General features: G+C 72.0%; 38 protein-coding genes and 5 pseudogenes. 16 read left to right on the top strand and 27 right to left on the bottom strand.

Features of this window, described 5'->3' with window-relative positions:
- The coding region (locus tag GT042_RS19210) for a CbiX/SirB N-terminal domain-containing protein (protein ID WP_272925733.1) at positions 1-236 on the top strand (236 nt) is incomplete at its 5' end.
- A 35-nt stretch (positions 237-271) separates the two neighbouring features.
- On the opposite strand, the pseudogene GT042_RS19205 reads toward GT042_RS19210, so the two are convergent.
- The 4 genes and pseudogenes from GT042_RS19205 to GT042_RS19190 form a co-directional block, all read right to left on the bottom strand.
- Positions 272-517: pseudogene (locus tag GT042_RS19205) on the bottom strand (disulfide bond formation protein DsbA); the annotation flags it as partial.
- A 91-nt stretch (positions 518-608) separates the two neighbouring features.
- Complete coding sequence (locus tag GT042_RS19200; protein WP_161309952.1) at positions 609-1,625, bottom strand: ketopantoate reductase family protein; 1,017 nt, start codon at positions 1,623-1,625, stop codon at positions 609-611.
- Positions 1,626-1,755: 130 nt separating this feature from the next.
- Positions 1,756-2,154 carry a nuclear transport factor 2 family protein gene (locus tag GT042_RS19195; protein WP_161309951.1) on the bottom strand — a complete coding sequence of 133 codons (399 nt, stop codon included), beginning with the start codon at positions 2,152-2,154 and terminating at the stop codon, positions 1,756-1,758.
- The gene (locus GT042_RS19190) at positions 2,147-2,695 is read right to left on the bottom strand and encodes a DUF1697 domain-containing protein (protein WP_161309950.1); all 549 of its coding nucleotides are present in this window, start codon (positions 2,693-2,695) and stop codon (positions 2,147-2,149) included. Before GT042_RS19190 ends, GT042_RS19195 begins: the two co-directional genes overlap by 8 nt.
- 262 nt (positions 2,696-2,957) lie before the next feature.
- Here GT042_RS19190 and GT042_RS19185 point away from each other — a divergent pair, with 262 nt between their 5' ends.
- Positions 2,958-5,270 (top strand): MMPL family transporter, encoded by a 2,313-nt coding sequence (locus GT042_RS19185; RefSeq protein ID WP_161309949.1) that lies wholly within the window; start codon positions 2,958-2,960, stop codon positions 5,268-5,270.
- A 66-nt stretch (positions 5,271-5,336) separates the two neighbouring features.
- On the opposite strand, the gene mgt is transcribed toward GT042_RS19185, so the two are convergent.
- The 4 genes from mgt to GT042_RS19165 are packed head-to-tail and all read right to left on the bottom strand — an operon-like array spanning position 5,337 to position 9,722.
- Positions 5,337-6,584, bottom strand: coding sequence for a macrolide-inactivating glycosyltransferase (gene mgt / locus GT042_RS19180; protein ID WP_161309948.1), 1,248 nt, complete (start codon positions 6,582-6,584; stop codon positions 5,337-5,339).
- A gap of 56 nt (positions 6,585-6,640) precedes the next feature.
- Positions 6,641-7,936, bottom strand: a complete 1,296-nt coding sequence (locus GT042_RS19175; RefSeq protein ID WP_161309947.1) for an extracellular solute-binding protein — start codon at positions 7,934-7,936, stop codon at positions 6,641-6,643.
- Positions 7,936-8,775 carry a carbohydrate ABC transporter permease gene (locus GT042_RS19170; RefSeq protein ID WP_161309946.1) on the bottom strand — a complete coding sequence of 280 codons (840 nt, stop codon included), beginning with the start codon at positions 8,773-8,775 and terminating at the stop codon, positions 7,936-7,938. Before GT042_RS19170 ends, GT042_RS19175 begins: the two co-directional genes overlap by 1 nt.
- Positions 8,772-9,722 (bottom strand): sugar ABC transporter permease, encoded by a 951-nt coding sequence (locus tag GT042_RS19165; RefSeq protein WP_161309945.1) that lies wholly within the window; start codon positions 9,720-9,722, stop codon positions 8,772-8,774. The genes GT042_RS19170 and GT042_RS19165 overlap by 4 nt, the downstream gene beginning before the upstream one ends.
- A 165-nt stretch (positions 9,723-9,887) precedes the next feature.
- On the opposite strand from GT042_RS19165, the gene GT042_RS19160 reads away from it, so the two are divergent.
- Positions 9,888-10,751, top strand: a complete 864-nt coding sequence (locus GT042_RS19160) for an aminoglycoside phosphotransferase family protein (RefSeq protein WP_161309944.1) — start codon at positions 9,888-9,890, stop codon at positions 10,749-10,751.
- A gap of 14 nt (positions 10,752-10,765) precedes the next feature.
- On the opposite strand, the gene GT042_RS19155 is transcribed toward GT042_RS19160, so the two are convergent.
- The gene (locus tag GT042_RS19155; protein WP_161309943.1) at positions 10,766-11,488 is read right to left on the bottom strand and encodes a 3'-5' exonuclease; all 723 of its coding nucleotides are present in this window, start codon (positions 11,486-11,488) and stop codon (positions 10,766-10,768) included.
- A gap of 128 nt (positions 11,489-11,616) precedes the next feature.
- Positions 11,617-12,849 carry an SAV2148 family HEPN domain-containing protein gene (locus GT042_RS19150; protein WP_161309942.1) on the bottom strand — a complete coding sequence of 411 codons (1,233 nt, stop codon included), beginning with the start codon at positions 12,847-12,849 and terminating at the stop codon, positions 11,617-11,619.
- A 364-nt stretch (positions 12,850-13,213) separates the two neighbouring features.
- Here GT042_RS19150 and glgX point away from each other — a divergent pair, with 364 nt between their 5' ends.
- From glgX to treY, 3 genes are all read left to right on the top strand, one after another.
- A complete protein-coding gene (gene glgX / locus GT042_RS19145) occupies positions 13,214-15,334 on the top strand; it encodes a glycogen debranching protein GlgX (RefSeq protein ID WP_161309941.1) in 2,121 nt (706 codons plus the stop codon).
- Between the two features lie 77 nt (positions 15,335-15,411).
- Complete coding sequence (locus GT042_RS19140; protein WP_161309940.1) at positions 15,412-16,188, top strand: GNAT family N-acetyltransferase; 777 nt, start codon at positions 15,412-15,414, stop codon at positions 16,186-16,188.
- A gap of 114 nt (positions 16,189-16,302) precedes the next feature.
- Positions 16,303-18,750: a malto-oligosyltrehalose synthase gene (gene treY / locus GT042_RS19135; RefSeq protein ID WP_161309939.1), complete on the top strand. Its 2,448-nt coding sequence runs from the start codon at positions 16,303-16,305 to the stop codon at positions 18,748-18,750.
- A 73-nt stretch (positions 18,751-18,823) separates the two neighbouring features.
- On the opposite strand, the gene GT042_RS39215 is transcribed toward treY, so the two are convergent.
- The 4 genes and pseudogenes from GT042_RS39215 to GT042_RS19120 form a co-directional block, all read right to left on the bottom strand.
- Positions 18,824-19,213 (bottom strand): SsgA family sporulation/cell division regulator, encoded by a 390-nt coding sequence (locus tag GT042_RS39215; protein WP_237530946.1) that lies wholly within the window; start codon positions 19,211-19,213, stop codon positions 18,824-18,826.
- 558 nt (positions 19,214-19,771) lie between these two features.
- Positions 19,772-20,221, bottom strand: a pseudogene (locus GT042_RS39210) (radical SAM protein); the annotation flags it as partial.
- 310 nt (positions 20,222-20,531) lie between these two features.
- On the bottom strand, positions 20,532-21,593 hold the full coding sequence (locus tag GT042_RS19125; protein WP_345943834.1) for a CHAT domain-containing protein: 1,062 nt from the start codon (positions 21,591-21,593) through the stop codon (positions 20,532-20,534).
- Positions 21,594-21,612: 19 nt separating this feature from the next.
- Positions 21,613-22,512 (bottom strand): cytochrome P450, encoded by a 900-nt coding sequence (locus GT042_RS19120; protein WP_345943833.1) that lies wholly within the window; start codon positions 22,510-22,512, stop codon positions 21,613-21,615.
- A 619-nt stretch (positions 22,513-23,131) separates the two neighbouring features.
- Here GT042_RS19120 and GT042_RS19115 point away from each other — a divergent pair.
- Positions 23,132-23,710, top strand: a complete 579-nt coding sequence (locus GT042_RS19115) for a hypothetical protein (protein ID WP_202533159.1) — start codon at positions 23,132-23,134, stop codon at positions 23,708-23,710.
- Complete coding sequence (locus tag GT042_RS19110; RefSeq protein WP_161309935.1) at positions 23,710-26,634, top strand: M48 family metalloprotease; 2,925 nt, start codon at positions 23,710-23,712, stop codon at positions 26,632-26,634. Before GT042_RS19115 ends, GT042_RS19110 begins: the two co-directional genes overlap by 1 nt.
- 124 nt (positions 26,635-26,758) lie before the next feature.
- Here GT042_RS19110 and GT042_RS19105 read toward each other — a convergent pair whose 3' ends face one another.
- Positions 26,759-27,322, bottom strand: a complete 564-nt coding sequence (locus tag GT042_RS19105; protein ID WP_161309934.1) for an FHA domain-containing protein — start codon at positions 27,320-27,322, stop codon at positions 26,759-26,761.
- Between the two features lie 217 nt (positions 27,323-27,539).
- Here GT042_RS19105 and treZ point away from each other — a divergent pair, with 217 nt between their 5' ends.
- Both treZ and GT042_RS19095 read left to right on the top strand, forming a co-directional pair.
- Positions 27,540-29,291, top strand: coding sequence for a malto-oligosyltrehalose trehalohydrolase (gene treZ, locus GT042_RS19100; RefSeq protein ID WP_161309933.1), 1,752 nt, complete (start codon positions 27,540-27,542; stop codon positions 29,289-29,291).
- Between the two features lie 82 nt (positions 29,292-29,373).
- Positions 29,374-29,586: a DUF397 domain-containing protein gene (locus GT042_RS19095; RefSeq protein WP_345943832.1), complete on the top strand. Its 213-nt coding sequence runs from the start codon at positions 29,374-29,376 to the stop codon at positions 29,584-29,586.
- A gap of 62 nt (positions 29,587-29,648) precedes the next feature.
- Here the strand turns inward: GT042_RS19095 and GT042_RS19090 are convergent, their stop codons facing one another.
- The 4 genes and pseudogenes from GT042_RS19090 to GT042_RS19080 form a co-directional block, all read right to left on the bottom strand.
- Positions 29,649-30,788 (bottom strand): aminopeptidase P family protein, encoded by a 1,140-nt coding sequence (locus GT042_RS19090; RefSeq protein WP_161309932.1) that lies wholly within the window; start codon positions 30,786-30,788, stop codon positions 29,649-29,651.
- Positions 30,789-31,443: 655 nt separating this feature from the next.
- Positions 31,444-31,830: pseudogene (locus GT042_RS39205) on the bottom strand (lectin); the annotation flags it as partial.
- Positions 31,831-31,887: 57 nt separating this feature from the next.
- Positions 31,888-32,346: pseudogene (locus tag GT042_RS39880) on the bottom strand (septal ring lytic transglycosylase RlpA family protein); the annotation flags it as partial.
- Between the two features lie 182 nt (positions 32,347-32,528).
- Positions 32,529-33,398 (bottom strand): helix-turn-helix transcriptional regulator, encoded by an 870-nt coding sequence (locus tag GT042_RS19080; protein ID WP_161309930.1) that lies wholly within the window; start codon positions 33,396-33,398, stop codon positions 32,529-32,531.
- Positions 33,399-33,545: 147 nt separating this feature from the next.
- Here GT042_RS19080 and GT042_RS19075 point away from each other — a divergent pair, with 147 nt between their 5' ends.
- Complete coding sequence (locus GT042_RS19075; protein ID WP_161309929.1) at positions 33,546-34,388, top strand: SDR family oxidoreductase; 843 nt, start codon at positions 33,546-33,548, stop codon at positions 34,386-34,388.
- 99 nt (positions 34,389-34,487) lie between these two features.
- Here GT042_RS19075 and GT042_RS19070 read toward each other — a convergent pair whose 3' ends face one another.
- Entirely contained in the window at positions 34,488-35,444 is a 957-nt protein-coding gene (locus tag GT042_RS19070) for a hypothetical protein (RefSeq protein ID WP_161309928.1), read from the bottom strand.
- A gap of 160 nt (positions 35,445-35,604) precedes the next feature.
- Positions 35,605-36,228, bottom strand: a complete 624-nt coding sequence (locus GT042_RS19065; protein ID WP_161309927.1) for a nucleoside/nucleotide kinase family protein — start codon at positions 36,226-36,228, stop codon at positions 35,605-35,607.
- Between the two features lie 55 nt (positions 36,229-36,283).
- On the opposite strand from GT042_RS19065, the gene GT042_RS19060 reads away from it, so the two are divergent.
- On the top strand, positions 36,284-36,676 hold the full coding sequence (locus tag GT042_RS19060; RefSeq protein ID WP_161309926.1) for a VOC family protein: 393 nt from the start codon (positions 36,284-36,286) through the stop codon (positions 36,674-36,676).
- Positions 36,677-37,024: 348 nt separating this feature from the next.
- The gene (locus tag GT042_RS19055) at positions 37,025-39,556 is read left to right on the top strand and encodes a GTPase-associated protein 1-related protein (RefSeq protein ID WP_161309925.1); all 2,532 of its coding nucleotides are present in this window, start codon (positions 37,025-37,027) and stop codon (positions 39,554-39,556) included.
- A gap of 100 nt (positions 39,557-39,656) precedes the next feature.
- On the opposite strand, the gene msrB is transcribed toward GT042_RS19055, so the two are convergent.
- The 4 genes from msrB to GT042_RS19035 all read right to left on the bottom strand — a co-directional run bounded on the left by msrB (position 39,657) and on the right by GT042_RS19035 (position 43,114).
- Positions 39,657-40,064 carry a peptide-methionine (R)-S-oxide reductase MsrB gene (gene msrB, locus GT042_RS19050; protein WP_161309924.1) on the bottom strand — a complete coding sequence of 136 codons (408 nt, stop codon included), beginning with the start codon at positions 40,062-40,064 and terminating at the stop codon, positions 39,657-39,659.
- 72 nt (positions 40,065-40,136) lie between these two features.
- Positions 40,137-41,540 (bottom strand): UDP-N-acetylmuramate--L-alanine ligase, encoded by a 1,404-nt coding sequence (gene murC / locus GT042_RS19045; RefSeq protein ID WP_161309923.1) that lies wholly within the window; start codon positions 41,538-41,540, stop codon positions 40,137-40,139.
- 106 nt (positions 41,541-41,646) lie between these two features.
- Entirely contained in the window at positions 41,647-42,117 is a 471-nt protein-coding gene (locus GT042_RS19040) for an indole-3-glycerol phosphate synthase (RefSeq protein WP_161309922.1), read from the bottom strand.
- A 181-nt stretch (positions 42,118-42,298) separates the two neighbouring features.
- Positions 42,299-43,114: a pyrimidine reductase family protein gene (locus GT042_RS19035; RefSeq protein WP_161309921.1), complete on the bottom strand. Its 816-nt coding sequence runs from the start codon at positions 43,112-43,114 to the stop codon at positions 42,299-42,301.
- A gap of 272 nt (positions 43,115-43,386) precedes the next feature.
- On the opposite strand from GT042_RS19035, the gene GT042_RS19030 reads away from it, so the two are divergent.
- Complete coding sequence (locus GT042_RS19030; protein ID WP_161309920.1) at positions 43,387-43,926, top strand: hypothetical protein; 540 nt, start codon at positions 43,387-43,389, stop codon at positions 43,924-43,926.
- Between the two features lie 78 nt (positions 43,927-44,004).
- On the opposite strand, the gene GT042_RS19025 is transcribed toward GT042_RS19030, so the two are convergent.
- Positions 44,005-44,859, bottom strand: a complete 855-nt coding sequence (locus tag GT042_RS19025) for a helix-turn-helix transcriptional regulator (protein ID WP_161309919.1) — start codon at positions 44,857-44,859, stop codon at positions 44,005-44,007.
- Positions 44,860-44,963: 104 nt separating this feature from the next.
- Here GT042_RS19025 and GT042_RS19020 point away from each other — a divergent pair, with 104 nt between their 5' ends.
- Complete coding sequence (locus GT042_RS19020; protein WP_237530938.1) at positions 44,964-45,839, top strand: alpha/beta hydrolase; 876 nt, start codon at positions 44,964-44,966, stop codon at positions 45,837-45,839.
- 46 nt (positions 45,840-45,885) lie between these two features.
- Here the strand turns inward: GT042_RS19020 and GT042_RS19015 are convergent, their stop codons facing one another.
- Positions 45,886-46,068 (bottom strand): hypothetical protein, encoded by a 183-nt coding sequence (locus tag GT042_RS19015; RefSeq protein WP_161309918.1) that lies wholly within the window; start codon positions 46,066-46,068, stop codon positions 45,886-45,888.
- A gap of 70 nt (positions 46,069-46,138) precedes the next feature.
- On the opposite strand from GT042_RS19015, the pseudogene GT042_RS19010 reads away from it, so the two are divergent.
- Positions 46,139-46,392 (top strand): annotated as a pseudogene (locus GT042_RS19010) (cell division protein ZapE); the annotation flags it as partial.

The following is a 46,392-nucleotide window of genomic DNA, read 5'->3' as shown; positions in this document are numbered from 1 at the left end:
ACGCGGTACGCGCGCTCCGCGCGGAGGGTGTCCGGCGCGTCGCCGTCGCCCCGTACGTGATCGCCCCGGGCCGCCTGCCGGACCGCATCGCGGCGGGCGCGGCGGAGGGAGGAGCCGACGTCCTGGCGGAGGTACTGGGCCCGGCGCCGGAACTGGCGAAGCTGCTGCTGGCGCGCTACGACGAGGAGGGCGCGATACCGTCACCCGCACTGGCCCTGCACGGCCGCGCGAGCTGACATCGGGGAACAGGGGACACAGCGGACACCGGGGACTATGTCGTGAGACTGCCCGTACGAGTCCGCTTGAGCTCGAAGAAGTCCGGATACCCGGCCAACACCCGCACACTGTCGAAGAGCTGCCCGGCGGCCTCCCCGCGCGGCGCCGAGTTCTGCGACGGCCCGAACCACGCCGCCCCGTCGACGTGCGTCGTCGGCGTCCCCACGTACGCGTCGGCGGCGGGATCCTTCCCCCGCTCGTGACTGCGGCGCACGGCCTCGTCGTACGACGGATCGTGCGCGCACCGAATGGCCCCGCCTCACGGGCCATTTCTCCCCGCTTCCACCGGGCCGCTTCGCCGCTTCGCCGCTGCTCCGCAACCGCGCCGACGCCTACTCCGCAGCCGCGCCCGATGCCGCTTCGATGAGCGCGGCCAGTTCGGCGACGGACATCGAGCCCGGTCGCCGGTGTTCGCGGGCGAAGGTGTTGGCCACGCGTGCCAGCGTCTCGTTGACCGGGGTGGGGACGGCGTGCAGTCGCCCCAACAGGACGATCTCCCCGTTGAGATGGTCCGTCTCGATCGAGCCGGTGCCCCGGCTGAGGCTCTGCCAGGACGAACTCCCGTCGCGCCCTGAAGCCAGGTGGGGATCGAGGCCGAGGTGGTCGCCCCGTACCTCTGCCGCCTTCTCCGGGCTCACCGAGTCGATCCCGGCGGCCGACAGAACGGCCCGCCCCTCGTCGTACGCGCGCCGCTGGATCAGCCGCGCCTCATCCGTGTCCAGCGGCCCGGTCAGGGCCCCGAGGGAGTTGGAGAGATTGGCGAGGAGCTTGGTGTACTTCCAGCGCATCACGTCCGGGACGAGCGGCGCGAGGAGCGTGCCCTTCTCCAGACTCGCCGAGATCCGGCGGGCGGTGGCATCGATTCCCGAGGGGTACCGGCCGAGGTGCAGCATGCCGGTGTACGGCGCGCACGGGGCCACGACCTCGCCGGGATCGACGTGCGACGAGGGCAGCCAGACGCACATCCCGTAGACGTGGCGGAAGCGCCGCAGGGCGAGCCGTTCGTTCTCCACGCCGTTCTGCGCGCAGACCAGGGGCAGCAGTTCGCCCGCCGTACCGCCGCCCTCGACCGGCCGGCCGGACCAGGTGTCCAGGGCCGCCGCGCTGTCCTGGGTCTTCACGGACAGCAGCAGCACGTCGTCGGGGCGCAGGACGAGCGTCTCCGGGCCCTCCACGACCGGCAGCCGGTGGACGCGCGTGCCGTCGGGGGTGGTGAGCCGCAGGCCGTGGGTGCGCAGCGCCTCGTAGTGGGCGCCCCGGGCGACGAGGACCACGTCCTGCCCGGTCTCGGCGAGCCGTCCGGCGATGCTGCCACCGACCGCTCCCGCTCCGATGACGATGTGGCGCATCCTGACTCCGTTCGGTGGTGCTGCGGGTCGGAACCGTACTGACCTGAGAGGTCCCCCGCGCGTCGAGCATAGGCGAGGCCCCCGTCACCGTATGCGCGTGCTCGCCCTCACCGTATGCGCGTGCTCGCCCTCACCGTGGGGGCGTGCCCCAGGGGACGTCGTCCGCCGTCTCGTCGCCGAAGACCGTGCCCTGGTGGAAGTAGAGCCTCCAGGTGTCGTCGGTCAGCCGCCACAGGGAGCTGCGGTGGGCGCGCCGGCCGTTGGAGTCGGTGTCGAAGGTGAGGTGGACGACGTCGGGGGCGAGTTGGGCGCCGCGCATCGCGGAGGCGGTGACCGGGCGGACCGGGCTGCGGGTGCGCAGGACGTCGATGAACGAGTCCCGGTCCCAGATCCGCCCCGAGGAGCCGAACGCCCTGAAGTCGGGATGGAGCAGTTCCGCGAGCAGTTCGGGGGACGAGTTCACCGCCGGGTCGAGGAAGCGCAGTTCGGCCTCGACGGCGCCGGTGACGGCGGACGTCAGCTCAGTCACGGGTCAGCTCCACCAGTTTGACGACGGTGTTCCAGTTGCGGCTGGTGGCGGTGACGCCCTTGAACAGGGCCGGTCTGCCGAGGGCCTCGGCGAGTTTGGAACGGCCGAGCCCGTTGGGGGCGTACAGGTAGAGCGCCCGGTCGCCGAGCCGGAACTCCTCCGGGAGGTAGCCGGCCGGGTCCAGGGACGCGAGGCGTTCCGGGTCCACCGGCGCGGAGAAGAAGGTGACATGGAGTTGCTTGCCCTCCAGGGTGTCCGCGGGGAACGGGCAGGCGTCGGCGACGGCACGGAGATATCCGCCGTCCCGCACCACGCAGTCCACGGTGAATCCGAAGCGGTCCTCGATGGCCTGTTCCAGTGCGCGGGCGACGGCGTCCTCGTCGTCGGAGGCGCTGGTGAAGACGGCGTTTCCGCTCTGGAGATGGGTGACCACGTCGTCGTGGCCCAACCCCGAGAGCAGGGTGCGGAGGTCGGCCATGGGGACGCGCTTGTGGCCGCTCACATTGATTCCGCGCAGGAGAGCCGCGTACGTCGTGGTCATCAGGCCACGATAAAGGCGGCCGGGGCGCCTGGTGGGGCAACGTGCCCGGCCGGGCCGGACACCGCGTCCCGGAGTGGTGGCGGAGGTCGGTGTAAGGGGCCTGTATCGCGTGGGTCAGGGACGGACCCCGTTCGCAGGGAGGAGAGTGCCCCCGCCCCGCTCACCGGAGAGCAGGAGGAGACGGCCGGAACGCGCCCCTAGCGTGGAACCACGGAGGACGGCGGCGCTGTGCCGCCTTCCCGCACGAGGGGGCTGGCCCGTCATGGGGAGAACTGGGGAGGGTCCGCGCGGCATCGCCGCCCGGGCCGGGAGTTGGAGCGCCCGCCACCGCTGGGCGGCGGTGGGCATCTGGGTGCTGTTCGTCGTGATCGCCATGGGGCTGGGCTCGGCGGCGGGCCGGGTGGATGTCAAGGAGAGCGAGCAGCTCTCCGGCGAGGTCGGGCAGGCGCAGCGGATCATCGAGGACGCGGGACTCAAGGAGCCGGTGGGCGAGTCGGTGCTCGTCCGGGCCACTGACAAGGGAACGACCTCGGAGGCGCCGGAGTTCCGGCAGGCCGTCGCCGCGGTGGTCGAGGCGGTGGACCGTACCGGCCGGGTGGCCGAGGTGACCTCGCCGTACGACTCCGGGACCATATCCAAGGACGGGCGCAGCGCCCTGGTGCGCTTCGACATCCGCGGGGACCCGGACACGGCGAGCGAGCGGGTCGAACCGGTGATCAAGGCGGTCGCGGGGGTCCAGGAGAAGTACGAGGGCCACCTGCTGATCGCCGAGATCGGCGGGGCGAGCATGGGCAAGACCTTCGACGACGCGTTCGGGGACGACTTCAAGCAGGCGGAGTTGTCGGCGGTGCCGGTGGCCCTGGGCATCCTGCTGATCGCGTTCGGCGCGCTGGTCGCGGCGCTGCTGCCGGTGGCGCTGGCCCTGACGGCGATCCTGGCGACGACCGGGCTGATGGCGATCGTCAGCCACTACCAGCCGATGAGCGACACCGCGGACTCGGTGATGTTGCTGGTGGGGCTGGCGGTGGGGGTCGACTACTGCCTGTTCTACCTGCGGCGTGAGCGGGAGGAGCGGGAGGCCGGGCGCGACCCGGAGACGGCGCTGCGGATCGCGGCGGCGACGAGCGGGCGGGCGATCGTGGTGTCGGGGGTGACGGTGTGTGTCGCGATGGCGGGCATGCTCTTCACGGGTCTCGCGGAGTTCCAGGCGATGGGCCTGGCGTCGCTGATGGTCGTCGCGGTCGCGATGGTCGGGTCGGTGACGGTGCTTCCGGCGCTGCTGTCGCTGCTCGGGCACCGGGTGGAGCGGGGCAGGGTGCCGTTCCTGAACCGCGCGAAGCGGCGGGGCGGTCACGCGGGTGGGGCGCGCGGCGCTGGCTCCGGTGGCTCCGGTGAGAGCCGGTTCTGGCGGGCGGTCCTGGAGCGGGTGCTGCGCAGGCCGAAGGTCTCGCTGGTGATCGCGGCCGGCGCGCTCGCGGCGATCGCGCTGCCCGCCGTGGGCATGAACACCCAGAACCTCACGCTGGACCAGGAGTTCGGCGACCGGCTCCCCATCGTCCGTACGTACGAGCTGGTCAACGAGGCGTTCCCGGGCAGCGCCGAGCCGGCGGAGGTGGTGGTCGAGGCCGCCGACATCAACGCGGAGCCGGTGCGCAGGGCCATCGCGGACTTCCGCTCCCAGGCGGTGAGTTCCGGCGCGTCCCGAGGACCCGTGGAGGTGGTGACCCACGACGCGGAGAACGTCGCGATCATCACCGTGCCGCTGGTCGGCGGGTCCGACCAGGACCGGGCGGAGAAGAGCCTGGCGCTGCTGCGGGACACGGTCCGCCCCGACACGTTCGGCGAGGTGTCGGGCGTCTCGGCACCGGTGACCGGCCAGGTCGCGGGCTCGAAGGACTTCAACGACCAGATCGTGGGGGCGGTCACCCCGGTGTTCGCCTTCGTGGTGGTCTTCGCGTTCCTGCTGATGCTGCTCTGCTTCCGGTCGCTGACGATCGCGGTGACGTCGATCGTGCTCAACCTGCTGTCGGTGGGGGCCGCGTACGGGATCCTGACGATCGTCTTCCAGCACGGCTGGGGGGCGTCGCTGGTGGGGGCCGAGGGGGTCGGCGCGATCATCTGGTGGCTGCCGCTGTTCCTGTTCGTGATCCTGTTCGGGCTCTCGATGGACTACCACGTCTTCGTGGTCTCCCGGATCCGTGAGGCCCGCATGCAGGGCCGTACGACCCGGGACGCCATCACGCACGGCGTGGTGACGACGGCGGGGGTGGTGACCAGCGCGGCGGTCATCATGGTGGCGGTCTTCGCGATCTTCGGCACGCTGTCGATGCAGTCCATGAAGCAGATGGGCGTGGGCCTCGCGGCGGCGGTCCTGATCGACGCGACGATCATCCGGGGGGTGCTGCTCCCGGCGGTGATGGCGCTGCTGGACGACCGGAACTGGTACTTCCCCCGCTGGCTGTCCTGGCTGCCCGACCTGACGCACGACGAGAGCGTGGCGCCGGAGGGCCTCGCGCGGAAGGACACGGACACGGATACACGGGACACGGACACCCAGGTCCCGGCCCGGACCTGACGGCCCGGGTCGCACGGTACGGCCGGGACCAGGACGCGTCCCGGTCCCGGCCGTACCGCACCCGCGTCACACCTTCCCGCCGCCGGGCGCGCCTTCGGGCCCGTCCGGCGGCAGCATGTCCTCGATCAGGTCCACCGCCCGGCGCGTGCCGCCCTCCGCCGCCATCTCCGCCGCGATCTCCCGCAGCCTGCGCGCCACCTCCGGGTCCGAGGCCACGGCGAGGACCGCCTCCCGCAGCGCCTCCGGCGTCGCGTCCGCCGTGTCGAGGCGCCGGGCCACCCCCAGGGAGACCAGCGTGTCGGCGTTGCCGAACTGGTCCACCGCCTGCGGGACCGCGACCATCGGGGTGCCCGTCGCCAGCCCCTCCTGGCTGCCGCCCGCGCCCGCGTGCGTCACAAACGCGTCCGCCTGCCGCAGGACGGACAGCTGCGGAACCCAGCGGTGGATCTCCACGTTCGCCGGTACGTCACCCAGCTCGGCCTCGTCCACGAACGCGCCGATCTGGAGCACGACGTGCCACCCCGGCAGCCCCCCGAACGCCTCCACACACGCCCGGTAGAACGCCGGCTGCTTGGTGAACGCCGAGCCCAGCGACACCAGAAGCACCTTCCCGGCCCCCTCGGGCCGCCGCCACTCCCCCTGTTCCGTACGGTCCCCCTGGCAGGCGCCGACAAAGGTGAAGACGGACGCGTCCACCTTCTCCGCGTACGGCTGGAGCACCCGGGGGATCAGGACGAGCGAGCGGCCGGGCCGGGCCACCAGCCGGTCCCGGTCGGTGTGGTCCATGTGGTGCGCGTCGAGCCACGCCGTGAACCGGGCCAGGTACGCCCGCCCCCGCTCCGTCGACTCCAGCTCGGCGGTCATCGGCGCGGCGACCTCCTCGTACCCGTCCCAGGCGACCATGTTCGGCGAGAGCTGGACGTACGGCACACCCCAGCGGTGCGCGAGGACCGGCGCGGGGTAGGACGTGATGTCGCTCAGGACCAGGTCGGGGCGGTCGTCCTCGAACGCCTCGGCCAGCTGCGGCAGCGCCTGGATCGCGTCGTCGAGGAACGGCTCGACGTTGTCGATCAGTTCCGTGCCCCAGGCCTCGGGGTCCGCGTCCGGCGGCGGCAGGAGAGACGTGTAGATCACCGGCCGGGCACCGGTCGCGGCGACCTTGTCGGCGAAGACGGCGGGGATCGCGTAACTGACCCGGTGTCCCCGGGCGACCAGCTCACGGATCACCTCCAGACTCGGGTTCACGTGCCCGTGGGCGGCGATGGAGAACATGGCGACATGGGCGGGCTCGGGTGAGGGCTTGGGTGCGGTCATGGCCGGACCCTAGGCGAGACGAGACGTCTCGTACAACTCAATTCCGCACGCCCGCCTCACCTCTGATAGCGCGCCAGCACCAGATTCCCGTCCTCCACCAGCCTCTTCTCCAGCTCCTCCCGGTCGATCGCCCCGCTGTAGTACTCCTGGAGCGCCGGCGTCGCCACCTTGTCCTTCCACTCCGGGTATCCGCGCACCGACTGGGCCGGGGCGGACCGCAGATCGCGCGCCAGCGCCGCTCCCGTCGCCCATCCGTCCTTCGCGGTGCGCAGCGAGGGATCCGCGAGCGCGCGGGTCCCCGTCGGCAGCATCCAGTCGCCCTTCGCCAGCCGCACCATGTTCGACGGCTGGAGCAGGAAGTCGATGAACCGCACCGCCTCCTTCTTGTACGGGCTGTCCTCGGCGACCGAGAGCGTCTGCGGGCTCACCCCCTGGGCCAGGCCCCCACCCTCCCCCGCCGGGGCGGGCAGCACCGTCCACTCGAAGCCCTCGGGCGCCTGCTGGATGATCTGCTGACGGTACGAGAACCCCAGCGGGACCATCGCGTAGACACCGCCGAACAGCCCCGGCAGGGTGTCGGACCCGCCCATCCCGAGCGTGGTCCCCGACGCGCTCCTGTCGGTGTTCACCTGGGCGCGGACGGTCTCGGGGACCACCGCGTCGCCGTCGGTGAAACGGACCGTCACCTTCCCGTCCGCGCCCCGGTGGAAGAGCCGGCCCCCGGTGGACAGCCCCAGGTTGAGCGTCGCGGACACCGGATCCTTGAGCGGCCAGGCCACGGCGTACTTCCCCGGGCCCATCCGCGCGGTCAGCTCCTTGCTGATCCGCCGGAACTCGGGCCAGCTCCACGGCCGCTCGGGCGTGGGGACGCGCACCCCGGACGCGTCGAGAACCTTCTTGTCGGCGATCAGGACCCGTGGCTCCTGGAGGAACGGCACCCCGTACACCCGGTCCCCGAACGTCGTCGTGTCCCAGCTGCTCCCGGGGATGTCCTCCCGCAGCCGCGCGGGCAGCAGCGGGCCCAGATCGGCGAGGTAGCCGCCGTACGCGAAGTCGGCGAGGTCGTCGGAGGCGTCGTGGATGATGTCCGGCGCCTCCCCGCCCTCGAAGGAGGTGAGGAGCTGGTCGTGGACGCTGTCCCAGCTGCCCTGCACGTACTCGACGCGGATGTCCGGGTGGGCGGCGTTCCACTCCGCCACCAGTTCCTTGTTGACCTGGACCGATTCGTCCTGCCAGGCCAGGGACTGGAAGCGCAGGGTGATCCGCCCGTCGTGGGAGCCTCCCCCGCCGGAACAGCCCGTGAGGAGCAGCGCCAGGACCACGACGGCGACGGCGGCTCTGCGCATCCGCATCAGCTCTTCACCGCCCCGGCGAGCATCCCGCCCGTGATCCGCCGCTGGATGACGGCGAAGATGACGAGCGAGGGAAGGGTCGCGAGGAACGCGGCGGCGGCGAGCGGCCCCAGGTCGGCGACCCCTTCCGCGCCCAGGAAGTGGGTGAGGATCACCGGAAGGGTCTGTTTCTCCGGGGACTTGAGCAGGACAAGGGCGAAGAAGAACTCGTTCCACGCGGTGATGAAGGCGAACAGCGCCGTGGCGACGATGCCGGGCAGCAGGAGGGGCGCGGTGACCGAGACGAGCGTACGGAGGCGGCCCGCGCCGTCCACGGACGCGGCCTCCTCCAGCTCGACCGGTACGGCCCTGACGTACCCGACCAGCATCCAGAGGGCGAACGGCAGCGACCACACGACGTACACCATCACGAGGCCGGGCACGGAGTTGATCAGGTGGAGGTTCTTGAGGACCAGGAACAGCGGGATGATCAGCAGGACGAACGGGAACGCCTGGCTGACGACCACCCAGCCCGTCGCCGCCGCCGCGAGTCTGCCGCGCGTGCGGGCCATCACGTACGCCAGGGGCGTCGCGACCACCACGGCGATCACGGCGGCGGACAGCGCGGCGCCCAGGCTGTTGCCGGCGGCCCGGACGAGCGGCTGTTCGTCGAAGGCCTGGCGGAAGTTGTCGAGGGTCGGGTGCTCGGGGATCCAGGTGGGGTGGAGGCTCGCCAGCTCCCGGGCCGGTTTGAACGCGGTGGAGATCAGCCAGAGGAACGGGAAGGCGAGAAAGACGAGATAGCAGAGAAGCGCGGCGTACTGCCCGGCGCGCGCGGGCCCACGGGTGCGGACGTTCATCCGTTCTCCCCTTCCCGGAGCCGGCCGACCAGGTGGAACGCGAGGATCACCGAGATCACGGCGACCATGACGCAGCCCATGGCGGCGGCGTAGCCGAACTGGCCGTAGCGGAATGCCTCCTCGTACGCGAAGAGCATCGGCAGCCGGGTACGGCCGCCGGGTCCGCCGCTGGTGAGCACGTACACCAGGGCGAAGGAATTGAAGTTCCAGATGAAGTTGAGCGCGGTGATGGCCAGCGCCACCGGGCGGAGGGCGGGCCAGGTGACGGTACGGAACCGGCGCCACGCGCCCGCGCCGTCGAGCGCGGCGGCCTCGTGCAGTTCGTGCGGGGTGTTCTGGAGTCCGGCGAGCAGCGCGACCGTGGTCTGGGGCATTCCGGCCCAGATCCCGACGACGATCACGGCGGGCAGAGCGGTGGCGAGGCCCGTCAGCCAGTCGCGGCCGTCGCCCAGTCCGGTGTCGCGGAGGGTCTCGTTGAGGATGCCCGCGTCGGCGTGGTAGACGAGCCGCCACATGATGCCCACGACCACCTCGGGCATGGCCCACGGGATGATCGCGAGGGCACGGGCCAGCCAGCGGAAGCGGAGGTTCTGGTTGAGCAGCAGGGCCAGTCCGAGGGCGAGCACGAACTGCGGCACGGTGACGCCGACCGCCCATAACAGCCCGATCCGGAACGAGTCCCAGAACAGCGTGTCGTGCAGGAGGTCCTGGAAGTTCAGCGTCCCGATCCACTGGGTGGGTGCGGTGCGGCCGGACTGCGCGTCGGTGAAGGCGAGCGCGACCCCGTACAGGAGCGGTCCCACGCTCAGCACCAGGATCGGGATCAGCGCGGGCAGGACCAGGAACCAGGCTCCGCGATCGGCTCCGGGCTCGGGGCCCTTCTTCCCGGTCTTCTTACCGTTCTTCTTGCCGGACCGCGCCGTCGCGGTCGCGGTCGCCGTTGTCACGGATTCGACTCCTTCGGGCGGCTCGGGAGTGCGGTGGGGGGTGCCCCGGCGGCCTCCGTCATCGTGCGGACGAGCCTTCCGTTCGTCAAGGTGGCCTGCGCGGATGCGAGACTTGCCGGTCGGGCTGACCGTGACGGCGGCCGGAGCGAGGAGATCGAAGGATTCATGGACGAGGCACGGGCACAGGACATCCTGGCCGCGGCGGGGCTGGCCCGCGACGCGGAACTGCTGGCCTTCGGCGAGAACGCCGTGTTCGCGGCCGGCGACCTGGTCGTCAAGGTCGGCCGGGACGCCACGCGCGAGCCCGAACTGCTGGACCGGGCGCGGCAGGAGGTCTCCCTCGCGTCCTGGCTCGCGGAGGTCGGCATTCCGGCGGTACGGGCGGCGGAGCCGGAGGCCCGTACCGTCGACGGCCACCCGGTGACCCTCTGGCACCGGCTGCCCGACGCCGTACGCCCGGCGGGCCCCGCCGATCTGGCGTCCCTGCTGCGCGCGGTCCACGCCCTGCCCGCGCCCGCCTTCGCCCTCCCCCGCCGGGAGTTGCTCGGCGGGGTGGAGCGGTGGCTGCGGCTCGCGGGCGACGCCGTAGACCCGGCCGACGCCGCCTTCCTGCGGGAGCGCAGGGACGGCTTCGCCGACGCGGCGGCTGCCCTCGTCCCGCATCTCCCGCCGGGCCCGATCCACGGCGACGCGCTGCCGCGCAACGTCCATGTCGGCCCGGAAGGGCCCGTCCTGGTCGACCTGGAGACCTTCTCGGCGGACCTGCGGGAGCACGACCTGGTGGTCATGGCCCTGTCCAGGGACCGGTACGGCCTGGCGCCCGACGCGTACGACACCTTCACCTCCACGTACGGCTGGGACGTGCGTGACTGGCCGCACTGGACCGTACTGCGCGGCGCCCGCGAGACGGCGAGCTGTGCGTGGGTCGCTCAGCACGCCCCCACCAACCCGAAGGCGGCGGAGGAGTTCCGCCGCCGGGTCGCCTCGCTGCGGGACGGGGACCCCGAGGTCCGCTGGTACCCGTTCTGAGGACTGAGGACCGGTCAGCCCACGCGCGCGCCGTGCGGGACGAGCGGCCAGGCCGGCTCGATGTACGCCGAGGGATTCGACGTACGCCGCAGATAGCTCTGGAGCGAGGCGGACTGCTCGGCCGCCGCGCGCACTTGGAGCGCGTGCAGGTCCGCGAGAGGAACGCTTCCTATGGAGGGGTGCCTCTCGCCCATACGGCGGGCCGCCCGCGCCGCCGCCACGGCGTCGGCCCGCGCGTCGTGCGCGTCGGCCAACTCCACGCCGTAGTGCGCGCACAGCGCCTGGAGCGTGCGCTTGCCCTTGCGGTACTGGTCCGCGTGCTTGTCGAGCACCAGCGGGTCGATGACCGGCGAGGGGTCCACCCCCAACCGCGCCACGAGCGGCTCGATCCCGTGCCTCCGGCACTCCCGGTCCAGCAGCGACAGGTCGTACCGCGCGTTCATCACGACCAGCGGTACGCCCGAGCGGAACACCCGCGCCACCGCCTCCGTGATCTCCTCGACCGCCGGCGCCGCCGGCACCCCGTACCTGCGCGCCCGGTCCGTGGAGATGCCGTGGATCGCCGACGCCTGCTCGGGGATGGAGATCCCCGGGTCGAGCAGCCACGTCCGCTCCTCGCCGACGCGCCCGTCCGGCTCCAGCCTCACCAGCGCGGCGGTGACAATGCGATCACTCTCGATGTCCGTGCCGGTGGTCTCCAGGTCGAACGCGACCAGCGGCTCCCCATGCCAAGTCATCGTGATCCCTCCCTCGTCAAGCGGTGGCGCTTCCCCCATGTCGGCGCTTTCCCCGTCGAACCACCACCCTGCCACCCGCCACTGACAACGCATCGGGCCCGAGAGGTCCCGAGAGCGGTCCGCGCGGCTCAGGACACCGGGCGGGAGTCCGCCCAGACCGACTCGAACTCCTCGCGGTACGTCTGGAAGAGGCCGTGTTCCTGTTCCTGGCCCGCGCGGACCACCTCGCGGCCGCCTCCCCGCAGGACCAGGACCGGGGCCTCCATGCCGCGGGCCCGGCGCAGGTACGACTGGACCACGGCGAGGCCGTCGGGGCCGTCGCCGTCGACCAGGTAGGCGGTGAAGCGCGGGGTCTCGTCGAAGACGTGGATCTCGAAGGCGCCCGGGTCGCGGAGCTTGGAGCGCACCCGCCGCATGTGCAGGATGTTCATCTCGACCGTGCGGCTCAGCTCGCCCTTCCGCAGGCCCAGTTCGCGCTCGCGCCGCTTGACCGCGCTGCTCGCCGGGTTGAGGAAGACCAGCCGTATCCGGCAGCCCGACTCGGCGAGCCGGATCAGCCGGCGCCCGGAGAAGTTCTGCACCAGGAGGTTCAGGCCTATACCGATGGCGTCGACGCGCCGGGCCCCGCCGAACAGGTCCTCCGCCGGGATCTGGCGCTGGAGCCGTACCCGGTCGGGATGGACGGAGACGACGTCCGCGTACCGGTCGCCGACCAGGTCCTCCACCGCGTCGACCCGCAACCGCGCCGTCGAGGGGATCCCGGCGCCCCCGCCGAGGATCTCCAGCAGCCGGGCCGAGGCCCGCTCCGCCTGCGCGAGGACCGTCTCGGAGAGCGCCCGGTTGCGCGAGACGACGTTCCGCGCGACCTCCAGCTCGTCCAGGGCCAGTTCCACGTCACGCCGGTCGTCGAAGTACGGCTCGAAGCAGGGCCAGTGCTGGACCATCAGCTCCCGCAGCTGCGGAAGCGTCAGGAAGCTCAGGACGTTGTCGTCGGCCGGGTCCAGGAGATAGCCCTTGCGCCGCGAGACCTCCCGTACGGCCACGGCCCGCTGCACCCACTCCTGCCCGGCGGGTCCCGCGGCGGCGACCACCCACTCCTCGCCGTGCACCGGTTCGTAGATGGGCCTCAGCACGGCGGCCACGACGGACCGCAGCCGCTGCTCGACCAGGTTCAGCCAGATGTAGGCGCGCCCCGCCCGCTGCGCGCGGGTGCGGACCTCACTCCAGGCCTCCGCGCCCCAGTCCAGCTCCGCCCCGATCTCCATCGGTCTCGCGAGGGAGACCGCCCCGGGCGGGATGTCGCCGGACTCCCCCTCGTGACTCGCGTCACCGGGGGGTAGCTCCAGGCCTCCCGAGCTCACCCGCGCACCGCCTTCATCTCCCCTTCAACGATCAAGGAAGGTTACTCCGCCGACGGGAGCCGGTGCAGCCCGATGGGCAGGCCGGTTTGCCAACTCCCTTGATCAGGTTGGCCGTTCCCACCGGCAAGATCGGACGGAGTGAGATGATTCATAGGGATAACGCCCGGTGCGCACCTCCCCCGTCACCGTCCCGGCCGGACGGCGGCGCGCGGGAATCCGGGTCCGCGATCCGGGCGACGGCGCGGAACGTCACGTTGACTCGGGCAAGAATCCACCCGGTTCCTAGGTGGTAACGCGAGTTTCGGGGAAGATCTGTCTTCAAGTGACCCGCAGCACCCGGATCAGAAATGGAAGAGTTGTATCTATGCAGGTCTGGCCGGGACAGACGTATCCCCTCGGCGCCACGTACGACGGCGCCGGCACCAACTTCGCGGTCTACTCCGAGGCCGCCGACCGGATCGAGTTGTGCCTGCTGCACGACGACGGTTCAGAAACGGCGGTGGAACTGCGCGAGAGCGACGCCTTCGTCCGGCACGCCTACCTGCCGGGCATCATGCCCGGACAGCGGTACGGCTTCCGGGTGCACGGACCGTACGAACCGGAGCGGGGGCAGCGGTGCAACTCCGCCAAGCTGCTCCTCGACCCGTACGCCCGTGCGATCAGCGGGGCCGTCGAGTGGGACGAGTCGGTGTACGGCTACCACTTCGGCAAGCCCGACTCGCGCAACGACATGGACTCCGCCCCCCACACGATGACCTCCGTCGTCGTCAACCCGTACTTCGACTGGGGCGACGACCGGCTCCCGAGGACCGAGTACCACAAGACGGTCCTGTACGAGGCCCACGTCAAGGGCCTCACGATGCTCCACCCGGAGCTGCCCGAGGAACTGCGCGGCACGTACGCGGGGCTGGCCCACCCGGCGGTGATCGAGCACCTGACGGAGCTGGGCGTGACCGCGCTGGAGCTGATGCCGGTCCACCAGTTCGTCAACGACCACCGCCTGGTGGACGCCGGTCTCGCGAACTACTGGGGCTACAACACGATCGGCTTCTTCGCCCCGCACAACACGTACGCCTCCTGGGGCGACCGGGGCGAACAGGTCCTGGAGTTCAAGCAGGCGGTCAAGGCGCTGCACCAGGCGGGCATCGAGGTCATCCTCGACGTCGTCTACAACCACACGGCGGAGGGCAACCACCTCGGCCCGACGCTCTCCTTCCGTGGCCTGGACAACGCGCAGTACTACCGGCTCGCCGAGGACCAGCGCTACTACACGGACACCACGGGGACCGGTAACTCCCTGCTGATGCGCAGTCCGCACGTGCTCCAGTTGATCATGGACTCGCTGCGGTACTGGGTGACCGAGATGCACGTCGACGGGTTCCGCTTCGACCTGGCGGCGACCCTGGCCCGCCAGTTCCACGAGGTGGACCGGCTGTCGTCGTTCTTCGACCTGGTGCAGCAGGACCCGGTGGTGAGCCAGGTGAAGCTGATCGCCGAGCCCTGGGACGTCGGCGAGGGCGGCTACCAGGTGGGGAACTTCCCGCCGCTGTGGACGGAGTGGAACGGCAAGTACCGCGACACCGTACGGGACCTGTGGCGGGGCGAGCCGAGGACGCTGGCGGAGTTCGCCGGCCGGCTCACCGGTTCGTCGGACCTCTACCAGGACGACGGGCGCCGGCCCCTGGCCTCGATCAACTTCACCACCTGCCACGACGGCTTCACCCTGCACGACATGGTCTCGTACAACGACAAGCACAACGAGGCCAACGGTGAGGACAACCGGGACGGCGAGAGCCACAACCGGTCGTGGAACTGCGGGGTGGAGGGCGAGACCGACGATCCGGAGATCATCGAGCTGCGCAACCGCCAGATGCGCAACTTCATCGCGACGCTGATGCTGTCGCAGGGCGTGCCGATGCTGAGCCACGGTGACGAGTTCTCGCGGACGCAGGGCGGCAACAACAACGCGTACTGCCAGGACAACGAGGTCTCCTGGGTCCGCTGGCCGGAGCCGGGCGCGGAGACCGACCGTACGATGCTCGAATTCACCCGGGCCATGGTGTGGCTGCGGCGCGACCATCCGGTCTTCCGGCGGCGGCGCTTCTTCCACGGCCGTCCGGTGGAGGGCACGCACGACGACCTGTCCGACATCTCGTGGTTCACGCCGGAGGGCGGCGAGATGACGCAGGAGGACTGGCAGGCGGCCCACGCCAAGGCCATGACGGTCTTCCTGAACGGGCACGCGATCTCCGAGCCGGGGCCGCGCGGTGAGCGGATCTCGGACGACTCGTTCCTGCTGATGTTCAACGCGAGCGCGGAGGAGCTGGAGTTCGTGGTTCCGGTGAACCACGGGCGGCAGTGGCAGGTCATGGTCGACACCGGCCGGCCGGAGGGAGTGCCTCCGGGGCAGGGCGAGAAGGTCGACGGCGGTGAGCGGATCACGATGATCGGCCGCAGCCTGACGGTCCTGATGCGCCCGGCGTGACGGTGGCCGGGCGGTGAGCGGGGCGGTGGGGGCGTAATGCGGTTGCCCCCGCCGCCCCGCGGTGTTCTCGTGGCCGGATGAATCACGACGAGGTACTCACCCTGTTCGACCGGCGTATGCGCCGGGACGCGGCACCCGACAACTCCGGCGCCGTCGTCGAGCACACCGGCGGGGTGGTACGGCAGAGCGGCGGCCCGCACGACTGGAACGGGGTCCTCTGGTCGGACCTGGACGAGGAGTCGGCCCCGGCGGCCGTCGCCGCGCAGGTGGCGCACTTCGGCGCGCTGGGGCGCGAGTTCGAGTGGAAGCACTACAGCCACGACCGCCCGGCCACCCTCCCCGGCCTTCTCCTGGCGGCCGGTTTTGTCCCCGAGCCCGCCGAGGCCCTGATGGTCGCGGAGACGGCGGCCCTGACGGCCCCGGTCGAGCTGCCCGAAGGCGTACGACTCGTCCCCGTGACGGACGCGGCCGGGGTGGAGCTGATGGCGACGGTCCACGAGCAGGCGTTCGGCTCGGACGGCGGATGGCTCAGGCAGCGGCTCCTCGCCCAGCTCACCGAGACCCCCGACGAGGTGGTCGCGGTGGTCGCCATGGCGGGGGACGTACCGGTGAGCGCGGCACGCATGGAGCTGCCGCCCGGCAAGGAGTTCGCCGGGCTGTGGGGCGGCGGTACGGCGAAGGAGTGGCGCGGGAAGGGCGTCTACCGGGCGCTGGTGGCCCACCGGGCCCGGATCGCCGCCGCGCGCGGCTACCCCTACCTCCAGGTCGACGCATCCGACGACAGCCGCCCGATCCTCCACCGGTTGGGATTCGTACAGCTGAGCATCACCACGCCGTACGCCCACAAGCCGTAGGCTCTACGGCGGCCGGGTGATCGCGGAGACCCCACCGGGCCCGTCGTCCGGCCGTACGCATGAGCCGGTGACGGTGATGACACAGAAGCCCAGAACCGGGGTACGTACGATCGTATGACGCCCACCGCGACCTACCGGCTCCAGCTCCAGCCGGACTTCCCCTTCTCGGCGGCGGCCAAAGCCGTGCCCTACCTCGCCGCGCTCGGCGTCTCGCACCTGCACCTCTCGCCGGTGCTGGAGGCCGTTCCCGGCTCGGCGCACGGCTACGACGTCGTCGACCACTCGACCGTACGCGCGGAACTCGGCGGTGAGGACGGCCTGCGGCGGCTGGCCGGCCGGGCCCACGAGTACGGCCTCGGGATCGTCCTCGACATCGTCCCCAACCACATGGCGACCGCGCCCCGGCACAACAAGGCCCTGTGGGAGGTGTTGCGTGAGGGCCGCGACTCGCCCTACGCCCGCTGGTTCGACATCGACTGGGACGCCGGTGCCGGCAAGGTGCTGCTGCCCGTCCTGCCGGGCCCGGTCGGCGACGAGCTGGCCGCCGGCGAGCTGCGCGTCGAGGACGGGCAGCTGTGCCACGGCGAGCAGCGCTTCCCGCTGGCGGCGGGCACCGAGGGGCTGCCGCTGCCCGAGCTGCTGGACCGTCAGCACTACCGGCTCGCGTGGTGGCGGCTGGCCCGTACGGAACTCAACTACCGGCGGTTCTTCACCATCTCCGAGCTGATCGGGGTACGGGTCGAGGACCCGGAGGTGTTCGACGCCACCCACGCGAAGATCCTGGAGCTGGTACGCGACGGTGTCGTGGACGGGCTGCGGATCGACCACCCGGACGGGCTCGCCGACCCGGAGGAGTATCTGCGCCGGCTGGACGAGGCGACGGGGGGCGACTGCTGGACGGTCGTGGAGAAGATCCTCACCGGCGAGGAGCCGCTCCCCGCGAGCTGGCCCGTCGCCGGGACCACCGGCTACGACGCGCTGCACCGCATCGACGGGGTCTTCACCGACCCGGTGGGCGCGCGGGCGCTGGAGGACCTGTACCGCACGGTCGCCGCGCCGGCCGGGGACCGGGGCGGGTACTGGGACGGTACGGTGCGCCGGGCCGCGTACAAGGTGGTCATCCATGAACTGGCCGCCGAGACCGCGTTCCTCAGCCGCGCGGCGGAACGAATCTGCGCCGCGGACCCCGCCCTGCGCGACCACGCGCCGTGGGCGCTGCGCACCGCGATCCGCGAGCTGCTCGTCCGGGTGCCGGTCTACCGCCCGTACACGACGGCGGGCGGCCCGAGCCCCGACGCGGCGGAGGCGGCGGTCTCCGACGAGGCGGTACGGCAGGTGAAGGCGGCCTTCGTCGTGTCGCGCGAGTCGTCGGCCGTGGACGTGGTACGGGAGCTGGCGCTCGGCCGGCTCGGTACGGGCCCCGACCACGTGGCGTTCTGCGCGCGCTTCGCCCAGACGTCGTCGGCGCTGCGCGCCAAGTCCGTGGAGGACACGGCGTTCTACCGCTATGTGCCGCTGATCTCGGCGAACGAGGTGGGCGGCGATCCGGGCGATCCGGCGGTGAGTCCGGAGCGGTTCCACGCGTACTGCGCCCGGCTGGCGCGGGACTGGCCGACGACCGGGACCGTACTGACCACGCACGACACCAAGCGCAGCGCGGACGTACGGGCCGGGATCGCGGTCCTGTCCGAGTGCCCGGAGCGGTGGGGCGACCTGCTGGAGCGGGTGACGGGCGTGGCGGCGCCGGACCCGCAGATGGCCTGGCAGGCGTGGCAGACGGCGGTGGGGTTCACGCCGGCGGGCGAGATCCTGGAGGAGGGCGACGGGGCCGGGCGCGGCTTCGGCACCGATCCGGAGACGGCGGCGGCGGGGGACGTGGAGGCGGCGGAGGCGTCCTGGCCGGACGGCTCGCGGATGGTCCCCGCGCTGCTCAAGTCCGTACGGGAAGCGGGGCTGCACACCAACTGGACGGAGGGCGACCCGCTGTACGAGCGCGCGGTGACGGACTTCGTGGAGGCGGGGCCGGCCGGTCCGGCGCGGCGGACGGTCGCGGCGTTCACCCGGACGCTCGGCCCGTACGTACGGGCGAGCGCGTTGGGCGCGGCGCTGGTGCACCTGACGATGCCGGGCGTCCCCGACCTGTACCAGGGCACGGAACGGGAGTACGTGGCTCTGGTGGACCCGGACAACCGGGCGCCGTTCAGGACCGGGCCGCCCGACGAGAAGACGGTGGTGACGACGGCGGCCCTGGGGCTGCGCCGGGAGCGCCCGGAGGTCTTCGGCGCGTCGGGGACTTACGTACCGCTGGAGGCGAGCGGCCAGGCCGCCGATCACTGCCTGGCGTTCTGCCGCTCGGGCGAGGTGGTCACGGCGGTGACCCGGCTGCCCCTGCGGCTGGCGGAGGCGGGCGGCTGGTCCGACACGGAACTGGTCCTGCCGCCCGGCCGCTGGTCGGACGCGCTAGCGTCCCCGGCCCGCGAGTTCGAGGGCGGCGTGCCGGTCCTCGTGTCGGAGCTGTTCGCGGACCGTCCGGTGGCGCTGCTGAAGACCGTACGGTCGTAGGACGGGGGTTGCTTCGGGAGGAGCGGTCCCGGCCGTCGTGGCTGTCCGGTCATGCGTCCGGTCATCCTTCCGGTCATCCCTCCGCGAGGATGTGGGACAGCTCCGTGTCGAGGTCGAAGTGGCGGTGCTCGGTGCCGGGCCGTACCAGCGCGTCGGTCCGGTCCAGGAACGCTCCGAGCGCCCCCTTCGGGGCTTCGAGGAGCGCTTCTCCTTCCGGTGAGGCCAACACGACGCACACGACGTCCCGGCCGTGACTGCGGGACGGGTAAACACGGACGTCACCGGTGCCGGTGGGCCGGGACAGTCCCTCGGCGAGCAGGTCGCGCGGGAACACCCACTCGACGGTCTCCCCGCCCCCGATGTGGAAGGTGGCGTGGACGGCGAAGGGGTCGGCCGCATCGTAGCCGAGGACCGTCGCCACGGGCTGCCGGTCCTCGGCCGACACCGCCAGGTGCAGGAGCAGCTCGCAGGTGACGCGGGTGCCGGTGTCCTCGGCCCCCCGGTCGCGCGCCGGTGACCTCGTTCCGCCGAAGACGGAACATCGTCCCCGGGCCGCCGCCACGTGCTGAGGGGCCTGGGGGAAGAGCCGGAGGTAGGGGAGTTGCAGGCCGTCGCAGTCGTCGGTGAAAGGACAGCCCCCGCACGCCTGGAGTTTGGCGCCGACTTCGCCGCGTAAGGTCGCGGAACTCGCGAACGGGGACACACCCAGCATCGTCCGCCGCGACGAGACGGTATAGGTGGGCGGAAGACCGACCGCCGACGACATGCACGGGGGTACGTTCGCCACGGAGACCGGGACGGCGCCTGCCGCCGTCTCCACCGCCGCCGACACACGGTCCACGAAGGTGGTGAGGCTGGGCAGCGTCGTCTCCACGTTGTCGTACGCGGCCCCTTCCACGATCGGGAACGAATAGCGGACCGACGCACGCGGTGCGACGCGGCGGACCAGGTCGGGGAAGTCCCCGGCCTCCTCCGCGTTCTGCGCGCAGACCACGAAGTTGACCTCGGTGACGACCCGTTCGTCGGAGGCACGCGCGGCCAGCGCGGTCAGGGCGCGCAGCGCGAGGTCGAAGCTGTTCGCGCGGCCCGCGATGCCGTCGTGCGTCTCACGGCGCGCGCCGTGCAGGGACAGCAGGACGTGCGTCACCCCGGACTCGACCAGGTCGTCCAGGTATTCAGGGTCGGAGATCCGATGCCCGTTCGTCTGGAGCCCGATGGACCCGAATCCCTTGGCGGAGGCATGTCGTACGAGGCCGGGCAGGTCCTTGCGGAGGGTCGGTTCGCCCCCGGTGAGGACGACACCTCCCAGGGTGGGGATGGCGGCCGCCTCTTCGAGAGCACGTACCGCCTGCTCGTGGGTGAGTCTCGGTTCGTGCCGGATCCACTCCGTGTAGCAGAACGCGCAGGCGCTGTCGCACTGTCCGCCGAGCGACAGGGACAGCCAGGTGGGATCGGTCAGGTTCCCGAACATCGGGAGGGCCCGGGTGTCCCCGGCCGGCCCCGGAGCGGAGGCGGGCCGCAGCCCGGTCACCGCGAACCGGGTCAGCGCCGCCGACACCTCGTCGTCGGGCAGCAGGTGGGGGTCGATCTCGTCGCGCTTCACGTGGACGACCTGGCCGGACGGCAGCGCGGTGCACTCAACCGTCGTCCGGTCGGGATCGTGGTCCCCGGGGGCGGACAGGAGGACGGACCGGAGCGCGTGGAGCGGCACCAGATGAAGGCGCCGGTCGTCGTGGGTCAGCAGCAGGAGTTCGCTCGTCGTCACAGGGGTTCCCTCGTCGTCAATGGTGGCGTGGGGCCCACTGGGGCATGCGGTGATTGCCGACCAGCTTCACGTGATCCCCGGATCGCAGACCTGCCATGGCCAGGTTGAGATAGTCGATGAGTGGCTTGTCCCCGGCGACCAGCGTCCAGTCGTACGCGTGGGTGTCGTCCGGAATCAGCCGTTCGGCCAGGAGCCGCGCCACCGTCCCGACCGCCGAGAACCGGTTGGCCTCGACGACGAAGACGGCGTCCGACTGGCGCATCCGGAGTTCGAAGAAGATGTGGTTCTCTTCTTTGGCGTGGCGTTCCCGAAGGCGCGTCGCTTCGTCGGGCAGCAGAAGGAATTCGCAGCCGTCCTTGAGCCGTTTCCGGAGTTCTTCCGGAACGCGCGGGTCCTCCGCCCTCCGAAGGGCGACGGCCGCGTCCGACACGCCCGCCAGAACCAGTCCGGCCGGATCGACGCCCGCGCGGTGGATCAGCTTCGGCACGTGCGCGTCGGGCAGACCGTGGACCGTGACCATCGACACCCCCTGGGAGAAGGCGTCCTCGACGGAACGGCCGAAGGCGAGAGCACGGTAGAAACCGGCCGCGAATTCGATCGCCGAGGCGTCGCCGACCGGCTCGGTCATTCCGATCACCGCGTCGGCGTGCTCCGCCAGGGTTTCCGCCTGGGCCGCCGAGTAGCACGCGTTCAGTACGATCACCTGGAGCCACTGGCGGAAGTGGGAGAAGATCGCGCTCAGCGCTTCCCGGCTCACTTCCTGGCTCGCTCCCGACGACGTCTCCAGGACGATCCGGCCGGCCGTACCGTGGCCGATGAAGTGCACCACGTTCGGCTTGAAGGAGTTGAGCTGGTAAAGGAGTTCGTCCACCGTGACGGCCCAGGCGGACCGGACGAGGAACTGATCGGCGGTGTCGCCCTCCCGGATCCTCTCCTCGATCCTGCGGGTCTCCTCGCCGAGCCGCAGCGGATGGGTGTCACGCGGATTGGCGGCCAGGATCAGTAACTTGATCAAGTCTCCTTCTCTCCCCGACGGTTGCCGACGGCGGGTCCAGCGATGGACGCCGCTCTCTGTCAACGACTGGCGGGAACTCCGGTCACATGATCGGGCGAACAATCTGGCCGCCAGGGCTGACGAGCAGGGTCCGTGGGGCTCTGACGATCAGTCCGGCCGGGACGGGCCGGAAGCCGTCCGCCCAGCGCAGGGCGGGCATCGCCGCCAGCAGGGCCCGCAGGCCGTGTTCGGCCTCCAGGCCCGCGAGCAGTACGGCGGGGCAGGAGCCGGTGCCGAAGGTGAGTTGGCCGGGGTCGGTCCGTGCCAGGTCGAAGCGGTCGGGGTCGCGGAACCGGCCGGGGTCCCGGCCGGCCGCCCCGATGAGGCAGGCGACCTGGGCGCCGGCCGGGAGGGTGCCGCCGGTCACCTCGACCTCGGCGGAGGTACGGCGCAGCACGACCTGCACGGGCGGGTCGCGCCGCAGGGACTCGGCCCAGGCCTGCGGGATCAGCGCGGGCCGTTCGCGCAGGAGCGCGGAGAGGCCCGGCTCCCCCAGCACGTTGGCGAGGAACGACGCGAGGGCCGTCTCGCGGACGGCGGTACGGGAGGCGCACGGTCCCGCCGGGGCGGTCTCCGCGCGGCGGCGTACGAGACGGGACAGGTCCCGGCCGTCCCGGCAGGCGCCGCCGACGGCGGTCGCGAGCGCCCCGGCGGGCAGCCACCGGCAGAACTCCTCGACGAGGTCGGCCCGCCCCCGCCCGGCGATGCGCCGCGCGAGCACGTACGCGGTGCGCTCGACCACCTCCCCGAGCCCGCGCTCCGGCAGTACGGGGTGGGCGGCGCAGTCCGGGTCGCCGGGGCGGTGCCCCTGGGTGAAGCGGGGGTCGGTGAGGGCGAGGGAGACATCGGCGTACCGGCTGACGAGCCAGACCCCGAGGACGGGCTCGTAGGCGAGGGGGGAACGCTCGCGGAGGGTGCGGTAGAAGGGGTACGGGTCGGGCACGGCTCCCCGTAGCAGCACCCGGGGCACGCGCCGCCCCCCACCGGCGGTCCGGGCACGGGCCGCAGCGCTCTCGCCGGGACCCCCACGAGGACTCCCGGTGAGACTCCCGTCAGAACTCCAGCCAGGGCTCCCGGTGGGACTCCCGGTGGGACCCCCACCAGCGCTCCCGCCGGGACTCCCGCCAGGCAGAGCCACACGCGAGGCACCCGGGCACTCCGCCGCGACTCCCCCGGACCACCCCCTCCCGCCGGCCGGATCCACCCCGGTCGTCGCGCTCACGCTGGCGGACGGGTCGACCGGCATGTGGGCCCCCTGACCGGGCGGGCGCGCCTGCGGACGGGCGCGGTTGCCCCCAGCCGACCACCGTCCACGCCCCCGCGCAGTCGGCGCGGGGCCGGACGGGTGACGTACGGGGCCGGTCGGCCGTACGGGGGGGCGCGGACCGATCGCCGCCACGCGAGGAGCGGTGTGTATAACACCCGCGTCACATGACCGGCCCGGACCGGTATCGGCGCGCACATTCCGCCCCGTGACGGGCGTCCGCGTGCTGAGATTGACCAACACGCTTGACTCTCGGGGGAGTTGGACAAGGTTGAAGCCGTCGTGGCGAGTACGTGACGTGGTACGCGATGTGGTGGCCGAGCGCGCGGCGCACGAGCTGCCGCTCGTCGACGGGCTGCGGGAGCTGAACGACGAGCGGGTCGTCCAGGTCCTCTCCGGCGGGGGCCGTCGCAGAGAAGCGCTGGGGTTCGGTTACGCCGAGGCGGCCACGATGATCACCCCGGTGGTGTGGCTGGTCCTCGACCAGGTGGCCCGCCGGGGCGTCGACGCGGTCACCGACGCGGTCACCGACAGCGCCGTACGGAGAAGCCGGCGGGGGTTGCGCCGGCTCCTGCGCAGGGGCTCGGCCGACGAGCCCCGTACCCTCACCGAGCTGGACCGCGCCCAACTGGCCGCCGTACGGGCCCGCGTGGTGGAGCGGGCGACCGCGCAGGGGATCTCCGGCGAGCAGGCCAAGGCGCTGGCGGACAGTGTGGTGGCACGGCTGGCGACGGGCGACCCGGCGCCGGACGCACCGGACGCACCGGACGCGTCCGCCTCGGCGGGGTCGCCGACCGCCACACCCACCCCGGACCCGTCCACCCCGGACCCGTCCACCCCGGGCCCGTCCACCCCCGACACGCCGACCGCCCCGTAGTGAGTACGGCCACCGAGGACCCCGTGGAACCCGCCGGTCCCGGCGGCGACCGGGCGGACACCGGAGGGCCCGGGACCGGCCCCGCAGGCGGCGGGCGCGCCGAGACGGGCCTCCGCTTCGCGCTGCTGATGACGGTCGTGACGGCGGCCAGCATCACCATGCTCAACAACGCGCTCGCCCCCACTCCCAACGACACCCCCGGGGACTCGCTCGGCTGTCTGCTCGCCGCCGGCATCGACCCCGACGGGAAGAACCTCACCAACACCCTGGTCGGCACGGCCCGTCCCGAAGCGCTGCGGGAGTGCCTGTCCGGTGTACCGGAGGTGGAGTACTGGAAGGGAATGGTCGCGACGGCGGCCCTGCTCGCCGTCGCCGCGCTCGTGTTCTGGTGGCTGCCGCGCTGGCGCGAGCGGTGGCACCGTACGCTGCCGATCGCGACCGTGGACCGGGACGGCGGGCTGGCCGCCGAACTCGCCGAGTTGCGCGAGATCGCGGGGATCGACCCGCGCGTACGGTTCCGTGTCGACCCGGCGCGGACCACCGCGGGCGCCGTCGTCTACGGACGCGCCGGGTTGTACACCGTATGCCTGCACAACGGTCTGCTCGTCAGGCGCGGCACCGACCCCGAGGGCTTCCGGGCCGTCGTCCTCCACGAACTCGCCCACCTGCGCAACAGGGACGTGGATTTCGCGTGGTCCAGTACGGCGCTGTGGCGCGTCTTCGTCCTCCTCGCGCTGCTTCCCTTCCTCTTCACCACCGGCCGGATCCTCGTCACCGGCCTGTCGGGCAGGAGCAGTTCGCCGTTCTGGCCCGGCGCCGCCTCGCTGCTCACGTACTCCTTGCTGAGCGGGCTCGTCCTGGTCGCGCTGGTCCACCTGACCCGTGCCGACCTGCTGCGACGGCGCGAACTGCACGCCGACGCCCAGGCCGTCACGTGGGGCGCCCTGCCCGCGGGCTGGGATCAGCCGGAGGGGCCGCGCGCCCGGCTCAGGCGCGTCGGCCACCTGCTGCGGACCCATCCCGGATGGGCCGAGCGCAGGGCCGCGCTCCGCGACCCGGACCGGCTGTCCGCCGTCGGGACCCCGCAGATGTTCCTCACCGGTGTCGCCGGATCCCTGCTGGTGAACGCACTCGAAGTGATCCCCCGGCCGGCCGAGCTCGGCGGCAACGCCTGGCTGACGGCCGCGCTCGTGGCGCCGGTGCTCTGGCTCGTCCTGAGGCGTTCGGTCCTGCGCGCGACGCGCCAGGAGTCGGGGTTGCGGGCGGGCCTGTGGCTCGGATGCGGGCTGCTGGTGGGCGAGTGGGTGAGCGGCAGCACCAGCGGCAACGAGTGGGTGGCCACGGAACCGGCGTACCTGCTCGCGCTTCCGCTCGTCGGAGCCGTTCCCGCCGTGTGGTCGGCCCAGAGCAGCCGGCTGGAGGCGGCCCTGCGCGGGCGGGGGCCGCGCGTGCTCGCCGGACTGCTGAACGGGCTGGTGACCCTGGTCCTGCTGTGGGGCGGACTGCGGTGGTGGCAGGCGTCGGGCCGGTTCCAGGCGATGGGCATGACGACCGAGTTCGACGGCTTCCGTACGTTCGTGACACAGAAGTACCCGGGTCCGTGGCAGGACTACGCCTGGGAACTGTCGACCGCCACCGCCGCGCTCCCCACCCTCGTGGAGCTGAACAGAAGTACGCTGCTGGGTGTCGCGGCGGTCCTGATGGTGCTCCTCCCGCTGTGTCTGCACGCCCGCCGCCCCGGGTCGGGGCTGCGCGTCCGGCGCACGCTGGCGGCCGGGGCAGCGGGCGGGCTGCTGTGCTGGGCGGCCTTCGCCGTCGTCTCGTACGCGCTGCACTCCGGCCGCCCCGGCACTCTGGAGGAGCGCGCGGGGGCGTTCCAGTACGTACAGCTGTGGTGGTTGCTCCTGACCGTCACGGCCGCGTGCGCGACGACCGCCGCGTGGGTCGCGGGCGCGTCGAGGCAACACTGGCTCCTGCGGGCCCTGTTGGCCTCCCAGGTGGTCCAACTGCTCGGATACGCGGGGATCTTTTTCGCGGTCTCGGCGGACGGCTGCCTGGGCCCGATGGATGTGTACGGCTCCAACTGCCACTGGCTGCCCGCCAACGGCCGCATCATGGTGAAACTGGTCCTCACCGATTCGGTCACGACCATCCCCCTCTTCTCGGCGTGCGGAGCGCTGGTGGGCGCGGGGGTGGTACGCGGGGTACGGCGGTGGTACGGGAAGTCGGCCACTCCGCGAGCCCTCACGCCGCGAGCCCTCACGCCGCGAGCCTTCACGCCGGCCGCCGCCCCCGGAGTCGTACCGGCCACCCGCACATGGCCCGCGCTGATGAGCGGCGGCCTGGCCCTCGCCGTGAGCCTGACCCTCCTGGCCTCCACCGCCGTCCTCCACGCGGACGGCCGCCCGGACACGTCGTCGTCCGCCCCGTCCGAAGAGACCCGAAAGTTCCTGGAGCTGCTGGACACCCCACCGACGGCCCGGGCGGCGAAGATACGGGAGTGGCAGGCGCTCGCCTGGCTCAGCAAGGGCGGCCTGACCCGGATCGGGCGCGTCTCCGACGCCTTCCTCGCGCTCGCGGACGCCCTGCGCGAGGCGGGTGACCAGAAGCCGGGCGCCAACGGGAAGATCCGCTTGGACTCGAAGGAGTTCAGCCGTCTCTGCTCCGACGTGGCCAAGGAGGCCGGGGCCGCGCAGGCGTACTTCCGCGTCCCTGACGCGGACCTCCAGAAGAAGTGGTCGAACGCGCTTCACCGCCTCGACCGGTCCGGCAAGGCGTGTGTCTCCGCACTGGCGGACGACACGGCCGCGACCGGCGAGAACGGCGGCGACGCCTTCCTTCTGTCGCTCGACGACATGCCCGCGGCGGTGAAGGAACTGACGCTGGTCCTGACGGAGTTGCACGCGAGGGCGGCGCTTTCGTGACAAGGGCCGCGCCTTCGTGACACGGCGGCGCGGGCAGGAGCGCGGGCACGGCACGGCCGCGCGGGTACGGGCTCCGGGGGTGGACGAGCGCCCGCTCGTCTCCCGTACCGGCGCACGACCTCCCTCAGCCGCGAGGCTGGTCGCCCGACGCCAGGCGGAAGTCCATCCGGCCGAAGCCCACCATGTCACCGTCGCGCACCACGACCGTTTCCGTGACGCGGCGGCCGTTGACGGTCGTGCCGTTCGTCGAGCCCAGGTCGCGCAGGATCCACACCCCGCCCTGCATGCTCAGCTCGGCGTGGACGCGTGAGACCGTCTCGTGGCTCAGCCGCAGCCCGTTCATCGGATCGCGGCCGATCCTCAGCGGGTACGGCCCCGGCTGCGGCAGCAGCAGCTTCGGCAGCCGTTCGACCTGCCACGCCCTGCGCAGCCGTATCGAGAACGCCGAGACCCGGCTCACCGTCCCGAACAGCTTCCGCGACCACGGGCTCTCGGTCTCCAAGTCGGCCGTGAGCGCCTTCAGTTCGTCGGCGCCCCGGGCAGCGAGGACCAGATCCGTCCGGCGCAGGAACGTGTCGTGCGACAGCCGGCCCAGCGCCGCGCCTTCCCTGAGCACCGCGAGTACGCGGTCGCGCTCGGCGTCGGACAGCCGCGCGGGATACGTCTGGAACTCGAAGGAGGACGTCACCCCGTGATTGTCGGGCCGACGCCCCCGGGGTGTCCAGACGGTACCGGCGACACACCGCATCCGGCCCAGCGCTGACCTGCGCCGGAGGGAACCTGCGCCGGATTCGCCGCGATCACCCGCCCTCCGGCCGTCTGTCTTGCCACCATGTGGGGACAGTAGTGGTGACAGGCGGGTACAAGCAGGTACTGGCCGGTACGGCGACGAGGGGGAACAGCCCGTGCAGTTCGAGGTGTGGGCACCGCAGGCGCAGGACCGGGTCGTCCTCCGGGTCGGGGACGACGACGTCCCGATGGAGCGCGACCCCGAGCGCGAGGACTGGTGGATCGCCCAGGCACCCGCCGCCGACGGGAGCCGCTACGGCTTCGCGCTCGACGGCGGCCCCGTCCTGCCCGACCCCCGTTCTCGCCGCCAGCCCGACGGCCCGGACGGGCTGAGCGCGGTCGTGGACCAGACCGCGTACGAGTGGCGGACGGAGTGGTCCGGCGTGGCGCTGCCGGGTGCTGTCCTGTACGAGATGCACGTGGGGACGTTCACCGGCGAGGGCACCTTCGACGCGGCGGCGGAGCAGCTCGCCCCGCTCGCCGAACTGGGCGTGACCCACGTCGAGTTGATGCCGGTGTGCCCGTTCCCAGGGGTGCACGGGTGGGGGTACGAGGGGGTGTCGCTGTGGGCGGTGCACGAGCCGTACGGCGGCCCCGAGGGGCTCAAGCGTTTTGTGGACGCCGCGCACGCTCTCGGCCTGGGGGTCGTCCTGGACGTGGTGCACAACCACCTGGGCCCGGCGGGCAACTACCTGCCCCAGTTCGGCCCGTACTTCACGGACACCCATCACACCCCGTGGGGCGCGGCGGTCAACCTCGACGCTCCCGGTTCCGACGAGGTCCGCGCGTACCTGCTGGAGAGTGCCCTGGCCTGGCTGCGCGACTTCCGGCTGGACGGGCTGCGCCTCGACGCGGTGCACGCGCTGGCCGACCACCGCGCGCTGACGTTCCTGGAGGAGCTGTCCACCGCCGTCGACGGGCTCTCCGGCGGCCTCGGCCGCCCGCTCTTCCTGATCGCGGAGTCCGACCTGGCGGATCCCCGTACCACCACCCCCCGTACGCAGGGCGGACTGGGCCTGCACGCCCAGTGGAACGACGACTTCCACCACGCGCTGCACACCGCGCTCACCGGTGAGGGCCAGGGCTATTACGCCGACTTCGCCCGCGCGCCGCTCGCCGCGATCGCCAAGACGCTGACGCGGGTCTTCTTCCACGACGGTACGTATTCGAGCTTCCGGGGCCGTGCGCACGGCCGTCCCGTCGACGTCACGCGAACCCCGGCCCACCGCTTCCTCGGGTACGCGCAGACCCACGACCAGATCGGCAACCGCGCCCTCGGCGACCGGCTCTCCGCCACGCTCTCCCCCGGACTGCTGGCGTGCGCCGCCGCGTTGGTGCTGACGGGCCCGCACACCCCCATGCTCTTCATGGGCGAGGAGTGGGGGGCGAGCACTCCGTGGCAGTTCTTCACGGACCACCCGGACCCGGTCCTGGCCGAGGCCGTACGCAAGGGCAGGCGGCGGGAGTTCGGGGCGCACGGCTGGGCGGAGGAGGACATCCCGGACCCACAGGACCCGGCCACCTGGGCCCGTTCCTGCCTGGACCGCACGGAGTGGGCCAAGGAGCCGCACGCCCGACTGCTGGCCTGGCACCGCGACTTGATCGCCCTGCGCCGCGGCCAGCCGGACCTGGCTGACCCGAACCTGGCGTCGGTGAAGGTCGCGTACGACGAGGAGGCCCGCTGGCTCGCGTACCGCCGGGGCGATCTGCGCATCGCGGTGAACCTCTCCCGCGAGGCGGCGGAGATCCCCCTGGGCGGCGCGGGCCCGTCCCGGGTCCTGGCGGCGTGGACCCCGGTCGACCCACCGGGCACGGACGGCGTGCTGCACCTGCCCGCGGAGTCGTGCGTGATCCTGGCGGGCGGCTGACCCTCCATCCGGGGCGGGCTACAACTTCGCGTGGAGTCCGGCAAGAGCCCGATCGCAAGCAAGCAGCGAGGGAGCTGAGCAAGTGAACAGTGCCGACCTGACAGGTGCGGTCTGGCGCAAGAGCAACCGCAGCAACGGTGACGCAAACTGCGTCGAGGTCGCGTTCCTGGACAACGGGCGGGTCGCTCTGCGCGACACCAAGGACCAGGGCAACGGCCGAGCCTTCACCGTCGCTTCCGGGAAGTGGGCCGCGTTCACGGGCAGCCTGGCGGACGCCGGATTCACCGGGCTGTAGGGCGACCGCACACGCAGCGCCGATAGGAGCGCCCAGCCGAACCGCTGGCCGGGCGCTCCGCGCTACTCCACCAACGCCATTTCCCTCGACGTGTTGTTGAAGCGGCGGGCGCCGTCCTCCGTCACCGTGACGATGTCCTCGATACGGACGCCGAAGCGGCCCGGGAGGTAGACGCCGGGCTCGATGGAGAAGCACATGCCGGGGACCATCGGGCGTTCCTCACCCTCGATCATGTACGGGGGCTCGTGGGTCGTGACGCCGATGCCGTGGCCGGTGCGGTGGATGAAGTACGGGCCGTACCCCGCCGCGTCGATGACCGCGCGGGCGGCCCGGTCGACCTCCTGGCAGGCGACCCCCGGGCGCACCGCCTCGAACCCGGCCTGCTGCGCCTCGCGGACCAGGTCGTGGACGGCCCGTTCCTCGGCGGTCGGCTCGCCGACGTGGACGGTACGGGTGGTGTCGGAGCCGTAACCGTGCTTGAGACCGCCGAAGTCGAGGACCACCATGTCGCCCCGCTCGATGACGCGGGTGCCGGCCTCGTGGTGCGGGTTCGCGCCGTTGGGGCCCGAGCCGACCACCGTGAAGTCGACCTGCGAGTGACCGTGCCGTAGGAGCAGCGCGGCCAGGTCGGCGGCCACCTCCGTCTCCCGGCGCCCGGCGAACCGTACGCCGAGGATGTCCCCGTACGCCGCGTCGGCGGCGGCGCCGGCCGCTTCTGCCCTGGCCAGTTCCCGGGCGTCCTTGACGGCGCGCAGCATGGGCAGCGCCTCGGTCAGCGCGACGTACGAGGTGCCGGGCAGCGCGCGCTGGAACGCGAGCAGATGCATGGCCCAGGCGTTGTCACTGACGCCGAACCGTCCCGCCGGGTCGAGCAGGGGCGCGGCGAGCGCGTACGGGTCCTTGCCGTCGGTCCAGTCGCGCAGGGCGAGCGCGGGCGCGCCCGGCGCGCGCTCCGCGTCCCCCGCCTCCAGGGCCGGCACGACGAGCACGGGGTCCTGCCCGGCGGCGAGGACAAGCAGCGTCAGGCGCTCGGTGTCGGCGCTGGGGCGGTAGCCGGTGAGGTACGTGAGGTCGGGCCCCGGGGCGACGAGCAGGCCCGCCAGCCCTTCATCGACGGCGGACGAGACGGCACGGGCCATCCGGGCGCGGTAGTCGTCGGCGGTGAAGGGTTCGAGAGCGGGGTCTTCGGTGGGGATGGCCATGCCCTCATCCTGCCGGGCGAGGAGGCCGGGTGCGAGCCCCGGGTGGGAAGCGGGCCGGGGGCCAGGGGGCCGGGGGGCCGAAGGGGAGCCTCGTCAGGTTTGTCCTGGCGGGGCTTCTGTGTGGGAGGGGCGGCTGGGGCCGGTGGGTGTTCGGGTCGGGACGGTAGAGATTGCTTGGCTGGTGTGGGTGCGGGGTTGAGCGAGGCATACGTGGCGGGTGGTCTGTCGGCTCAGCCGCCGTTGTGGCTGGCTTTCTGTGGTTGCTGCCGACAAGGGCGAGGGGGTTGTGCCAGGGGGCGAGAGCCTTTGGCCGGAGGCCTGTATGGGGGGCTGGGGATCCAGAGCCTTGGGTCGGGAAGCCGGGAAGCCCATCTCTCGCCGAATGGTGTCCCGGGTCGAGGGGGCAGCGCCCGTGTGCGGTCGATGGGCGATGGCGTCGGACGGGGCCGGTGCTGTCCGTGGGCGAATAAGTGGGGTCTCCTGGGCTACCGCTCAGCGGTACCCGGGGCAACCTCCAGGGCCGGCCTGCTCAGGACATCCTGGGGCAACCGCCCAGGCCGCCCCGAGCACCGTGCGAGGCCGACCGCCCGGGGCCCACCCGGCGCAAACGTCTGAGGCCCCCAGGGGGGCACCGTGGCGGCCGCTCGGTCGTGTGTCAGCTCGGCAGCGTCCACTGCTGGTTCGGCGCGCCGAAGCAGTCCCAGATCTGGAGGCGGGTCAGGTTCGCCGAGCTGTTGCCCGTCGCGTCCAGGCACTTGCCGGACTGGGGGTTCACCACCTGGCCGTTCCCCTGCCGCTGCCACTTCTGCGCGCCGCTGCCGTTGCAGGTCCACAGCTGGACCTGGGCGCCGTTCGCCGTGGAGCCCGCCGAGACGTCCAGGCACTTCCCGAGCGCGCGCAGGGTGCCGTCCGTCGCGACGGTCCAGTTCTGGGCGGTGGTGCCGTTGCAGTCGTAGAGCTGTACGGCGGTGCCGTCCGCCGTACTCGCCGCGTTGACGTCCACGCACTTGCCGCCGAAGCCTCGGATCGGTCCTGTCGCCCCCGTGGGGGTCCCGCCACCGCCACCCCCGGACAGCACCTCCAGGGTCACGTTGAAGTGCCCCGGGTCGGGCGAGATCGCGCCGATCCTCCGGAACGCGCCGTCCGACAGGTCGATGCAGAAGGGCGCCCCGGCCGTGGACGCGAACGAACCCCGGTCGTTGATCCGGACCGTCACGGAGGCGTTGTTGGCGACGTTGGTGACCTTGACCATCGTGCCGAAGGGCAGCTGGGGGTCGAGGGTCAGCGACGTGGCGGCCGTCAGTGCGTTCATGTCGAAGATCTCGCCGCTCGCGGTGAACGAGCCGGGGGGTATCTCCGCGCCGTAGTGCGTGGCCCAGCAGGTCGCGGCGGCGACCGCCGTACCAGATGCTGAGCCCGCCTTCGTGGGCGCCGCCGCGGCCGGCGCGGTGCTGGCGACGGCCGGCCCGCACACCACCAGCAGGGACACGAGCACGCCCGCGACGCGGCGGACCGTACGGGCGGGGCCGGTTCTTCCGCCACGAGTGAATCTCAACATGCGCATGCCAATCACTACCTCTCGCTCGACTCCGGAACCGTGGGGGTGGAGTCATGTTCTGAGACACGTGGTGCGTGCCGAGTTGATCTTGCACACATGACATGCTCACGAAACACACCGAGCGGTAAAGCGCTTGAGAATTCACGCACCGGCCGCCTGGACGGCACAGGTACGGCGGGTCGTCAGTTCCTGGTGGAACGTTCCCCGTTCCGGGGTTGCCGGTCGGGCGTGATGTCCGCGGCCAGCGTGGAGAGCAGCGCCAGGGACTGTTCCGTACTGCTGCCGGGTTCGGCGTGATAGATGACGAGAGTGAGTCCGTCGGTGCCGTTGACCGCGAACTTGTCGTAGGCGAGTTCGAGTTCGCCGACCGCCGGGTGACGCATGTGGTGGGTGCCTCCGCCCGACAGCGGGCGGACGTCGTGCCGGGACCAGATGCGGGCGAACGCGGGGCTCTTCACCGCGAGTTCACCGACCAGTGCCATCAGGCGCGGGTCCTCGACCTCGGGTCCGACCGTGGACCGCAGGCCCGCGATGAGGGTCTCCACCTTGACTTCCCAGTCCGGTATGAGTGCGTGCATGGCGGGGTCGAGGATCGTGGCCCTCAACAGGTTCGTACCAGGGGTGAAGACGGGCGACAGCGCCCGGGCAATGGCGTTGGAAGCCATGATGTCCAGGTGGGGGCCCTGTACGAAGGCGGGGGTCCCCTGCCAGGAATCGATGAGCTGGAGCATGCTCGGGCGTACCCGTTCGGGGCGGCGCGGCACGCGCGGCCTCACCGGGGCCGGCGTGGCGAGCTGGTGCAGATGGGTACGGGCGTCGTCGTCCAGGTTCAGGGCCCGGGCCACCGCGTCCAGGACCTGGGCGGACGGATTCTGGTCCCGGCCCTGTTCGAGCCGGGTGTAGTACTCCGTACTGATCCCCGCGAGCATCGCCAGCTCGTCCCTGCGCAGACCGGGCACGCGGCGGCGCCCGCTGTCGCGCAGCCCCACCTGCTCGGGGCGGACCTGATCGCGCCGGGCCCGGAGGAAGTCGCCGATCTGGTTTCCGGTCATGAATCCACCGTAAAGCCGATTCCCCACGGCTTGGGTGTCCCTGCTGGGGAGGGGTCTCCACAGGGGAATCGCTACCCGTCCCCGCGCGGCGAAGACTCTTCCCGGGGCGGCGGAATGCCACCCGGTTCACCCGAGAAGAGGATTCCCATGACTGCGCGTACGTGGTTCATCACCGGTGTCAACAGCGGCTTCGGCCGTGAGATGACCGAGCAGCTCCTGCGGCGCGGCGATCGTGTCGCGGGTACCGTGCGCAAGCTCGACGCCGTCGCGGACCTGAAGGACACATACGGAGACCGTTTCTTGGTCGCCCACCTGGACGTGACCGACACAGCGGAGATCAAGACCGTCGTCGACAAGGCGTTCGCCGAGCTGGGCACGGTCGATGTCGTGGTCAACAACGCCGGATACGGTCTGTTCGGCGCGGCCGAGGAGCTCACCGACGCCCAGATCGACCACATCATCGCCACCAACCTGACGGGCTCCATCCACGTCACCCGCGCGGCACTGCCGCACCTGCGCGCCCAGCAGGGGGGCCGGATCATCCAGATCTCGACCTTCGGCGGCCAGGCCGCGTTCCCGGGCGCCTCGATGTACCACGCCACCAAATGGGCCGTCGAAGGCTTCACCGAGGCCGTCGCACACGAGGTCGCCGGCTTCGGCATCGGAGTGACGATCATCGAGCCCGGCGGTGCCCGCACCCAGTTCCGTTACGGCTCCGCCCAGCTGGGCCCGGCGCTGGACGCCTACGCCGACACCCTCGTCGCCGCGGTCCGCGCCATGCTCGAAAGCGGTACGGCCCTGCCGCCCGGCGACCCGGCCAGGATGGCCTCGGTCATCATCGCCAGCACGGACCAGAACCCGGCCCCCTTGCGTATCGCGCTGGGCACGGATTCCTTCGGCATCATCCGCACGTCCCTCACCGACCGCCTGGCCGCCCTGGAGGCACAGCAGGACGTGGCCACGTCGACGGACTTCCCGGCCGGCGAGTAGCCGCCACGACCCCGGCGGCCGGCAGCCGGCCCCCGCGACCATGGCGGCCGGCAGGCAGCCTGCGCCACCCGGGGCAGGCCCCCGGCCGGTCAGCGGGGATCAGCCCGGCGGGTCCTGCGCCACCAACCGCTCCAACAACGCCTCGAAATCGTCGCCCACGACGATCCGCAGGCCCTCGCCGTCCTCGTCCTCCTCGCTGAGCTGCGTGAGCGTGCCGCCGCGCCACCAGTAGACGTACGGGCTGATCGCACCCGGCGTGTCCTCGAACCCCGACGCGGCGAACGACGCCATCGCGTTGAGCGTCGGGATCATCGTGGCGTCGCGGATGACGTGGAAGGCGAGCTGGTGACGGAAGGGCATCGCGACCAGCGCGCCGTCCAGGCCGATCTGCCGGCCGGTGACCCGCTGGACGACCGAGTCCAGCGCGAGGACGCGGCTGGCCGTGTAGAACGAGTCGCCGAGGACCACCTCGAAGCGCATCCCGTCCGCGTCCTTGACCGTCTCGCGCTTCTCCACCGGCAGCTCGCGCAGATTGCGCAGCGCCCGCTCCCGCAGCCGCGCGACCTCCCCCAGCGGCTCCAGCGCCTCGTCCGTGAGCATCATGACGCTCTCGGGCAGGTCCAGGGCCAGCACCTCGTACAGCCCGGGGGCGACGGAACGCGCGTAGGCGAACGTCTGCGGGTCCAGGCCCTCGGCGCTGATGACCCGGGGGTAGAGCTGGGCGCGGATCTGGTCGGGCGGCAGGGTGTCGAGGGCGGAGGGGCCGTCCATCGTACGGAGGACCATCCCGGCGTGCTGGCGGGCCAGTTCGCCCCAGACACGCGGGCCCCGGTCGTCGTTGTGGCACACGGCGGCGAGGTTGCCGAGGCCGAACTGACGGCCGGAACTGTCCGTCACCACGTCCACATAGACCGTGACCTCCAGGCCGTGCTCCGCGAAGGCCTCACGCACCTGGCCACGGAACAGCGCCCCTTCGTCGACCGAGAAGAAGGAGAACGCCGGGTCGCGCGGCGTGTCCCGTCCGTCACGCCTAGGCCCTCGTCGGAAGAACCCCACACCATCGCCTCCACCCGTGTCGGCCATGCCCGGCATGACCGCCATGACCGCCGTACCGCCCGCCGCCGGGCGGGATCGCCGTCCCGCAGATCATCGGCCTTCCGGCGATCGTCCAAACTACGAGCCTAGGCCCTGTCCGGCCGAACTCCGAGGACGGCCCCTAGTCGTCCCCCAGACCGACGACCAGATCCGCGCGCCCCCGGCCCCGCGCCACCAGACGCGCGTTGGCCTCGTCGGAGTCCCTGACCCAGCGCTCCGCGTACCCGCGCTCCTTGCCGAAGCGGACATGCCGCTCCACCAGCCGTCGTACGCGCACCTCAGGGTCCAGGTCCAGGAACCACACCTCGTCCAGAAGGGGGCGGACCGCCGCCCACGGGCCTTCGTCGTGCAGCAGATAGTTGCCCTCGGTGACGACGAGCGGAGTCTCCGGCGGTACGGGGAGGCTCCCCGCGACCGGCTCCTCCAGGGACCGGTCGAAGGCGGGCGCGTACACGACGGCGCCGGGTTCCGGGGTACGCAGCCGGGCGAGCAGGGCCGCGTAACCGGTGGCATCGAAGGTGTCGGGGGCGCCCTTGCGGTCCGCGCGGCCGAGGCGCTCCAGTTCCGCCCCCGCCAGGTGGAAGCCGTCCATGGGGACGAGCACGGCGAGCCCGCCCAGGCGCTCGACCAGGAGGGCGGCGAGGGTGGACTTGCCGACGCCGGGCGGCCCGGCGATCCCGAGGAGGCGCCGGTGGCCGGGGACGGCGAGGCGGCGGGCGCGGGCAGTAAGGGCGGGCACGTCCATGGGGGCATTCTCCCACCCTTGCCGAGCCCGCATCATACGTATAACGTACCCACGCATGTCACACATCGCCCTGGTCACCCTGGTCGTCGCCGACTACGACGAGGCCCTCGCCTTCTACACGGACAAACTCGGCTTCGAGCTGGTCGAGGACACCGACAGGGGCGACGGCTCCCGCTGGGTCGTGGTCCGCCCGGCCGGCGCGGGAGCGGGCGCGGCCTCCCTCCTCCTGGCCCGCGCGGCCGACGACACACAGCGCGCGAGCGTCGGCGCGCAGACCGGCGGCCGGGTCGGCTTCTTCCTCCACACGGAGGACTTCGCACGCGACCACACAAAGATGCTGGCGTCCGGCGTCCACTTCCTGGAGGAACCCCGCCACGAACCGTACGGCTCGGTAGCGGTCTTCGAGGACCTGTACGGCAACCGCTGGGACCTGCTCCAGCCCGCGTGAACCGCCAGAACGCGCGAAGCCGCTCATCCCACACGCAACAAGCCCTCACCTCACACCGCCCGCCCCCCACGACCAAGGGGTTTCTGACCGCAACCACAGAAAGCCGGCCACAACGGCGGTCGCGCCGACAGACCACCCGCCACGTGTGCCTCGCTCAGCCCCGCACCCACACCAGCCCAGATATCTGCGGTTAAGACCCCCGCCGAACACAGGACCCCGGACACCAACCCCCGCCCAACCCTCAGCCGGGGTCTTCTCCCCGTAGCGCTCTCCTCCCGCCGCGAATTGAAGTAGACATTGGCGAGCACACAGCACGCGCACGCACAGCAGACACAGGAGAGCCGGCGCATGAGCCTGGCACAGCTGCACTACACCTCCGTTCCGGCGGAATCCGGTGGTTCGGGCGTCCGGTTCGCGGCCGTCACCGACGGGATCGGCCGGGGGCTTCTCGAAGAGGCCGGGCGACTGCTCGGGTACGAGCCTCCGCAGGACGCCCCCGCCCGCCCCACGGACGCCGAACTCGCCGACTTCCCGCAGGCGTTCAGCCACAGCGCGCTCTCCGACGGCGGCCGGCTGCTGGCCCGTGCCGTCTGCGTCGGAGCCGAACCCGGTGGGCGCAGAAGCGCCTTCCACACCCATGCCGTGCTCCTGCCGCCCGGCGAGGGGCTGCCCGACGGCGCACTGCCCATCACCGCCTGGAACTCGCCGCACTGGGCCGCCACCACACCGGAGAGTGGTGTGCCGGATCCGCTGGACTCCCTGCCCGCCTCGGGTCTCTTCTACCGTGAAGGACTCATCGGCTTCGCCGCCTCCCGCACGCCCTGGCTGGCAGGGTTCTTCGCCGGGCTGCGCGCCGTCGCCGAGGACAAGGAGGACCAGGAGAGCGACTCAACGCAACAGATCGTGTTGGTAGAGCGCCGCAGCGCCGACGTCGCACAGTGGATCGCGCTGGCCGGCCACGTCCTGCCCGCCGCCAGCGCCTCCCGGCTGACCTTTACCACGTACACCCGCCGCCCCCATGACGCCCGGCAGCGAATCCTCGGTGTCCTGCCCGCCGACGCGCGGGGTCTCGCCGAACTGCCCCACCGCTTCCGTGTACTCGACTGCACCGAGGGGGCCCATGAGGACGCGAACGGCTCGCGCGACAGCTGGGCCGAGACCGCCGCGCGCCTGTGGCTGGCCGGAATGCCCGAGCTGTTCAAGGAGGCCGCCGCCCTGCCCGGAGGCCGGTTCCACCCGGGCGCCCTGGCCGCCGTCGCCCTGCGCGCCAACATCGACCCGGGGTCCAACGCCCGTGCCGAAGCTGCCGATTGGGCGCGGAATCACGCGCGCGCCCTGGACGACGAGCAGATACGGATGCTCGTCGGCGCACTGTGTGCGCCGAACGGGACAGGCCGTACAACAGCCGAGACCCAGGCCCTCGCCGACCTCTTCGCCGCCCTCGCGGGCCGCTCGCCGGACACCGTGACCGCGCCCCTCGCCGCGCTGGTCCTGACCGAGGCAGTCCGCGCCACCGCCACCGCCGACACAGAAGCCAACCACCACTCCGACCCCACCCCCGCCCCCGACTCCGCACCCCGCGAACTCCCGGCCCTCCCCGAGCTACAACTCCGTTCCCTCTCCCCGGAGTTCAAACAGCGGCTAGGCGTCGAGCTGGCCTTCGAACTGCGCGCCGGCATCTCCGCCGACCTCTCCGGGACCGGCCCGGACACCTCACGCCCCGTCATCCTGCTCCGCATCGCGGGCATCCTCGGGGTGGACTGTACGGAGCTGCTGCCCGACCTCGCCGACCGGCTCGCCGCCGCGCTGCTCGCCGAACCGGAGAGCGCGTACACCCCCGCCGTACAGACCGCGCTGGAGGACCACTTCGAGCTGCGCGTCGCGCTGTTGAGCGCCCTGGACCGGCTCGCCGCCGCCGATCCGTCCGCCGCCACCCGGCTGCTGAACCGAACCACCCTCTCCCTCCAGGGAGTTCAGTCACTGCCGCATCTGCGGATGTGCGCCGAGGCGCCCGCCCCGTGGTCCGTGACCGGGCTGACCGAGAGCGGCGGCGAACAGGACCGTGTCGCCGACCTCGCGGGTGTCCTTCGGGCCGCCGGTGTCTCGCCGTTCGCCGAACCGCTCGTCCTGCGCACGGCCGTACGGCTGGTGTGGGCGGACGGTACGCCCACGGCGGGCGAGGCGCGGCGGATGCTCGGCGAGACCGGTTCCGACGCCCACCGCTCGGCGGGCACGTGGACCACCCTCGTCGCCGCCGCGCTCGGCGGCCCCGGGGACGATCCAGACGCCCCCGACCTCGCACACGACCTGCTGCGCAGTTTCCCCGAGAAGCTGGAACCACGGGTGCGCTCGGCCCTGTTGCTCCTGGAGTTCGCCGGGGCCCTCCGGGCCGGACGGGCCCACACCGGCTGGATCGTGCGGGCGCGTCTGCTGCGCGCCGACGCCGAGCCGGTCGAACAAGGCGTCCTGGAACAGACGTTGAGCGCCCTCGCCCGCCAACTCCTCTCCGAGGAGCGGCCGAACGGCGAGTTGTACGACCTGATCCACGGCGGCGACGCGGATGTCCTCGCCGCGTACGACCGGGCCGCCCGCGAGGACACGACGCGCGAGCGGCTGCGTACCGTACCGGCGTACACGGCCGACTGCTTCATCGCGTGGAGTTCGTTCCCAGGGGCGAACCCGGCCTGGGACCGGACCCGTACCGCCCTGCTCGACAAGGTGCTGCGACCCGTCGTACGGTCCCTGCCCGCCGGGGATCTCGCGGCCGTGGAGGAGAGTTTCGGCCGGGCGGGACAGCATCACACCGAGGAGTTCCGGGCCTGGAACCGGCCGGGAGCCCTCGGCAGGCTGGGCCTGGCCCTCAGGCGACGTACGGGCTGACCCGGCAACCGCACCAGAACCAACGCCAACGCCACCACCACCAACATCAGCAACTGGAAAGCCGGGCGGCCCGGAATTCGGCCCGCCCGGCTTCTCAGCCTCAGCTCTCGTCGGGCGTCAGCCGCAGCGAGATGCTGTTGATGCAGTAGCGCTGGTCCGTCGGCGTCCCGTAGCCCTCGCCCTCGAAGACGTGCCCCAGGTGCGAGCCGCAGCGCGCGCAGCGCACCTCGACCCGCGTCATGCCCATGGAGCGGTCCTCGATCAGCTCGACCGCGTCGCTGTCCTTCGGGTCGTAGAAGGACGGCCAGCCGCAGTGCGACTCGAACTTCGTGTCGGAGCGGAACAGCTCGGCGCTACAGGCGCGACACGAGTAGACGCCGGTCGTCTTCGTGTCCGTGTACTCGCCGACAAAAGCGGGCTCGGTGCCGGCCTTGCGGAGCACCTTGTACTCCGCGGGGGACAGCTCCGCGCGCCACTGCTCGTCCGGCTTCTCGATGTCGTACGCCATTGCGCACACTCTCCCTCGGTCGGACCGTCTCGGCCGCAGCCTCGATCGGACAGGTCTCCGCTGTGGGCGGACCTACGCGGACAGGCGGGCCAGGATCAGCGGACCGAGGTCCGTGACGTCACCCGCGCCCATGGTGAGAACGAGATCACCGGGTCCCGCCATTCCCGCGACGAGATCGGGCACCGCGTCCTTGTCGTGCACGGCTGTGACCTGGGCTCCCGCGGCCGTCGCGGCGTCGATCACCAGTGCGCTGGTGATGCCGGGGACCGGGTCCTCGCGGGCCGGGTAGATGTCCAGGACGACCGAGGAGTCGGCCAGCGCGAGGGCCTGGCCCATCTCCGTGCCGAGCTCCTGCGTACGGGAGAAGAGGTGCGGCTGGAAGACGACCAGCAGGCGGGAGCCCGTGGGGGCCGCGTCGCGCATCGCCTCCAGGTCGGCGGTCATCTCGGTGGGGTGGTGCGCGTACGAGTCGACGACCTGGACTCCGGCGGCCTCGCCCTTGAGCTGGAGGCGGCGCTTGACGCCGGTGTACGTGCCGATCGCCGAGGCCAGGTTGTGGGCGGGGATGCCCAGCGCGACCCCCGCGGCCAGCGCGGCGACCGCGTTGAGGGCGTAGTGGCGGCCAGGGACCGACACCGCGAAGGTCAGGAAGCGGCCGTCGAGCACGACGGTCACCTCGCTGGTCAGCCCGCGCGCGGTGATCTTGTGGACCCGTACGTCCGCGGTCGCGGCCTCACCGTAGGTGACGACCTTGAGCGTGGAGAGGTCCCGTACCCGCGAGGCCAGCTCCACGGCGCCCGCCTGGTCGGCCGAGATCACCAGCGTGCCGCCCGGCACGATCTTGCCGGCGAAGGTCTCGAAGGACTCGTAGATCTCGTCCATCGACGCGTAGTTCGCGTGGTGGTCCAGCTCGACGTTGAGGACGATCGCGACCTCGGGGTCGTACTTCTGGAAGCTGCGGTCGCTTTCGTCCGCCTCGGCAACGAAGATCTCGCCCTCGCCGTGCCGGGCGTTCGTACCGGGGCCTTCGAGGTCGCCGCCGATCGCGTACGACGGGTCGAGGCCCAGCTCGGTGAGGGCGACGGCCAGCATGGAGGTCGTGGTGGTCTTGCCGTGGGTACCCGCGACGGCGATCGGCCGCAGCCCGCCCATCAGCGAGGCGAGCGCGTCCGAGCGGTGCATGACGGGCACGCCCAGCTCGCCCGCGCGCACCAGCTCGGGGTTGTCGGCGCGGATGGCGCTGGAGACGACCACGCACGAGGCGTCGTCGGCGAGATGCGCCGCCGCGTGCCCGATGTGCACGGTGGCCCCCAGCGCCCGCAGCGCCTGGGCGGTCTCCGACTCCTTCGCGTCACTGCCCGCGACCTTGGCCCCGCGCGCGGCGAGGATCTTGGCGATTCCCGACATTCCGGCGCCGCCGATGCCGATGAAGTGCGGCCGTTCCAGGGCGGTGGGGATGCCGGGTGCCGGTGCCATCTGTAGATCTCCCAAGGTGCTGGCGGGGCGTGTCACACGTTGCCTCGCGCGCCGTGCCGGCGCGCTCCGACAGCGCGCTGTCTCAGCACGCTGTGTGCCGCCCAGCCTATTCGCTGTGCGCGAAGAGTTTGAGCACCGGTACGCCGACCTTGTGGCGCGCCCTGGACGCCCAGTCGCGGTGGAAGAACTCCTCCACGTAGTGCGGCTCGGTCATGACGATCACTTCGTCCGCCCCCGACTCGTCGACGACGGCCTTGAGTCTGTCGAGCGGGTGTTCCGCGATGACCTCGCCCTTGGCCTCGGAGCCGTGCGCGCGCAGCGCCGCCAGCGAGTGGGCCAGTGCCTTCTCGGCCGGCAGCCGCGCCTCCTCGCCCTCCGGTTCCTCGCCCTCCTGGGTGGCTTCCCGCAGCTCCCCCACGGCGACGTCGTCGATGGCGCGCAGCAGCACGTCCGCCTGGTCACCGCGGGGCTGCATGAGCACGACGAACGCGGTGGCCTCGTCACCGTGGAGTGTGGTGACAAATTCCACGTCCTCGGGCGTCAGGGGCTTCTCGATCATCAATACGCTTGTGAACACGTCAGACGCCCTTCGTCTTCATGGGCCCGTCCGGCCCATTCCTGGGCCCGTATCGGCCCACTGCGGAAACCATCCTTCCCCGTGCGGACACGGGTACTGCGAGAGTAAGTCTGCCCAGCGGAAGCTAACCGGAACGACAAATTCCGGCGACGGTCGGGCCCGGTGGCGAGCGGTCCGGCCGTCAGGCGCGGCGGTAACGGCTGAACAGGAATCCGTCCTCCTCCAGGAGCGAGGCCAGGGCGAACCGTTCCGGTACGGCGAGGGCGGGTCCACCCGTGATGCGCTGCGCGTACCCGGAAGTGAGCGTCGGAGACAGGGTCAGGCAGAGTTCGTCCAGCACACCGGCCGTGACGAACTGCCCGAGCAGCCGTGGTCCGCCCTCCGCGAGCAGCCGCCGGAGACCGCGTCCGGCCAGCGTCCGTACGGCCCTGACAGGGTCCACGCCCGCCCCGTCGCCCGCGATCAGCACCTCGGCACCGGCCTTCCGCGCGGCCAGGATCCGGTCGGCGGGCGCGGCGGCGCCGGTGAGCACCAGCGTCGGTACGAGCGGCTCGGTGAAGAGGGGCAGCGAGAAGTCCAGGTCCAGGCTCGCGGTGACCACGGCGATGACGGGGGCGGGGCTCTGGCCGGCGGCGGCGCGCCGTGCGGCGAAGGCCTCCCGGGCGCGGGCCGGCCGGTACCCCTCCTGCCGAACCGTTTCCGCACCGACCACCACGGCGTCCGCGAGCGCCCGCAGCGTGCCGAAGATCCGCATGTCCGCGTCGGAGGAGAGCGCCTGCGAGAGGCCGTCGTGCTGGGCGGCGCCGTCGAGGGTGGACACCATGTTGGCCCGCAGCCACACACGGGCGTCCGCGCCCACGTCCCCGTCCACGTCCCCACCGGCGTCCGCGACCGGATGGGCGACCGGGTAGGCGTAGAGGTCGGCCAGCGCGTCGAGCGTCCACTCCGACTCGGCGTCCGTACGTGTCTGATCGGTCACAGGGAACAGGCGTCGCATGCCGAGCAGTCTGGCACGGCCCCCGTACCCTCCCCGGCACCACACCGGACGGCTGCCGTTACCCCTTGCGTCGAACCGGGCACGTTGCGCGGGCACCGCCGCGTCGGCGCGCGGCTGTCGTGGCAAGGAAGGCCAAGTACCGCGTCCGTACGTACAAAAGGGCAGGTGCGGGCGGGGTGACGGCGTAGCGTGCGCGTCTCGGCCCCCTCCCCGGCGATGGCGGAGTGGCCTCCTCCGAGATCCACAAAGAACAACGCCGAAAGGGCACCCACATGCGACTCGGTCGTACCCGTACGCGTATCCGCACCCGCACGCTCGCCGCTCTGGCCTTGGTGACCGCCACCGGCCTCTTCCTCACGGCGTGCAACTCCGATTCCGTCGCCGACGGTTCCGCGAGCAGCTCCAGCTCCAGTCCCAGCACGGGTGACGGCGCCGACCCGGGCACGGGTGAGGCTGCCGACCCCACCCCGACCGCCGACGCGGGCGACGACGCGAGCGACGACGCCAATGCCGCCGCCGGCAGTGGTACCGACAACGGTCCTGTCGACAATCCCGATGCCCCTGGTGCCGACGGCACGTTCAGTGGCGTACTGACCTACCTGGCGCCGGGCAAGTTGCTGGTCGGGGAACGTGCCTTCTGGGTCGCCGTGGACACCGAGATCGTCGGCGGCGACATCTGCGGAGATCCCGAGACCCCGGAAGCGGAGAAGTGCACCCCGGACGACCTGGACGCCGCTGCGAAGAACGGCAACCTGAACGTCGAGGTGACCATCACCAAGGGCATCGCCGAGCGGGTCCACCAGGCCTCGTAAACCGGGGGGCGGGCAGCCGCACCACGCGCGGGAACGGGGTCCCCGACCGGGGCGGGCGGCCCGGGGCTCACGGCCCGGTCACGCCCGCCCCGTGGTGTCGTGGCGGTGCCGCGGGCCGAGCACGCGCAACTCGTCCAGCACGGTGGTGCCACCCGGCGGAGGCGTGAAGATCCGCAGGCGCTGGTCCGCCGCGGGCGTCGCCAGCACCTCGCAGTCCAGGTCGATCCTGCCGAGGTCGGGATGGACGAGCCGGTACGGGTGCGACCTGCGCACGGCGACCTCGTGCCTGTCCCACAGCACCGCGAATTCCGGGCTCGCGGCCCGGAGCCGCGACACCAGCGACCGGGACGCCGCGTCGTTGCCGCGACGGGTCGTCGCGGCCCGCAGGTCGGCGACCAACTGCCGGGCCTGCTCCTCGTGTTCCTCGACGGCGAAGTGACCGCGGGCGCCGGGGTCGGTGAACCACCTCAGCACGATGTTGCGGTCCTCCGCGGCGACCGTGCACACGCACCCGAACAGCGCCAGCGCCAGGTCGTTCTGCGCAAGCAGATCGCCCAGATCGCTCACCACCTGCACGGGCACACCGTCCAGGCGGTCGAGGAGGTACCGCAGGCCCGGCCGCAGGTACTCCCCGGCCCGCGCGCTCTCCGGCGGGCGGTGCCCGGCGAGCAGGTACAGATGGTCCCGCTCGTCCTCGGTCAGCCGCAGCGCGCCCGTCAGCGCGGAGAGTACCTCGGTCGAAGGCCGGGGGCCGCGGGCCTGTTCGAGCCGCATGTAGTAGTCGGCGGACATGCTCGCGAGGATCGCCACCTCCTCGCGCCGAAGACCCGGGGTCCGCCGCCGCGGCCCTTCGACGAGCCCGACGTCACGCGGCGTCAGCCGCTCTCGCGACACGCGCAGGAAATCGGCGAGCTCGAGACGATTCGGTTCCATGTCCTTCCCAGGATATCCGTGCCGTCGCCGCCCATCCTGGGACCGCCGGTCCTAGGGCAGGCGCTCCGCTTCCGCGGTGCGGGCGGCGGCGGCACGATCGGCGCATGTCCGTCCCCCGCCTGCCCGACGAGAAGATCGGTGGTCGCATCATGATCGGTGGTCACACCATGAGGGAATCCGTACTGGAAATACCGGGCGCGCGACTGCGCTACGCCGTCCGCGGCGAGGGCCCCTTGCTCCTGCTCGTCGCCGGGGGCCACCACGGTGTCGACGCGAACGAACCGCTGGCGCGCCACCTCGCCGACCGGTACACCGTCCTGACCTACGACCGGCGCGGCCTGTGGGGGAGCACCACCGACGCCCCCGCGACGACGCTCGCCACACACGCCGACGACGTATCCCGCCTGCTCGCCGCCCTCACCCCGGAACCCGCACTCGTCTACGGCACCAGCCTCGGCGCCCTGATCTCGCTGGAGTTGACCGTCGGGCATCCCGGGCAGGTCGCGGCGGTCGTCGCGCACGAACCGCCCGTCACACGACTGCTGCCGGAACCCGCGCGCGCCCGCGCCCTCGGGCAGCTCCTCACCGTCGAGGAGATCTTCAGGGCGCGGGGCGCGGCCCCCGCGATGCGCAGGTTCGCGGCCGACATCGACATCGACCCCGCCGACTGCGAGCCGGACGTCCCGGCCCGCGCTCCGGGGCCCGGCCACCTGCGGAGCGCGGAGGTCCACCTGACGCACGACCTGCCGGCCATCAGGGCTCACGTACTCGACATGACCGCGCTCAAGGGATCACCCGCCCGCGTCGTGCCCGCCGCCGGTGAGAACTCGGGCCACGTCTGGCCGCACACGTGCGCCGCGATGCTCGCGGGCGAACTGGGAACGCCCCTGGAGACGTTCCCCGGCGGCCACAACGGCTACCTCTTCCGCCCGCGCGGAACCGCGGAACGGATCCGCGCGGTGCTCGGTTCCAGACCGTGAGACGACTCGCGAACGACCAGGGCGTATCCGCGAAGTGGGGCCTGGCTCAGGTCCCGCTACCGACCCAGGAGTGGGCGGGATCGGTGGAGTCGCGGTCCCACTGGACGACGTTCGCTCCGTTGTTGAGACTGGAGTGGTACGGCAGCAGACACTTGCCGCAGTCGACGTTCCTGAAGCGCACCGTGCTCAGCGGTACGGCGGCCGGCGCGAAGTCGAGGTTCTGGGTCATGTCGGGGACGGCGGTCAGGACCGACGGCCGCGACCACCTCTCTCCGGCCTCCGCACTAGACTTGGCCTCTGTGTCGACCTCCCCTCCCCCGTCCGGACGCCGTCCCGCGTCCGACGTGGTCCCGCTGTCCCTGTGCGCCCGTGAACCGCGCGTCCCCGCCGACCGGCTGGTCGCGGAGATGGTGCCGCCGCCGCGCTTCGACTCCGTACGTTTCGACACCTACGTGCCCGACCCGAAGCAGCCCAGCCAGGCCGAGGCCGTCACGGTCCTGAGCGCCTTCGCGGCGGGTCTCGGCGGCGGGGCGCACGCGTCGGGGAGCGGCGG

The organism is Streptomyces sp. SID3212, from assembly GCF_009865405.1.
Taxonomy (GTDB): domain Bacteria; phylum Actinomycetota; class Actinomycetes; order Streptomycetales; family Streptomycetaceae; genus Streptomyces.
This window is presented reverse-complemented; position numbering and strand designations above follow the sequence as displayed.

Bases quoted from the DNA above. Each gene is read 5' to 3' on its own strand.
- GT042_RS19140 (WP_161309940.1), top strand. From the start codon at position 15,412: ATGAATCACGACGAGGTACTCACCCTGTTCGACCGGCGTATGCGCCGG.
- GT042_RS19190 (WP_161309950.1), bottom strand. From the start codon at position 2,695: ATGACCACGACGTACGCGGCTCTCCTGCGCGGAATCAATGTGAGCGGC.
- GT042_RS19185 (WP_161309949.1), top strand. From the start codon at position 2,958: ATGGGGAGAACTGGGGAGGGTCCGCGCGGCATCGCCGCCCGGGCCGGG.
- GT042_RS19090 (WP_161309932.1), bottom strand. From the start codon at position 30,788: ATGGCCATCCCCACCGAAGACCCCGCTCTCGAACCCTTCACCGCCGAC.
- GT042_RS19075 (WP_161309929.1), top strand. From the start codon at position 33,546: ATGACTGCGCGTACGTGGTTCATCACCGGTGTCAACAGCGGCTTCGGC.
- msrB (WP_161309924.1), bottom strand. From the start codon at position 40,064: ATGGCGTACGACATCGAGAAGCCGGACGAGCAGTGGCGCGCGGAGCTG.
- GT042_RS19170 (WP_161309946.1), bottom strand. From the start codon at position 8,775: ATGAACGTCCGCACCCGTGGGCCCGCGCGCGCCGGGCAGTACGCCGCG.
- GT042_RS19030 (WP_161309920.1), top strand. From the start codon at position 43,387: ATGCGACTCGGTCGTACCCGTACGCGTATCCGCACCCGCACGCTCGCC.
- GT042_RS19065 (WP_161309927.1), bottom strand. From the start codon at position 36,228: ATGGACGTGCCCGCCCTTACTGCCCGCGCCCGCCGCCTCGCCGTCCCC.
- mgt (WP_161309948.1), bottom strand. From the start codon at position 6,584: ATGACCGCACCCAAGCCCTCACCCGAGCCCGCCCATGTCGCCATGTTC.
- GT042_RS19035 (WP_161309921.1), bottom strand. From the start codon at position 43,114: ATGCGACGCCTGTTCCCTGTGACCGATCAGACACGTACGGACGCCGAG.
- GT042_RS19175 (WP_161309947.1), bottom strand. From the start codon at position 7,936: ATGCGGATGCGCAGAGCCGCCGTCGCCGTCGTGGTCCTGGCGCTGCTC.
- GT042_RS19160 (WP_161309944.1), top strand. From the start codon at position 9,888: ATGGACGAGGCACGGGCACAGGACATCCTGGCCGCGGCGGGGCTGGCC.
- GT042_RS19060 (WP_161309926.1), top strand. From the start codon at position 36,284: ATGTCACACATCGCCCTGGTCACCCTGGTCGTCGCCGACTACGACGAG.
- GT042_RS19015 (WP_161309918.1), bottom strand. From the start codon at position 46,068: ATGACCCAGAACCTCGACTTCGCGCCGGCCGCCGTACCGCTGAGCACG.
- GT042_RS19200 (WP_161309952.1), bottom strand. From the start codon at position 1,625: ATGCGCCACATCGTCATCGGAGCGGGAGCGGTCGGTGGCAGCATCGCC.
- treY (WP_161309939.1), top strand. From the start codon at position 16,303: ATGACGCCCACCGCGACCTACCGGCTCCAGCTCCAGCCGGACTTCCCC.
- GT042_RS19080 (WP_161309930.1), bottom strand. From the start codon at position 33,398: ATGACCGGAAACCAGATCGGCGACTTCCTCCGGGCCCGGCGCGATCAG.
- murC (WP_161309923.1), bottom strand. From the start codon at position 41,540: ATGGCACCGGCACCCGGCATCCCCACCGCCCTGGAACGGCCGCACTTC.
- GT042_RS19020 (WP_237530938.1), top strand. From the start codon at position 44,964: ATGTCCGTCCCCCGCCTGCCCGACGAGAAGATCGGTGGTCGCATCATG.
- GT042_RS19025 (WP_161309919.1), bottom strand. From the start codon at position 44,859: ATGGAACCGAATCGTCTCGAGCTCGCCGATTTCCTGCGCGTGTCGCGA.
- GT042_RS19155 (WP_161309943.1), bottom strand. From the start codon at position 11,488: ATGACTTGGCATGGGGAGCCGCTGGTCGCGTTCGACCTGGAGACCACC.
- glgX (WP_161309941.1), top strand. From the start codon at position 13,214: ATGCAGGTCTGGCCGGGACAGACGTATCCCCTCGGCGCCACGTACGAC.
- GT042_RS19055 (WP_161309925.1), top strand. From the start codon at position 37,025: ATGAGCCTGGCACAGCTGCACTACACCTCCGTTCCGGCGGAATCCGGT.